This is a genomic window from Sphingopyxis sp. (genome assembly GCF_051861155.1).
GTDB lineage: Bacteria > Pseudomonadota > Alphaproteobacteria > Sphingomonadales > Sphingomonadaceae > Sphingopyxis.
Genome location: NZ_JBHYDE010000008.1, coordinates 1 through 56767, shown reverse-complemented (window position 1 = coordinate 56767; position 56767 = coordinate 1). Strand labels below are relative to the sequence as shown.

51 protein-coding genes, 1 pseudogene and 1 riboswitch are annotated in these 56767 nt (G+C 66.8%); of the genes and pseudogenes, 35 read left to right on the top strand and 17 right to left on the bottom strand.

The features are described from left to right. Positions 1-40 precede the first annotated feature (40 nt). The 8 genes from ACTIFP_RS14615 to ACTIFP_RS14580 all read left to right on the top strand — a co-directional run bounded on the left by ACTIFP_RS14615 (position 41) and on the right by ACTIFP_RS14580 (position 5945). On the top strand, positions 41-778 hold the full coding sequence (locus ACTIFP_RS14615) for a class I SAM-dependent methyltransferase (protein ID WP_439569439.1): 738 nt from the start codon (positions 41-43) through the stop codon (positions 776-778). A gap of 157 nt (positions 779-935) precedes the next feature. Further along, entirely contained in the window at positions 936-2480 is a 1545-nt protein-coding gene (gene ubiB / locus ACTIFP_RS14610) for a 2-polyprenylphenol 6-hydroxylase (RefSeq protein ID WP_439569438.1), read from the top strand. Between the two features lie 44 nt (positions 2481-2524). Next, a complete protein-coding gene (locus ACTIFP_RS14605; RefSeq protein ID WP_439569437.1) occupies positions 2525-2770 on the top strand; it encodes a type II toxin-antitoxin system CcdA family antitoxin in 246 nt (81 codons plus the stop codon). Continuing rightward, complete coding sequence (locus ACTIFP_RS14600) at positions 2771-3067, top strand: CcdB family protein (protein ID WP_439569436.1); 297 nt, start codon at positions 2771-2773, stop codon at positions 3065-3067. A gap of 1 nt (position 3068) precedes the next feature. After that, positions 3069-4331: a bifunctional phosphopantothenoylcysteine decarboxylase/phosphopantothenate--cysteine ligase CoaBC gene (gene coaBC, locus ACTIFP_RS14595; protein ID WP_439569435.1), complete on the top strand. Its 1263-nt coding sequence runs from the start codon at positions 3069-3071 to the stop codon at positions 4329-4331. After that, positions 4303-4842 carry a dUTP diphosphatase gene (gene dut / locus ACTIFP_RS14590; protein ID WP_439569561.1) on the top strand — a complete coding sequence of 180 codons (540 nt, stop codon included), beginning with the start codon at positions 4303-4305 and terminating at the stop codon, positions 4840-4842. The genes coaBC and dut overlap by 29 nt, the downstream gene beginning before the upstream one ends. Then, the gene (locus tag ACTIFP_RS14585) at positions 4843-5592 is read left to right on the top strand and encodes a HesA/MoeB/ThiF family protein (RefSeq protein ID WP_439569434.1); all 750 of its coding nucleotides are present in this window, start codon (positions 4843-4845) and stop codon (positions 5590-5592) included. Next, complete coding sequence (locus ACTIFP_RS14580; RefSeq protein ID WP_439569560.1) at positions 5580-5945, top strand: DsrE family protein; 366 nt, start codon at positions 5580-5582, stop codon at positions 5943-5945. The genes ACTIFP_RS14585 and ACTIFP_RS14580 overlap by 13 nt, the downstream gene beginning before the upstream one ends. Before the next feature lie 40 nt (positions 5946-5985). On the opposite strand, the gene ACTIFP_RS14575 is transcribed toward ACTIFP_RS14580, so the two are convergent. From ACTIFP_RS14575 to ACTIFP_RS14545, 7 genes are all read right to left on the bottom strand, one after another. Further along, positions 5986-6705, bottom strand: coding sequence for a class I SAM-dependent methyltransferase (locus tag ACTIFP_RS14575; protein WP_439569433.1), 720 nt, complete (start codon positions 6703-6705; stop codon positions 5986-5988). Continuing rightward, positions 6705-7832 carry a peptide chain release factor 2 gene (prfB, locus tag ACTIFP_RS14570; RefSeq protein ID WP_439569432.1) on the bottom strand — a complete coding sequence of 376 codons (1128 nt, stop codon included), beginning with the start codon at positions 7830-7832 and terminating at the stop codon, positions 6705-6707. The genes ACTIFP_RS14575 and prfB overlap by 1 nt, the downstream gene beginning before the upstream one ends. A gap of 195 nt (positions 7833-8027) precedes the next feature. Continuing rightward, on the bottom strand, positions 8028-10547 hold the full coding sequence (locus tag ACTIFP_RS14565) for a penicillin-binding protein 1A (RefSeq protein WP_439569431.1): 2520 nt from the start codon (positions 10545-10547) through the stop codon (positions 8028-8030). Between the two features lie 57 nt (positions 10548-10604). Next, complete coding sequence (locus ACTIFP_RS14560; RefSeq protein WP_439569430.1) at positions 10605-11267, bottom strand: TetR/AcrR family transcriptional regulator; 663 nt, start codon at positions 11265-11267, stop codon at positions 10605-10607. Further along, complete coding sequence (locus tag ACTIFP_RS14555) at positions 11264-12412, bottom strand: DSD1 family PLP-dependent enzyme (protein WP_439569429.1); 1149 nt, start codon at positions 12410-12412, stop codon at positions 11264-11266. The genes ACTIFP_RS14560 and ACTIFP_RS14555 overlap by 4 nt, the downstream gene beginning before the upstream one ends. After that, positions 12409-13662, bottom strand: coding sequence for a D-arabinono-1,4-lactone oxidase (locus tag ACTIFP_RS14550; RefSeq protein ID WP_439569428.1), 1254 nt, complete (start codon positions 13660-13662; stop codon positions 12409-12411). Before ACTIFP_RS14550 ends, ACTIFP_RS14555 begins: the two co-directional genes overlap by 4 nt. 205 nt (positions 13663-13867) lie before the next feature. Next, a complete protein-coding gene (locus ACTIFP_RS14545) occupies positions 13868-15076 on the bottom strand; it encodes an N-acetylmuramoyl-L-alanine amidase (protein WP_439569427.1) in 1209 nt (402 codons plus the stop codon). Between the two features lie 660 nt (positions 15077-15736). Here ACTIFP_RS14545 and ACTIFP_RS14540 point away from each other — a divergent pair. The 6 genes from ACTIFP_RS14540 (at position 15737) to ACTIFP_RS14515 (ending at position 27291) form a co-directional block, all read left to right on the top strand. Then, on the top strand, positions 15737-18388 hold the full coding sequence (locus tag ACTIFP_RS14540; protein ID WP_439569426.1) for an Rne/Rng family ribonuclease: 2652 nt from the start codon (positions 15737-15739) through the stop codon (positions 18386-18388). A 116-nt stretch (positions 18389-18504) separates the two neighbouring features. After that, complete coding sequence (locus tag ACTIFP_RS14535; protein WP_439569425.1) at positions 18505-19905, top strand: M48 family metalloprotease; 1401 nt, start codon at positions 18505-18507, stop codon at positions 19903-19905. 56 nt (positions 19906-19961) lie between these two features. Further along, positions 19962-21572: a thioredoxin domain-containing protein gene (locus tag ACTIFP_RS14530; protein WP_439569424.1), complete on the top strand. Its 1611-nt coding sequence runs from the start codon at positions 19962-19964 to the stop codon at positions 21570-21572. An 11-nt stretch (positions 21573-21583) separates the two neighbouring features. Further along, the gene (locus tag ACTIFP_RS14525) at positions 21584-23398 is read left to right on the top strand and encodes a sulfotransferase (protein ID WP_439569423.1); all 1815 of its coding nucleotides are present in this window, start codon (positions 21584-21586) and stop codon (positions 23396-23398) included. A 157-nt stretch (positions 23399-23555) separates the two neighbouring features. Beyond that, positions 23556-25940: a TonB-dependent receptor gene (locus ACTIFP_RS14520; protein WP_439569422.1), complete on the top strand. Its 2385-nt coding sequence runs from the start codon at positions 23556-23558 to the stop codon at positions 25938-25940. Positions 25941-25944: 4 nt separating this feature from the next. Continuing rightward, entirely contained in the window at positions 25945-27291 is a 1347-nt protein-coding gene (locus ACTIFP_RS14515; protein WP_439569421.1) for an APC family permease, read from the top strand. Here the strand turns inward: ACTIFP_RS14515 and ACTIFP_RS14510 are convergent. Then, on the bottom strand, positions 27253-28857 hold the full coding sequence (locus ACTIFP_RS14510) for a phytoene desaturase family protein (protein ID WP_439569420.1): 1605 nt from the start codon (positions 28855-28857) through the stop codon (positions 27253-27255). The two genes, ACTIFP_RS14515 and ACTIFP_RS14510, sit on opposite strands and share 39 nt — an antisense overlap. Continuing rightward, positions 28854-30020 carry an aromatic ring-hydroxylating oxygenase subunit alpha gene (locus ACTIFP_RS14505; RefSeq protein WP_439569419.1) on the bottom strand — a complete coding sequence of 389 codons (1167 nt, stop codon included), beginning with the start codon at positions 30018-30020 and terminating at the stop codon, positions 28854-28856. The genes ACTIFP_RS14510 and ACTIFP_RS14505 overlap by 4 nt, the downstream gene beginning before the upstream one ends. A 33-nt stretch (positions 30021-30053) precedes the next feature. Here ACTIFP_RS14505 and ACTIFP_RS14500 point away from each other — a divergent pair, with 33 nt between their 5' ends. Next, the gene (locus ACTIFP_RS14500; protein WP_439569418.1) at positions 30054-30662 is read left to right on the top strand and encodes a TetR/AcrR family transcriptional regulator; all 609 of its coding nucleotides are present in this window, start codon (positions 30054-30056) and stop codon (positions 30660-30662) included. On the opposite strand, the gene ACTIFP_RS14495 is transcribed toward ACTIFP_RS14500, so the two are convergent. After that, positions 30644-31216, bottom strand: coding sequence for a TetR/AcrR family transcriptional regulator (locus ACTIFP_RS14495; RefSeq protein WP_439569417.1), 573 nt, complete (start codon positions 31214-31216; stop codon positions 30644-30646). The two genes, ACTIFP_RS14500 and ACTIFP_RS14495, sit on opposite strands and share 19 nt — an antisense overlap. 83 nt (positions 31217-31299) lie before the next feature. On the opposite strand from ACTIFP_RS14495, the gene ACTIFP_RS14490 reads away from it, so the two are divergent. Continuing rightward, positions 31300-32496: an FAD-dependent oxidoreductase gene (locus ACTIFP_RS14490; RefSeq protein WP_439569416.1), complete on the top strand. Its 1197-nt coding sequence runs from the start codon at positions 31300-31302 to the stop codon at positions 32494-32496. A gap of 45 nt (positions 32497-32541) precedes the next feature. Here the strand turns inward: ACTIFP_RS14490 and ACTIFP_RS14485 are convergent, their stop codons facing one another. The 3 genes from ACTIFP_RS14485 to dapB form a co-directional block, all read right to left on the bottom strand. Further along, entirely contained in the window at positions 32542-33915 is a 1374-nt protein-coding gene (locus ACTIFP_RS14485; RefSeq protein ID WP_439569415.1) for a M20/M25/M40 family metallo-hydrolase, read from the bottom strand. 229 nt (positions 33916-34144) lie between these two features. Beyond that, complete coding sequence (nth, locus tag ACTIFP_RS14480) at positions 34145-34804, bottom strand: endonuclease III (RefSeq protein ID WP_439569414.1); 660 nt, start codon at positions 34802-34804, stop codon at positions 34145-34147. Next, complete coding sequence (dapB, locus tag ACTIFP_RS14475) at positions 34801-35535, bottom strand: 4-hydroxy-tetrahydrodipicolinate reductase (protein ID WP_439569413.1); 735 nt, start codon at positions 35533-35535, stop codon at positions 34801-34803. Before dapB ends, nth begins: the two co-directional genes overlap by 4 nt. 171 nt (positions 35536-35706) lie before the next feature. On the opposite strand from dapB, the gene ACTIFP_RS14470 reads away from it, so the two are divergent. Continuing rightward, a complete protein-coding gene (locus ACTIFP_RS14470; protein WP_439569412.1) occupies positions 35707-36411 on the top strand; it encodes an NAD-dependent deacylase in 705 nt (234 codons plus the stop codon). Positions 36412-36456: 45 nt separating this feature from the next. Here ACTIFP_RS14470 and tadA read toward each other — a convergent pair whose 3' ends face one another. Beyond that, the gene (gene tadA, locus ACTIFP_RS14465; protein WP_439569411.1) at positions 36457-36912 is read right to left on the bottom strand and encodes a tRNA adenosine(34) deaminase TadA; all 456 of its coding nucleotides are present in this window, start codon (positions 36910-36912) and stop codon (positions 36457-36459) included. A 143-nt stretch (positions 36913-37055) separates the two neighbouring features. Between tadA and rpmB the strand changes: the two genes are divergently transcribed. Next, the gene (gene rpmB / locus ACTIFP_RS14460) at positions 37056-37349 is read left to right on the top strand and encodes a 50S ribosomal protein L28 (RefSeq protein WP_039579060.1); all 294 of its coding nucleotides are present in this window, start codon (positions 37056-37058) and stop codon (positions 37347-37349) included. Between the two features lie 37 nt (positions 37350-37386). On the opposite strand, the gene ACTIFP_RS14455 is transcribed toward rpmB, so the two are convergent. Further along, positions 37387-38388: an esterase-like activity of phytase family protein gene (locus tag ACTIFP_RS14455; protein ID WP_439569410.1), complete on the bottom strand. Its 1002-nt coding sequence runs from the start codon at positions 38386-38388 to the stop codon at positions 37387-37389. Positions 38389-38564: 176 nt separating this feature from the next. On the opposite strand from ACTIFP_RS14455, the gene ACTIFP_RS14450 reads away from it, so the two are divergent. The 15 genes from ACTIFP_RS14450 (at position 38565) to ACTIFP_RS14380 (ending at position 52698) form a co-directional block, all read left to right on the top strand. Beyond that, positions 38565-38969 carry a glycine zipper 2TM domain-containing protein gene (locus ACTIFP_RS14450; RefSeq protein WP_439569409.1) on the top strand — a complete coding sequence of 135 codons (405 nt, stop codon included), beginning with the start codon at positions 38565-38567 and terminating at the stop codon, positions 38967-38969. 189 nt (positions 38970-39158) lie between these two features. Further along, the gene (locus ACTIFP_RS14445) at positions 39159-40262 is read left to right on the top strand and encodes a Ppx/GppA phosphatase family protein (protein ID WP_439569408.1); all 1104 of its coding nucleotides are present in this window, start codon (positions 39159-39161) and stop codon (positions 40260-40262) included. Further along, complete coding sequence (locus ACTIFP_RS14440; protein ID WP_439569407.1) at positions 40259-40999, top strand: RlmE family RNA methyltransferase; 741 nt, start codon at positions 40259-40261, stop codon at positions 40997-40999. Before ACTIFP_RS14445 ends, ACTIFP_RS14440 begins: the two co-directional genes overlap by 4 nt. 382 nt (positions 41000-41381) lie before the next feature. Next, positions 41382-42851 (top strand): S41 family peptidase, encoded by a 1470-nt coding sequence (locus ACTIFP_RS14435; protein ID WP_439569406.1) that lies wholly within the window; start codon positions 41382-41384, stop codon positions 42849-42851. A 58-nt stretch (positions 42852-42909) separates the two neighbouring features. Further along, positions 42910-43095, top strand: a riboswitch (cobalamin riboswitch). Positions 43096-43238: 143 nt separating this feature from the next. Next, on the top strand, positions 43239-45188 hold the full coding sequence (locus tag ACTIFP_RS14430; RefSeq protein WP_439569405.1) for a TonB-dependent receptor plug domain-containing protein: 1950 nt from the start codon (positions 43239-43241) through the stop codon (positions 45186-45188). A 1-nt stretch (position 45189) separates the two neighbouring features. Further along, on the top strand, positions 45190-45738 hold the full coding sequence (locus ACTIFP_RS14425; RefSeq protein WP_439569404.1) for a hypothetical protein: 549 nt from the start codon (positions 45190-45192) through the stop codon (positions 45736-45738). Beyond that, a complete protein-coding gene (locus ACTIFP_RS14420) occupies positions 45738-46145 on the top strand; it encodes a DUF1636 domain-containing protein (protein WP_439569403.1) in 408 nt (135 codons plus the stop codon). Before ACTIFP_RS14425 ends, ACTIFP_RS14420 begins: the two co-directional genes overlap by 1 nt. After that, complete coding sequence (gene cobT / locus ACTIFP_RS14415) at positions 46142-47158, top strand: nicotinate-nucleotide--dimethylbenzimidazole phosphoribosyltransferase (protein WP_439569402.1); 1017 nt, start codon at positions 46142-46144, stop codon at positions 47156-47158. The genes ACTIFP_RS14420 and cobT overlap by 4 nt, the downstream gene beginning before the upstream one ends. Then, the gene (locus tag ACTIFP_RS14410; RefSeq protein ID WP_439569401.1) at positions 47155-47724 is read left to right on the top strand and encodes a histidine phosphatase family protein; all 570 of its coding nucleotides are present in this window, start codon (positions 47155-47157) and stop codon (positions 47722-47724) included. Before cobT ends, ACTIFP_RS14410 begins: the two co-directional genes overlap by 4 nt. Further along, positions 47721-48440, top strand: a complete 720-nt coding sequence (locus tag ACTIFP_RS14405; RefSeq protein WP_439569400.1) for an adenosylcobinamide-GDP ribazoletransferase — start codon at positions 47721-47723, stop codon at positions 48438-48440. The genes ACTIFP_RS14410 and ACTIFP_RS14405 overlap by 4 nt, the downstream gene beginning before the upstream one ends. Further along, complete coding sequence (locus tag ACTIFP_RS14400; protein ID WP_439569399.1) at positions 48437-49405, top strand: aminotransferase class I/II-fold pyridoxal phosphate-dependent enzyme; 969 nt, start codon at positions 48437-48439, stop codon at positions 49403-49405. The genes ACTIFP_RS14405 and ACTIFP_RS14400 overlap by 4 nt, the downstream gene beginning before the upstream one ends. Next, on the top strand, positions 49398-50336 hold the full coding sequence (gene cbiB / locus ACTIFP_RS14395; RefSeq protein ID WP_439569398.1) for an adenosylcobinamide-phosphate synthase CbiB: 939 nt from the start codon (positions 49398-49400) through the stop codon (positions 50334-50336). The genes ACTIFP_RS14400 and cbiB overlap by 8 nt, the downstream gene beginning before the upstream one ends. Next, positions 50324-51781, top strand: coding sequence for a cobyric acid synthase (locus ACTIFP_RS14390; protein ID WP_439569397.1), 1458 nt, complete (start codon positions 50324-50326; stop codon positions 51779-51781). Before cbiB ends, ACTIFP_RS14390 begins: the two co-directional genes overlap by 13 nt. Further along, entirely contained in the window at positions 51778-52308 is a 531-nt protein-coding gene (cobU, locus tag ACTIFP_RS14385; RefSeq protein ID WP_439569396.1) for a bifunctional adenosylcobinamide kinase/adenosylcobinamide-phosphate guanylyltransferase, read from the top strand. Before ACTIFP_RS14390 ends, cobU begins: the two co-directional genes overlap by 4 nt. 114 nt (positions 52309-52422) lie before the next feature. Next, the gene (locus ACTIFP_RS14380; RefSeq protein ID WP_137752732.1) at positions 52423-52698 is read left to right on the top strand and encodes an HU family DNA-binding protein; all 276 of its coding nucleotides are present in this window, start codon (positions 52423-52425) and stop codon (positions 52696-52698) included. A gap of 58 nt (positions 52699-52756) precedes the next feature. Here ACTIFP_RS14380 and ACTIFP_RS14375 read toward each other — a convergent pair. Next, positions 52757-55072, bottom strand: a pseudogene (locus ACTIFP_RS14375) (putative bifunctional diguanylate cyclase/phosphodiesterase). Further along, positions 55069-55305 carry a hypothetical protein gene (locus ACTIFP_RS14370; RefSeq protein ID WP_439569395.1) on the bottom strand — a complete coding sequence of 79 codons (237 nt, stop codon included), beginning with the start codon at positions 55303-55305 and terminating at the stop codon, positions 55069-55071. Before ACTIFP_RS14370 ends, ACTIFP_RS14375 begins: the two are co-directional and overlap by 4 nt. 44 nt (positions 55306-55349) lie before the next feature. Between ACTIFP_RS14370 and ACTIFP_RS14365 the strand changes: the two genes are divergently transcribed. Together ACTIFP_RS14365 and ACTIFP_RS14360 are read left to right on the top strand one after the other, a co-directional pair. Further along, the gene (locus ACTIFP_RS14365; RefSeq protein ID WP_439569559.1) at positions 55350-56036 is read left to right on the top strand and encodes a DUF3034 family protein; all 687 of its coding nucleotides are present in this window, start codon (positions 55350-55352) and stop codon (positions 56034-56036) included. Between the two features lie 11 nt (positions 56037-56047). After that, positions 56048-56569 (top strand): group I truncated hemoglobin, encoded by a 522-nt coding sequence (locus ACTIFP_RS14360; RefSeq protein ID WP_439569394.1) that lies wholly within the window; start codon positions 56048-56050, stop codon positions 56567-56569. Positions 56570-56767: the final 198 nt, after the last annotated feature.

Below are 56767 nucleotides of genomic sequence, written 5' to 3'. Positions count from 1 at the left end.
GCGCATCTGACTATCGCTCTCCCCGCAAAGGCGCACATCCATGGCCACCCCCGACACCGTCAGCTTTGGCTATGAACAGGTTCCGGCGACCGAAAAAACCGCGAAGGTCGGCGAGGTGTTCAGCCGCGTCGCGCGCAAATATGACATCATGAACGACGCAATGTCGGGCGGCATGCACCGATTGTGGAAAGACCGCTTTGTGCGCCGCGTCAAACCGCGCGCGGGTGAGGCGATCCTCGACATGGCGGGGGGCACCGGCGACATCGCCTTTCGCATGGAAAAGAGCGGCGCGAGCATCACCGTCGCCGACATCAACCCCGACATGCTGGGCGTCGGCGTCGAACGCGCGGCCGAGCGCGGCATCGACAGCCTGGTGTGGAGCGAACAAAACGCCGAGAAACTATCGTTCCCTGACCAGTTTTTCGACGCCTATACGATTGCCTTCGGCATCCGCAACGTGACCGACATTCCCGCGGCGCTGAAGGAAACGCACCGCGTGCTGCGCTATGGCGGGCGGTTCTTCTGCCTGGAATTTTCGACCAACGAATGGCCGGGGTTCGCGCAAGCCTATGACGCTTATTCGCACCATCTTGTCCCCAAGCTCGGCAAGCTGATCGCGCAGGACGAGGACAGCTATCGCTACCTGATCGAATCGATCCGCCGTTTCCCGCCGATGCCCGAATTCGCCAGGATGATCGGCGAAGCGGGCTTTACCGCGGTGAAGGTCGAGCCGATCCTGGGCGGGCTGGTCGCGATCCATAGCGGGTGGAAGGCGTGAGGGTCGGCATCGGCATAAGGCCCCTCCCCTTCAGGGGAGGGGTTGGGGTGGGGTCCTTGGAACCGGCCGGCGTCGATGGCATCGCCCACCCCGCTGCGACTAGCCAGCAAGCTGGCAAGTCTCGCTGCCCCTCCCCTGAAGGGGAGGGGTTCACCCCATGACCCGTCCCGTCACCCATATCCTGCGCCTGCTGAAATGGGGCCGTATCCTGGCGCGCCACGGGGCGCTGCGCGGGATCGAGAGCGCGCCGCAAACCCCGCCGGGGGTCAAGCGGCTGTGCCGCATCGCGCGCTTTGGCACGGTCCAGCCGAAAATTCCCGACTATGCCGCCGCGTTCCAGGCGATCGGCCCCGCGGCGGTCAAGCTGGGCCAGACGCTCGCGACGCGCCCCGACCTGGTCGGCGAAGACGCCGCGCGTAACCTGCTGAGTTTGCAGGACGCGCTGCCCCCCGTCGCGTTCGAGCGTATCCGGCAGGAAATCGAGGCGACGTTCGAGGTGCCGCTGGAAAGCCTGTACAGCGAGTTCGACCCCGACCCTGTCGGATCGGCGTCGATCGCACAGGTCCACCGCGCCGTGACCACCGACGGCCGCAAGGTCGCGGTCAAGGTCCGCCGTCCCGGCATCGACAAGCAGTTCGCGCGCGACATCGACACCTATGAATGGGCGGCGGCGCATCTCGAAGCGCTCGGCGGCGAAGCGACGCGGCTGCGCCCGCGCCAGGTCATCGCCAATTTCCGCCGCTGGACGCTGCGCGAGCTGGATCTGCGCCGCGAAGCGGCGTCGGCGTCCGAACTGGCCGACGCGATGGTCGGGGTGCCGACCTATGAAGTCCCGGCGATCGACTGGGACCGCACGACGAGCAAGGTGATGACGCTCGACTGGATTGACGGCATTAAGATTTCGCACCGCGACGCACTGATCGCCGCGGGGCACGACATGGAGAAACTGGCGGGCAACCTTGTCCACGCCTTTCTGCGTCAGGCGATCGCCGAGGGGTTTTTCCACGCCGACATGCACCAGGGCAATTTGTTCGTGAAAGCCGACGGCACGATCGCCGCGGTCGATTTCGGCATCATGGGCCGGATCAACCGGCAGGCGCGCTACTGGCTCGCCGAAATCCTCTATGGGCTGACCACGGGCAATTATCGCCGCGTCGCCGAGATTCATTTCGAGGCGCAGTACGTCCCCGATTATCATAATGTCGAGGAATTCGCGACGGCGCTGCGCGCGGTCGGCGAGCCGATGCGCGGCAAGCCGGTCAGCGAGCTGAGCGTTGGACAGATGCTCGACGGCCTGTTCGCAATCACCCGCGATTTCGACATGCAGACGCAGCCGCATTTGCTGTTGCTGCAAAAAACTATGGTGATGGTCGAGGGGGTCGCGACGATGCTCAACCCCCGGATCAACATGTGGGACGTATCGGGACCGTTTGTGAAGGAATGGATCCGCGACGAACTCGGCCCCGAAGCCGCGCTGGCCGATGGCCTGCGCGAACAGGCGGGGACGCTGGCGCTGATCCCTGACATCATCCGCCGCCTCGACGCGCAATTGCCCAAAAAGGGCGCCGCGCCGCCCGCACCGCCGCTGCCCGAGATCGCGCTGATGTGGGACAAGGGCGAAAAGCGGCGCTGGTGGCGCTATGCGCTGACGGCGCTGGTTGGTGCGATGGCAGGCGCGGCGGCGCTCAACTGGCTGGGTTGAACTGACCGCCCGATGTGCATATCTTATGCACAAGGAGAATGGCGATGAACCGTCCGGCACGATTCGAAGGGCCAAAAAAGCCGACCAACGTGTCGCTGAGCGCCGGGCTGGTCGATGAAGCCCGAAAGCTTGGCATCAACGTCAGCGAGGCCTGCCAAACGGGCCTTGCCGCCGAGGTGAAGAAGGCGCGCGAAGCGGCGTGGAAGGAAGAGAATCGCGCCGCGATCGAAAGCTGGAACGACTATACGCGCAAGAACGGCCTGCCTCTCGCCAAATACCGGCGCTTCTGAATGCCGCAATTCGATGTTCACCGCAGTCGCGACGACGACAATCTGCTGCTCGATTGCCAAAGCGACCTGCTCGACCATTTTGACACGCGCTTCGTCATCCCGCTCGTACCGACGCAGACGGCGCAGACCTTGTCGCGCCTTCACCCGGTGTTCGAAATCGACGGACGGCGCCATATCATGGCAACGCAGCTCGCCTCCGCCGTCGATGCCAACGAACTCGGCCTGCGGGTGACGTCATTGGCCGACCAACGATATGAGATATTGAACGCGCTCGACGTGCTGCTGACGGGGGTTTGAGGTGGCCGGCAAGCGCATCCTGCTGATCATCGGCGGTGGTATCGCCGCCTACAAGAGCATCGAACTCGTCCGCCTGCTTCGCAAGGCGGGCTATGTCGTGCGCTGTGTCATCACCCGCGCGGGCGAGCAGTTTGTGACGCCGCTGACGCTCGCGGCGCTCAGCGAGAACAAGGTGTACACCAATCTCTTCGACCTGAAGGACGAGGTCGAGATGGGGCATATCCAGCTGAGCCGCGAGGCCGATCTGGTCGTTGTTGCACCCGCGACCGCCGACCTGCTCGCCAAGATGGCGGCGGGGATCGCCGACGATCTGGCGACGACGTTGTTGCTCGCGACCGACAAGCCGGTGCTCGCCGCGCCCGCGATGAATGTGCGGATGTGGCTGCATGCCGCGACGCAGCGCAATATTGCGACCTTGCGCGGCGACGGCGTGACCGTGCTGGCTCCCGACGAGGGCGAGATGGCATGCGGTGAGTTTGGGCCGGGACGCTTGCCTGAACCGGGGGCGATCAAGGATGCGATCGATACCGCGCTAGCCGCTGCACCCGCGGTTACCGCCATGACGGGCCAACCCGACTTCGCGCCCGGGAACCACCGCCCGCTTTATGGCCGCCGTATCCTGATCACCGCAGGGCCGACGCATGAACCGATCGACCCGGTGCGCTACATCGCCAACCGGTCGAGCGGCAAACAGGGCTTTGCGATCGCCGCCGCCGCCGCCGAGGCCGGGGCCGAGGTGCTGCTGATCGCCGGTCCGGTCGAGCTGCCGACCCCGCCCGGCGTGATTCGCGTCGATGTCGAAACCGCGGCGCAGATGGCGGCCGAGGTCGACCAAGGCCTGCCCGTCGATGCCGCAATCATGGTCGCCGCGGTCGCCGACTGGCGCGCCGCCGACCCGGCGGGGCAGAAGATCAAGAAGGACGGCAGCGGCGCCGTCCCGCCGCTCGCGCTGGCGGAGAATCCCGACATCCTGGCGGGAGTCGCAAAATCGCCCGAGCGCCCCACCTTGCTGATCGGCTTTGCAGCCGAGACCAATGACGTCATCGCGCATGCCGAGGCGAAGCTGGCGAAGAAGGGCTGCGACTGGATCGTCGCCAACGACGTCGCCGCCGACCCGATGGGCGGCGAGAGCAACCGCGTGCATATCGTTAGCAAAGACGGGATAGACAGCTGGGACCGGTTGCCGAAAGCCGCCGTCGCCCGCAAATTGATGGAAAAGATTGCCGATGAGCTCGATGCGCGTAGCCCCCGCCAGCCCGATTGAAATCCGCATCCAGCGGCTGCCGAACGGCGGCGGCCTGCCGCTGCCCGCCTATGCCAGCGACGGCGCGGCGGGGATGGATGTCGTCGCGGCGGAATCGCTGACGATCCGTCCCGGCACGCGCCATGCGGTCGCAACCGGGTTCGCGATGGCGATCCCCGCCGGTTACGAGGTGCAAGTGCGCCCGCGATCGGGCCTGGCGCTGAAACATGGCATCACCTGCCTCAACACCCCGGGGACGATCGACAGCGATTACCGCGGCGAAGTGAAGGTGATCCTGGCCAATCTGGGCGAGGATAATTTCGAGGTGAAGCGCGGCGACCGCATCGCGCAGCTGGTTCCGGCGCCGGTCCAGCGCGCGAGCTTTGCCGAGGTGGCAACGCTCGATACGACGACGCGCGGCGCGGGCGGTTTCGGGTCGACCGGGGTCGAGAGCGAACCCGTCGATGAAACCGCCGACGCCGCAGGACTGGCCTCGCTGTCGGGGATCAAGACCCGGCGATCGGGCGATTAATTGCTCACCGACGCCGAACTCGACCGTTACGCGCGCCAGATCATCCTGCCCGCGTTCGGCGGCGCGGGGCAAGCGAAGCTGAAAGCCGCGCATGTCGCCGTCATCGGCGCGGGCGGCATCGGCTGTCCGGCGATCACCTATCTGGCGGCGGCGGGGGTCGGCAGGCTGACGATCATCGACGATGATGTCGTCGAACTGTCGAATTTGCAGCGCCAGCCGCTGTTTACCGATGCCGACATCGGCGCGCGCAAGGCCGTGGTGGCCGCGGAGGCGGCGCGGCGGATCAACCCGTATGTCGAGACGGTCGCGATCGCCCAGCGGCTCGATGACGCAAATGCCGCGGCATTGCTGGATGGCGCGACCCTGATCCTCGATGGCTGCGACAATTTCGTCACCCGGCTGGCGGTCAACCGTGCGGCCGTTGCCTTGCATATCCCGCTGCTCAGCGCTGCGATCGGGGCGTTCGAGGGACAGGTCGCGCTGTACGAGGGCTGGCGCGCGGGCACTCCCTGCTACGCCTGCCTGGTCGGCGACGATCCGAACCAGGAGGGTGTCAACTGCGCCGAGACCGGGGTGATGGGCGCGCTCGCCGGGATGATCGGGACGATGGCGGCGTTGGAAGCCGTCCGCGCGCTGGCCGGCGGGGGGGCGTCCTTGACCGGGCGGCTGGCGATCGTCGACATGCTCGACCGGCGCTGGCGCGAAGTTGCTGTGGCCAAGGATCCGGAGTGTCCGATATGCCGGGGCTGAACATCATCGTCGCGTCGGCCGAAGGCGAGCGCTTCTATGCCGCGCTCGAGACGGCGGCGGCGGCCGCAGCGCTCGGGCGGTCGGCGCGCATATTCCTCCAGGGACCAGCCGCTGAATTGCTGCGCACGCCCGTCGCATTTGCGGGGGACGCCGCGCGACGCGCCGCGGGGCAGTCCGATCTCGTGTCGCTGATCGCCGAGGCCATGGCGATGGACGTGCGGCTGGTCGTCTGTCAGTCGGGCATGGCGCTGACCGGCATGACGGCGAATGAACTGGTGCCGCAGGTGCGCACCGGTGGACTGGTGAGCTTCATGGCCGAGATCGGCGATGCCGATCGATTGGTGGTCTATTGAAAGCACCGTCGCCCCCGCGAAGGCGGGGGCGACGACTATTTCACGGATTGTCGCACACCGTAATCGCGTCGGGATCGGGGCGCTTCCCACTCGGCACGAAGCGCGCCAAATACCCCCCGGCATGCTGTTTGTCGTCGTACGACACCAGCTTGTACCCCACCGCCTCGAACTCGCAGACGAGCAGGCGGAAGGGCGTGCCATGGTCGGCGATCGGGCGGTCGCCGTCGACGACGATCACCTGCCCGCCCGCGCGCAACGCCGGGCGTAGCCGCCAGAGAAAGGCGTAGGGCTCGCCAATCTCGTGATACATATGGACCATGAACACCCGGTCGAAACTGGCCGCGGGCAGCCGCGGGTCGTCGACCGCGCCGAGTTTGAGCGAGACATTGTCGAGCCGTTCGCGCGCGACGCGGTCGGCGAGCCGTTCGATCACCTCGGGCATGATGTCCTGCGCCAGCACCCGCCCGCCCGCGCCGACGCGCTGCGCGAGGCGCACGGTGTAATAGCCGTCGCCCGCGCCGATGTCGGCGACGGTCATCGCCGGGCGAACATCGGCCGAATCCATGACGTCTTCGGCCTCGTTGACGCGGTCGCGCGCTTCTTCGGTCGACCATTTGGTCGAGACCGTCGGCGCCACCGGGCGGTCGGCGGGCGGAAATTCGCGCGCCGTCATCGTGCGGTCGCCGCTATCGTCCCATGGCGCATCGCAGCCGCCGAGCAGCGACAGGCACGCGAGCAGGGCGGCGGCGGATCGCTTCATCAATCGATGTCCTCGACCTCGACCTTTTCGCCCGTGACCTTCTGCGACAGCGCCGCGGCCATGAACGGGTCGAGCGCGCCGTCAAGCACGTCGCCGGGCGCGGTCGACGTCACCCCGGTGCGCAGATCCTTGACCAGCTGGTACGGCTGGAGGACGTAGGAACGGATCTGGTGGCCCCAGCCGATTTCGGTCTTTGCCTGATATTCGCCCGACGCCGCGGCTTCGCGCTTTTGCAGCTCGGCCTCGTACATCCGCGCCTTCAGCATCCCCATCGCGGTCGCGCGGTTCTTGTGCTGCGACCGGTCGTTCTGGCTGGCGACGACGATGCCGGTCGGAATATGCGTGATGCGCACCGCCGAATCGGTCGTGTTGACGTGCTGGCCGCCCGCGCCCGAAGCGCGATAGGTATCGATCTTGAGGTCGCCCTCGTTGATCTCGATATCGATATTGTCGTCAATCACCGGATAGACCCAGACGCTCGAGAAGCTGGTGTGGCGCCGCGCCGAGCTGTCGTAGGGCGAGATACGGACCAGCCGATGCACGCCGCTTTCGGTCTTGGAATAGCCATAGGCATTCTCGCCCTTGACCAGCATCGTCGCCGATTTGATCCCCGCCTGTTCGCCAGCCTGATATTCGACCAGTTCCACCTTGAATCCGCGCTTTTCCGCCCAGCGGCTGTACATGCGCTGAAGCATTTCGGCCCAATCCTGGCTTTCGGTGCCGCCGGCGCCGGCATGGACTTCGATATAGCAATCATTGGCGTCGGCTTCGCCCGCGAGCAGCGCCTTGATCTTGTCCTCTTCGGCGCGCGCGGCGAGCGTCGCCAGCGAGGCCACCGCCTCGTCGATCATCGCTTCGTCGCCTTCCATCTCGGCGAGTTCGATCAGTTCGGCGGTGTCGGTGCATTCGGTTTCAATCGCGCGCGTCGCATTGATTGCCTCGTCGAGGCGGCGGCGTTCGCGCATGACCTCCTGCGCGGCGCGCGGATCGTTCCACAGCGTCGGATCCTCGACCTTGGCATTCAGCTCGTCGAGCCGCCGCACCGCGCGGTCCCAGTCGAGGAAACGGCGCAGCAGCGCCAGCGCGGCGCCAATCTTGTCGATATGATCCTGCGCTTCGGCGCGCATGTCCTTGCTCCTGAATAATGGCGTCCGGCCATAGAGGCCGCCGTGAGTTCTAACAATACCGCATCCCCGAGCGAAGACGAGGGGCTGTGCCGAGCGAAGTCGAGGTAGCGGCGGTGCAGGTTCTCGCTTCGCTCGAACGAACCCCTCGTCTTCGCTCGGGGATGCGGAAGACCGGTCAGCCTTGAATTTATCGCGTCAGATAATGCCGCCGCGGTCGTCGAGGAAGTCGCTGTCGGTGCGCCCCGTCGATCCCTTTTGCGCCGCGCCGCCAGTCGTCCGCTTCGGCGCCTTGATCGGCTTGATTTCCTCTTCGCGGATCGTCCGGCGCGGTTCGCTTTCGGGCTTGAAGGCTTCCCAGATAATCGACGCCTTGGGGTCGGTGCCCGGCCAGCTGCCATAGACGCGGCGGCCCGACTGGCGATCAATGCGCACCATGCGCACCCCTTTCGGCGCCGAGAAGGGAATCGGCTGGCGGTCGGCGAGCGCCGCGAGCGCGAAATCCTTGAAGATCGGCGCCGCATAGCTGCCGCCTTGGGCATAGCCGCCCATGCTGCGCGGCTGGTCGAAACCGATATACATGCCCGCGATCACATCGGGAGTCCCGCCGACGAACCACACATCGTTCGGGCCGGAGGTCGTCCCGGTCTTGCCGAACAGCGGGACATTCAGGTCGCGCAGCCGCACCGCGGTGCCGCGCTGAACGACGCCTTCGAGCATATGGACGACCTGATAGGCGGTCATCGGGTCCATCAGCTGCTTGCCCGATTTGGCGAAGCGCGGCATCGGGCGACCGTCCCAATCTTTTTTGTTGCAGCCGTCGCACGGCTTCCAATTGGCCGGGAAAATCACCTTGCCGCGGCGATCCTGCGCATAGTCGATCACCCGCGGTTTCAGTTCGCGCCCATGATTGGCGAGCATCGCATAGGCGTTGGTGATCTTTTCGACCGTCGTCGATCCAGCGCCGAGCGCGGTCGAGAGATAAGGTTCGTGCTTGCCGATGCCCATCGTCTGGATCGTCTCGACAATCGGCTCCATGCCGACCTGGCTCGCCGCCTTGACGGTCATCAGGTTGCGCGACTGTTCGAGCCCCCAGCGCATCGTATGTTCGCCCGATCCGCCCGCGCCGCCGAAGTTGCGGAAACATTTGTTGCCGAAACGCGCGCCCTGATAGACGCAGAACGGCCCGTCGACGATCATCGTTGCCGGGGTCATGCCATTGTCGAGTGCCGCGGCATAAACAAAGGGCTTGATCGTCGAACCCGGCTGGCGCTGCGCCTGCGTCGCACGGTTGAAGGGCGATAGGCGGACGTCGAAGCCGCCCTGCATCGCATAGATGCGGCCCGAATGCGGGCTTTCGACGACCATGCCGCCCGACACTTCGGGAATGTTGCGCAAAGCATACCCGCTGCCCCCGGTCGATTTGACGACAATCAGGTCGCCCGGGCGCATCGCCGAAAAAGCGTTGCCGCCGGTCTTGCGATAGCCGAGCGTCGCGGCGCTGGCGGGCAGCGTGCCGGTATCGCCATTGGCAAAGCCGATCTGCGCCGCGCCGGCCGATTTCGACAGGACCGCAGCGACGCGCCAATTGTCATAGTCGATGCCGATGAAGCTCGACGCCAGACGGCTCTGCCACTGGTCGTCGGCCTCGATCGTTGCGATCGGTCCCGACCAGCCCTTGCCCGCGTCGTAGCGCTGGAGCCCCTTGCGCAGCGCCATCGTTGCGCCCGTCTGCATCTTGCCGTCATAAGGCGTGCGGACCCACAGCCCGCCGGCATAGACGCTGAGCGGGCCATCCGCAGCGGTTTCGCCGAACTGGGTGATCAGCTGGCGCCGCACCTCTTCCATATAATAGCCGCCGACCTGCGCGATCGCGCGGTTGCCGCTGTTGGTAAGGCCAAGCGGCATGGCGCGCGCGGCGTCGCGCTGCGCCGCGGTGATCCAGCCATTGTCCTCCATCGATCCGAGCACGAAGTTGCGCCGCGCCAGCGCCTCCGCCTCGTTGCGCGTCCGGCCATATTTCTCGGGCGCCTTGGGCAGAATCGCAAGAAACGCCATTTCATGGAGCTGGAGCTGGTCGACGTCCTTGTCGAAATAGGCGCGGCTCGCCGCCTGCACGCCGAAAGCGCGGCGGCCGAGCGGGATTTCGTTGAGGTACAGCTCGAGGATCTGTTCCTTGGTCAGCGCATCCTCGATGCGCATCGCCAGGATCGCTTCGCGCACCTTGCGGCGATAGCTGAGTTCGTTGGTGAGCAGCAGGTTCTTGGCGACCTGCTGGGTAATCGTCGAGGCGCCGACGGGGCGGCCGCTGCTCGAAAGGTTGGTCACGATCGCCGAGGCGATGCCCGGATAGTCGATGCCGCCGTGGCTGAAAAAGGTCTTGTCTTCGGCGGCCAGGAACGAGCGCACGAGGAGTTGCGGATATTCGCTATATTCCAGCTGGACGCGGCGTTCGCGCGCATAGCTGTGCACCGGCTTGCCCTCGCCGTCGCGGACCATCGTCGGCAGCGGCGGTTCATAGTCGCGCAGCTGGTCGACCGACGGCAGGTCGCGCGCGAAGATCGCCCAGATCAGGATGAGCGCGAGGACGCCCGACAGGGCGAGATAACCAAGCCAGCGAAACCAGCGCCTGGTCCACATGTCGCGAAACCAGGTAATCACGGCGTTGCTATCGCGGCGAAGGCGCAGGCGGAAATGGGACGTGCTGTCGGCGACCATAGGGCCAAGCCTCTAAAGCCTGCTTGGCAGAAAGGGAAGCATGGTTGCGGCGCGTTGCTATTCTGCTCCCCGCCCGCTTGCAGAAAAAGGACTGGTCAGGTCGAGCAGCATCAAGCGCAGCATCGCGGCGACATCCGTCAGCACCGCATCGGCCGGAACACGGTCTTCCTCGTACAGCATTTCGTCGGCGGCAAAGCCGATTTCGACCGCAAGCCGCAGCCGCGACCATAGCGCCGACCGGCGCATCTCCGCCAGAAGGGGCGCGCAGGCGTCGGTCAGCCGGTCGGTCACATGGCGGTGCGATTCGAGCCGGACATGGACGAGCCGCGGCGAGGCGTGGAGCGCGCGCAATATCCACACCGCGCCGGGTTCGGCGCGCGTTACGGCGGCGTTTTCAGCGAGCAGATCGCCGATATGGTCGGCCATCGCCGCGATCCCGGCGGGCGCATGACGCGTCAGCCAAGCGTCGAGCACATCGTTCTGCCGCTCCATCAGCCGCCGCCCCAGCGCCTCCAGCACCGCATATTTGTCGCCGAAATAGCGGTAAAGCGCGGGCGGCGTCAGCCCGGCGCGCGCCGCGATCATATTGGTCGAAATCCGCTCGATCCCGACCTCGGCCAGCAATTCGCCCGCGACGTCGAGCAGCCGGCCGCGGGTCAGATGCGCGCGGTCCTGTTGCGGCGGACGCTTGACAGCAGGGGCGCGGCCCGCCGCGATCACCGCGCCCGGCCGCGCGCGCTGACCGGCCAGATGTCGACCAGCGTCTCTCCGGCCACGACATGATAGCTGTCGTAGAGGTTCACCGTCGGGTCGCAGTGTGGCACGGTCAAGCTGACCGGGTCGCCGGGGGCGAGCTGCGTCCCGATGCCGGGCGCGATCAGCGCCGCATGTTCGTCGCCCATGAAAGCGAAGAACGCGGTTTCGGGCGCGCCGCGCTGCACCACCGCGACGCCGCCGTCGGTCGACAGCGACTTGTAGCCGGCGTCGATGGTGACGAGCCCGTCATGATTGGCGCTGACGACCCGCGCATCGACCGCCAGCGACACCTCGAACGGCGCTTCGCCGCCCTCGCCGGTCAGGTCGCAGTCGCCATATTGTTTGTCCATGAAGACATAGCTGCCCGCCTGCAGTTCGGTAAAAACGCCGAGGTCAAGGTCGATGCGGTGGGTGCCGGTGCCCGATCCGGTGATGATTTCGGGTGCGAAGCCCGCGTCGGCCAGCGCCGCGATGACGCTTTGCAGATAGGCGGTGCGCTCGACGATCGCGGCGCGGCGGTCGGCATAGCTTTCGATATGCTGCTGCGACCCGCAGTAAAATTGCACCCCGCGATAGGCGAGATTCGGGGACGCGGCGATGACCTTGGCCAACGCGACCGCGGCTTCCGCCGACGCCACGCCAGTACGCGCGATGCCGGGGTCGATGTCGATGATGACATCGAGTCGTGCCTCGGCTGCGATCAGCGCACTCTGAAGCCGCTCGGCGACGCCCGGATGATCGACGACCGCCATCAGCCCTTCGGCGCTGGCGGCGAGCGCAGCGAGCCGGTCGATTGCGGCGGGCGCGGCGACGGGCGAGGTGATCAGGATGCCGGTGACCCCGCCCGCCGCCAGCACCTCGGCCTCGCCGATCTTCGCGCAGCATACCCCGACCGCGCCCGCCTGCATCTGTCGCAAAGCAATGTCGACGCTCTTGTGCGTCTTGGCATGCGGGCGCAGGCCGACGCCATGGTGACCGGCGAGCGCCGCCATCCGCTGAATATTGCGGTCGAGCGCGTCGACATCGAGCACGAGCACCGGGGTGTTAAGGTCGGCGCGCGCGCCTTGCTGGCCGATCAAATGCGCGTGAAGGTCGCGGTCGGTGGTCATGCAAACAGGCTTTCGAGATGCGGGTTGAGAAATTTGCCGCCCGGATCGGCGGCGCGGCGGACGGCATTATAACGCCCCGCCATCGGATACAGCGCCGCGACATCGGCGCGGCCCAGCGTGTGGCGTTTGGCCCAATGCGGCCGCCCGCCATGGCTGCGGAAAATCGTCTCGGCCTCGGCGAACAGGTTTCGCCACGGCATCTTGGCATATTGGTGCATCGAAATCGCCGCGACGGGTCCGGCGTTCATCGGGCTCATCCAGATGTCGTCGGCAGCGACGGTGCGAAATTCGAACGGAAAGGTGACGGGCAGGCGTTTCTTGCGAATCCACCCGACAACCTCGGCGAGGGTGTCGAGCCCAGCGGCGCGCGGCATTTCATATTCCATCTCTTCGAACCGGATCGTGCGGTCGGACGGAAAGACGCTGTGTGCGGGACCGCGGCGGCGCCCCGAAATGCCGCTTTTCATCATCAGCCGCTGGAGCGACGGGGTCAGGAAGGGCAGCCGGGCGGAAATGTTGAGGATGCGGCGAAAACTGGCCTCCTCCATATCGGTGGTGGTCGGCGGCGGATCGCACGGATCGCACAGGTCGAGCGTTTTCAGGATCACATCATCGCTGTGCGGAAAGAACCAGAATTCGACATGGCGATGTTGCCGCGTCAAATCATCATAGCTCTCACGGATCTCCGCCCAGCGCCGTTTTTCGATCCGTTCGGCGAGGTGAAAGGCAGGGACGACCGCGACGTCGATCTCGGTCGCGACCCCGAACAGCCCGAGCGACAGGCGCTGCGCCTGATAGAGGTCGGGGTTGGTGGTCGCGTCGCACCAATGCGCCTCGCCATCGGCGCCGATCAGCCGGAAACCGCGCGCGAAGGTGGCGAGCGAACCGAGGTCGGCGCCGGTGCCGTGTGTCCCGGTCGCCATTGCGCCGGCAAGCGACTGCGGATTGACGTCGCCCTGGTTGGCCAGCGCCAGCCCCGCGTCCCACAGCGCCGCGGTCAGGCGGCGGATGCTCCAGCCCGCGGGGATGCGCGCGGTCTGGCGGTCCGGGGAGATGTGTATATCGCCCGCCAGATCGTCGAGGCCGACGATCAGCTCGTCCGATTCGCAAAGCGGCATGAAGCTGTGCCCGGCCCCGGTGACGCGCAATTTGTGCGCGCTGCGGATAAGCGCGGCGAGTTCGTCCTCGCTGTGCGGACGGGCGATCTGGGCCGCCGCGGTGACGCTACCCGACCAGTTGCTCCAGCTCATACCTCTCTCCCGCCGTCAGCGCAGTGAAGCTGGCTGCGGGAAGAAAGTTAGTCAAGACTATATTACTAAAGCCCCTCCCCTTCAGGGGAGGGGTTGGGGTGGGGTCTGTCGGGGTGGCGCAAGGCTGCGAAACCCCACCCGCTGCGACTAAGCCAGCAAGCTGGCAAGTCTCGCTGCCCTCCCCTGAAGGGAAGGGCGATTGTGGCTAGCGCGCCGCAATTTGCCGCGCGAAATGGATCTGCACCGCGTCGCGCACTCCGCGCGCGACCTTTTTCTGGCCCGCCGCCGAGGCGAGGAATTCGGCGTCATCCTTGTTCGAGATAAAGCCGGTTTCGAACAGGATCGACGGGGTGTCGGGCGCTTTCAGCACCACGAACGAGGCGAAGCGATGCGCGTGGGTGCGAAATTTGACCGCTTCGCCCGCTTCGCGCTGGAGCAGGCGGGCAAAGTCGGAGGCGACGTTCATCGTCTCGCGCTGGGTCAGGTCGAGCAGGATCGACGAAACATCGCCGCTGTGCGCGCCCAGATCGACGCCGTTGATGACATTCGCCTTGTTCTCGCGCGCCGCCAGACGTGCGGCTTCGCGGTCGGAAGCGACTTCGGACAGCGTATAGATTGACGCGCCATTGGCACTCTGGTTTTCGGCGGCATCGGCGTGGACCGAGATGAACAGATCGGCCTTGAGCCGCCGGGCGATGCCGAAGCGTTCCTCGAGCACCAGATAGCGGTCGTCGCCGCGGGTCAGCGCGACGCGAACGCGGCCTGAGGCGAGCAGATCGTCGCGGATCGCGCGGGCGAGCGCGAGAGTGATGTCTTTTTCGCGCTTGCCGCTGTGCGGGCTGATCGCGCCCGGATCATGCCCGCCATGCCCCGCGTCGATCACTACCAGCGGCAGGCGGCCGTCGTTCGGTCCCTCGATCCGCGGCAGCGCGACACTGAGTTTGGGTTTGCCGATCGGCACGCTGACGCTGTAGCGTTTTTCGGGCGGTTTGGCGCGAAAGCCCGCGGGCGGCGCCAATTCGGTGCGTGGGCCGCGCGACACCCGCGCGAATTCGTCGGCGGAGACCGGGCGCAGGCGGAAGGTCAGGCTGCGGCCGTCGGCGGCGAAGCGCGCGCCGGTCACCACCGCCGGCTGTGCAAGGTCAAGCACGATGCGCGCGGTATCCGAATCCTTTTGCCCCTGGCGCACCGCGCGCACCAGTCCGGCGCCTTGCATGGAGCGCCCGGGCTGAGCGCCCGCGATATCGAGCGCGATCCGGTCGGGACCGGCGAGCATAAAGGTCGAAGCGCCCGCAACCAGATCGTCGAAGCGCAGCGTGATGTCCGAATCGCCGATTTCGACCGCGCCGATCTGTCCCGCCAGCGCCGCTGCCGGGTTCATCATCATCGCGATCAGGACGAGCAGCAGGCCCATGGCGCCTCTATGCCGCCGCAGGCGAGCGATGGTCCAGCGCTTATTCGAAAACATGAGGCCCCCAGCGGCAGAATGTCGTGAACCGGACATTAGCCATCGGGGGTCAAACCCCCGTCAACCGGCAGGGTTAACAGCCAATTCAGCATGATCAGCGGCGACGCGGGACTTGCGAACGCGCGGCAGCGTCCCATCTTTCTGCCGTGGCGCTGTTGCCGTCGGCCCGTGCCGATGCTAGCACGCCACCACTGACGGTGTCGTTCCCAGTGCCGTCCGGCCTTTTGAGGGGAAGGCCTGCTCCGCAAATCCGCGGAACATGGCCGCCTTGGCGCCGGATATGCGGGGATCGGCAACCTGCCGCCAGTCCACCCGGTTGACCGGACAGTCGGGGCGATCGCCAGACGCCCGCCCTGCCCGCCCGCTCAACACCGTAAACAGGTTGATGCCGCATGAGGCTTGCCATGCCCTCTTTTCATCCCGACGCGGGCCTTTTCGCCCCGGTCGTCGCCGGATGCACTGACCGCATGCGCGTCCAGGACCGGACGCAGGCCACCCACGGCAATAACGTCTTTTTTCCTTTCACCCTTTTCCGCCGCGACTGTCCGTCCAGGAGGGTCGCGGGATTTTTTGATGGCGCGCTGAAGCGCGCTTGGAGTGTTTATAATGACCACGCGCATGTTGATCGACGCGCGGCACCGGGAAGAAACCCGGGTCGCCGTCACCAAGGGAAACCGCATCGAGGAGTTTGATTTCGAGTCCGCTGAGCACAAGCAGCTCAAGGGCAATATCTATCTGGCCAAGGTAACCCGTGTCGAACCGTCGCTGCAGGCGGCGTTCGTCGAATATGGCGGCAATCGCCATGGGTTTCTGGCATTCAGCGAAATCCATCCCGATTATTACCAGATTCCGAAGGAAGACCGCGACGCGCTGCTGCGCGAAGAGGCCGAGCATGCCGCCGAAGCGGCGATGCGCGCCGAAGCCGATCTCGACGAGCTGGAGGGCGATGTCGCCGACGTCGAATATCATGACGAAGACGATAACGGTGACCGCCGCGACGACGCCGACGATGATCGTGACGACCGCGACGACCGGGAAGACGGCGACGACAATGGCGACGGCGAAGACGGCGGCGAAGGAACCGAAGAAGGCCGCGACGGCCGCAGCGACCGGGGTGACCGCAAGGGCCGCGGGCGCGGACGCGGCAACGGACGCAAGGGTGGTGGCCGCGGACGCAGCCGCCGCGACGACGACGACGGCGAAAACCGCATGTCGCTGCGCCGCCGCTACAAGATTCAGGACGTCATCCGTCGCCGCCAGGTGATGCTGGTCCAGGTCGTCAAGGAAGAACGCGGCAACAAGGGCGCGGCGCTGACCACCTATTTGTCGCTGGCCGGCCGTTATTGCGTGCTGATGCCGAACACGATGCACGGCGGCGGGATCAGCCGCAAGATTTCGAACGGTGCCGATCGCCGCAAGCTCAAAGCCATGATCGACGAACTCGCGCTGCCGCCGACGATGGGCTGCATCGTGCGCACCGCCGGGATGAGCCGCACCAAGGTCGAGATCAAGCGCGACTTCGATTATCTGGCGCGCCTGTGGGACGAGATTCGCGAAAAGACGCTGCAATCGAGCGCCCCGGCGCTGGTCCATTCGGACAGCGACCTGGTCAAGCGCGCGATCCGCGATATTTATCATAAAGACATCGAGGAAGTGCTGGTCGAAGGCGACGAGGGCTATAAGGCGGCCAAGCAGTTCATGAAATTGCTGATGCCGAGCCACGCCCGGCGCGTGAAGCAATATGCCGACCCGGTGTCGCTGTACCAGCGTTACGGCGTCGAGGATCAGCTGGCGGGGATGCTCAACCCCGTCGTCCAGCTGAAATCGGGCGGCTATCTGGTAATCAACCCGACCGAGGCGTTGGTGTCGATCGACATCAACTCGGGCCGCTCGACGCGCGAGCATAATATCGAGCAGACCGCGGTCAGCACCAATCTGGAAGCGGCGCACGAAATAGCGCGCCAGCTGCGCCTGCGCGACATGGCGGGGCTGGTCGTGATCGATTTCATCGACATGGATCATGGTTCGAACGTCCGCAAGGTCGAGCGGGCGATGAAGGATGCGCTGAAGAACGACCGCGCGCGCATCCAGGTCGGCCGCATTTCGGGTTTCGGCCTGATGGAGATGAGCCGCCAGCGCCTGCGCACCGGCGTGCTCGAAGCCTCGACGCGCCCCTGCCCGCATTGCGAAGGCACCGGGCTGGTCCGCACCGCATCGTCGGCCGGCCTCAGCGCGCTGCGCCTGATCGAAGAGGAAGCCGCCCGCGGCAAGGGCAGCAAGATTACGCTGCGCGCCAGCCAGGAAGCGACCTTCTACCTGCTCAACGAAAAGCGCCGTGAACTGCGCGACATCGAGGAACTTTACGGCGTTTCGGTCGAAATCCTGCCCGACGGCGAAACCGAGGGCGCGCGCATGGCGGTCGAGGTTACCGGCCCGCCGCCGACCCAGCGCCGCAGCTTTGCCCCGATCGCACCGATCGAGGACGATGAGGACGACGACATCCCCGAGGACGAGGATGACGAAGCCGCCGACGAGGAAGCGGCCGAGGACCGTCCGGCGCGTTCGCGCGAGCGCGAGCGTGATGACGCCGACAGCGATGGCGAGGGCCGCAAGCGCCGCCGCCGCCGCCGCCGTGGCCGCCGCGGCCGCCGCGACGAGGAAGGCAATGAAATCGCCGAAACCGGCGACGAAGGTGACGGCGAAGGCGCCGAGGCAGATGCCGGGACCGCCGACGACGATGCCCCCGCCGCGGCCGAAACCGATGGCGATGCCGAGGCGGTCGAGGCCGACGCCAAGCCGCGCCGCCGCCGCGGCGGTCGTGGCCGCAAGCCCAAGGTCGATGCTGCGGAAACCGCCGACGAAAATGCGGCTGAAGCCGAGCCGGCCCCGGTAGCGGCCGAAGCCGCCGAGCCGGTCGCCGAGGACGCCCCCGCCGCCGAGGAAAAGCCGAAGCGCAAGCGCGCGCCGCGCAAGACCAAGGCCGCGGCCGAAGCCGCCGACGCCGCGGTCGATGCTGCGCCCGAAGCGGTTGAAGCGGCGTCCGCTACCGAAGCCGAACCGGAAGCCGAAGCCGAAGTCGCCAAGCCGGCGCCCAAGAAGCGTGCCAGCCGCGCGAAAAAGGCCGTCGCTGCCGAAGCCGCGCCCGAGGCAGCAACGACGCGCGATGCCGAACCCGTCACCGCCGACGGCGACGAGGGCGGGGTTGGCCCCGACGGCGAACCGCGGCGCGGCTGGTGGCAGCGCACCTTTGGCAACTGATCGGGCAAGCCGATCGGGCGCCCGTTGACCCGGTTCCCTTTCCCCGCGCGCCGCGCGCCCCGCGAAGCCCCACCGGCTTCAGTCGAGGTTCAGGCGCGCGGGGCAAGGATCGGGCGATGACTTCATCTCTGCCGATCGCCGGTCGGGCGGACGCCTGGCGCCCGCTGCTTCGTATCGCACTGACTTTGCTCGCGATGCTCGCCGTCGCGATGCGCCCGGCGATGGCGCAATCGATCCTGCGCGACGCCGAGACCGAGGCGCTGTTTCAGGACATGATGGACCCGCTGCTCGTCGCCGCAGGGCTGCAACCCGGGCAGGTGCGCGTCCATCTGCTCGGCGATCGCAGCATCAACGCGTTCGTCGCGGGCAGCCAGGACGTCTATGTCTTTGCCGGGTTGATCGAGGCCGCCGACACCGCCGAAGAGGTGCAGGGGGTGCTCGCGCATGAGCTGGGCCATGTCATCGGCGGCCATGCGATTCGGGTCAACGAAGGCGCCAAGGCAGCGACCGGTATCTCGCTGCTCAGCCTGTTGCTCGGCGCCGCGGCCATTGCCGCAGGCGGCGGCGAAGCGGGCATGGGGATCATGATGGCGGGGCAGCAGGCCGCGCTCGGCAAATTCCTGGCGTTCAGCCGGGTACAGGAATCGACCGCCGACGCCGCGGGTGCGCAATATCTGTCGAAGGCGGGGATCAGCGGCCGCGGCAGCCTGGCCTTTTTCAAGAAATTGCAGAATCTGGAATTCCGCTACGCGGTCAAGCAGGATGACGATCAGGCCTATGGCCGTACCCACCCGATGTCGGGCGACCGCATCCAGACGCTGCGCGAGGTGTATGTCATCGATCCGGCGTGGGCCAAGCCCGCCGACCCGGCGATCGAAAAACGGTTTCAGCGCATCAAGGCCAAGCTGTCGGGCTATATGACCGACCCCGACCGGACGCTGCGCAAATTTCCCGAAACCAACAGCAGCATTCCGGCGCGCTATGCGCGCGCTTATGCCTGGCACCGCAGCGCCTATCCGCAAAAAGCGCTGGCCGAGGTCGAGGCGCTGCTCGCCACCGACCCGGCCGATCCTTATTTCCTTGAACTCGAGGGTCAGGTGCTGCTCGAATCGGGGCGCCCGAAAGAAGCGATCCCGGCGCTGCGCAAGGCGGTCACAATATCGCGGTCGCAGCCGCTGATCAGCGCGACGCTGGGCCACGCGCTGATCGCGACCGAGGATCCGGCCAATTTCGCCGAGGCTGAAGCGGTGCTGAAAACCGCGGTCGCGCTCGACAACCAGAACCCCTTTGCCTGGTACCAGCTTGGCATCGTCTATGCGAACAAGGGCGATCAGGCGCGCGCCGCGCTCGCCTCGGCGGAACGCTACAGCCTCGAGGGTGGACAGGCAGCGCTGGCGCTGCGTAATGCCGAAATGGCGATGCAGGGGCTGACCCAGGGCACGCCCGACTGGATCCGTGCACAGGATATTTCGCTGGTCGCGCGCGCCGAGGTGGAACGCGAGCGCAAACGGCGCTAGATTCGGCCGGAAAATGCGGGGACCGCATCGCCAATATCGATGCGCAAGGGCAACAAGTGACTGATAGAAAAGACGAATATTACCAGCCATGGCTGCGCGACCCCGCGCCGACGCCCGATGCCGCGCCGTTGCCGCCCGCATCGCCCGTCGAAGGCCTGGCGAAACCGCGCGAGGCGCCGCCCGTCGGTATCGACCTGTCGCGCTATGCCGCCGCGGACAAGCCGCCGCGCAAGCCGGTCGTCACGTCGGGCCAGATGAAGGCGGGCGCCGCGGGCGCGTGGCAGGCGCTGCGCAATGGTGCCGATGGCTTTGCCGACTGGACCATCCGCGTCGGCGACCGAGCCGATATTCCGGCGCGGGTCGAGGCGATGGAAATCCCCCGCCGCGCCCGCGAACTCACGGCCAAAACCGGCGCGCTGACCGCGCAAGCGGCGCGCGCGATCGGACGCGGGTCGGCGCAAGCGGGCCGCGCTACTGCCAGGGCCAGCGGCGCCGCGTGGGAAAAATTGGCGCTCGGCGACAAGGCCCGGAAGCTGTCGAGCGACGCCGGACGCGGGCTGGGAGAGGTTGCCGACCGGACCAAAACGGGCGTTGGCCAGATCGCCAAGGCGGGCAGCGACAGCATAAGGGGCAGCATCGGCGAAGCCGCGACGAAACTGCGCCCAAGCCCACGCGAGGAGTTGGCGCCGCCGCCCTCGGGCCTCGAACAATTGCTCGCCCGCGAGGAAGCCGCGGCGCGCGCCAAAGACCCGTCGGCTCCCGATCTGCCGCTGTTTGCGAGTGATGCCAGCCGGCCGACAGCCCCTGCCGCGACCGCCGCGGCGACGGTCGAGGGCGACGACCGCTCGCCCTTGATCGCGCCAGTGGCCAAAAAGCCTGCCGCCGCCAAGCCGATGGCGACGCCGCGCTTGCCGCAAATCAAGGGGAATGGGATGGACGGTGGATCGACGCGCATCGGGTTGATGGCGCTGGGCGCGCTGCTCTTGCTCGCGGCGGTGTTCTGGCTCGGCGGCCGCATGAGCGGCGGGATGAGCAAGAGCGAGGTCGAGACGATCGTTGCCGATTATATCAAGGCGAATCCGCAGATCATCCCCGCGGCGCTCGAAGCGCAGCGCAATGGCGAGATCGCCAAGGCGATCGACGCGATCCGCCCGGCGCTCGAAAAACCCTATGCCGGGGCGTGGGCGGGCAATGCCGACGGCGATGTCACCTTGGTGGTGTTCACCGACTATGCCTGCGGTTTCTGCCGCGCGAGCGTGCCCGACGTCGATCGGCTGATCCGCGAGGACCGGCGCCTCAAGGTCGTCTTCCGCGAACTGCCGATCATCGCCCCGCAAAGCCGCGATGCCGCGCTGATGGCGCTCGCCGCGGCGCGACAGGGCAAATATGACGCGTTCCACCACGCGATGTTCGCCGCGAGTTCGCTCGACAAGGCGGCGATTGCCGCCGCCGCGGCCAAGGTCGGCGTCGTCACCGACGGCAGCGCCGATGCGACCGCGAACGAGGCGCTGTTCCAGCGCGAACTCGACAGCAATCTGGCGATTGCCACCCAGTTGCAGCTGAACGCTACCCCGACCTGGATCGTCGGCGACCAGCTGTTCCAGGGCCAGATCGGTTACGACGCATTGAAACAGGCGGTCGCCAAGGCCCGCGCGGCCCAGAGCTGACGACGACGCGCATGGCGACCGTCACCCATGATGCGGCGCTCGCCAACGCCCGCCGTCTCCTCACCGCCGAACCCGCCGCCGCGCTGGCACAGGCGCGCGCGATTATCGAAGCGGTGCCGACATCGGCGGCGGCCCACCGACTCGCTGCACATGCGCTGCGCGCGTTGAACCGCGAAGAAGAAGCACAGGGTGCTTCGCTGGCAGCCGTCGGCGCCACGATCCACGACCCGGCGATGGTCGATGCCGCCCTCGCGCTCGCCGAAAACCGCCTGCCCGACGCCGAAGCCGCGCTCCGCCAGCGGCTGCGCGAGGACGCGACCGACGTCGCGGCGATCCGGATGCTGGCGGAAGTCGCGGGCCGCATCGGGCGCTACGCCGACGCCGAAAAGCTGCTCACCCGCGCGCTCGAACTCGCACCAGGCTTCGGGGCAGCGCGCGCCAATCTGGCGACCGTATTCTACAAGCAGAACCGCTATGCCGAGGCGGCCGAGACGCTCGACGCAGTACTCGGCGAGGATCCCGACAATCCCGCCCACGCCAATCTGAAAGCCGCTGCGCTCGGCCGCATCGGCGGCTATGACGAAGCGATCGCGCTCTATGAACAGCTGACCCAGCGCTTCCCCGACCATGCCAAGCTGTGGATGAGCTACGGCCATATGCTCAAGACCGTCGGGCGGCAGGACGACAGCATCGCCGCCTATCGCCACGCGCTCGCCGTCGATCCGGGACTCGGCGAACTGTGGTGGAGCCTCGCCAACCTCAAGACGATCCGTTTCGACGCCGCCGACCGCGCCGCGATGGAGACGGCGCTGGCCGCCATCGATCCGGGCGACGCGGCGCGCGACGACGACCGGCTGCACCTGCATTTCGCGCTCGGCAAGGCCTATGACGACGCCGGCGACGCTGAACCGGCGTTCCGCCACTATGCCGCGGGCAACGCCATCCGCTCCGCCCAGCTCGGCTATGACGCCGCCGATACCAGCGCGATCGTCGATGCCGCGATCACGACCTGCACCGCCGATTTCTTCGCCGCGCGCGCGGATATGGGCGACCCGGCACCCGACCCGATCTTCATCCTCGGCATGCCGCGCGCCGGATCGACGCTGGTCGAACAGATCCTCGCCAGCCATTCGGCGATCGAAGGGACGATGGAACTGCCCGACATCCCGGCGCTCGCACTGGGGCTGGGCCGCGAGACGCAAGGCGAAGGTCGTCACTGGATCGCGGCGCTCGCCGAAGCATCGCCCGAACGGCTGGCCGAAATGGGCGCGGCGTTCCTGCGCCGCACCGCGGTACAGCGCAAGACCGACAAGCCTTTCTATATCGACAAGCTGCCGAACAACTGGCGCTATGTGCCGCTGATCCGCCTGATCCTGCCGGGCGCCAGGATCATCGATGCCCGGCGGCACCCGCTCGACTGCTGCTGGTCCAACTTTCGCCAGCATTATGCCAAAGGACAGGCGTTTAGCTACGATCTGGCCGACATGGGCACCTATTACCGCGATTATGTGCGGTTGATGGCGCATATCGACGCGGTTCAGCCGGGCCGGGTCCACCGGGTGATCCATGAAGCGCTGCTCGACGATCCCGAGGCCGAAGTGCGCGCGATGCTGGGCTATCTCGGACTGCCGTTCGAGGAGACCTGCATGGCGTTCTACACCAATGCGCGCGCGGTTCGGACGGCCTCAAGCGAACAGGTCCGCCGCCCGATCAACCGCGACGGGGTCAATCAGTGGCGGCCCTATGCCGCATGGCTTGGCGCACTGACCGATGCGCTCGATCCGGTGCTCGATACCTATCCGGCGGTTCCGGCGCACTTCGACTAGGGTCCGCGTCCAAAGCGCATGCCAACAAAACGTTGCCATTGAGCAACAGCTGACGACATTTTCGACCAACGAAGCCACCGGTACGCGAACAGCACTTGCGCTTATGCTGCGGCGCGCCATCCTCGCGTCATATAGCTGTCATTTTGAGGGGGGTCTCATGCGTAAAATTTCAACCCGGCTGGTTCGGAGCGGCGCCTTGCTGCTCGGCAGCAGCGTCCTTTGTACGTCGGGCGCCGCCCTGGCGCAGGAGGCCGCGATCGAGGACGACCGCGACATCGTCGTCACCGCGTCGAAACGCGAACAGAATTTGCAGGATGTGCCGCTGGCGATCACCGCAATCGGCACCGAGCGGCTCGACGAGCTGCAGGTCAAGGAATTTCAGGACGTCATTAAATTCCTGCCGTCGGTGACCATCCAGACCGCCGGTCCCGGTTTCGCGCAGGTTTATTTCCGCGGCGTCGCGTCAGGCGAAAACGCCAACCACTCGGCGTCGCTGCCGACCGTCGGCACCTATCTCGACGAAATGCCGATCACGACCATCCAGGGCGCGCTCGACATCCACGCCTATGACCTGGCGCGCGTCGAAGCGCTCGCCGGGCCGCAGGGGACGCTCTATGGTGCCAGCTCGATGGCCGGAACGATCCGCCTGATTACCAACCAGCCCGATACCAGCGGCACCTATGGCTCGGCCGGGCTGGAGCTCAACAGCGTCGCCAAGGGCGGCGTCGGCGGCGTCGCCGAGGGCTTCGTCAACGCGGCGCTCAGTGAAAAGGCGGCGCTGCGCCTCGTCGGCTGGTACCGCCGCGACGCCGGCTATATCGACAATATCGCGGGCAGCCGGACCTATGCGACGAGCGGCATCACCCAGTCGAACGCCGACCTGGTCGAAAAGGACTATAACGACGTCGACACCTATGGCGCGCGTCTGGCGCTCGGTATTGAGCTCGACGATGACTGGACGATCCGCCCGAACCTGATGGGCCAGATCCAGAAGGCCAATGGCAGCTTTGCCCAGGAACGATCGACAGCGGTCAGCGGCAAGTTGCAGACGGTGCAGTATAATCCCGAGCGCGGCGACGACAAATGGATCCAGGCCGCGATGACCATCGAGGGCAAGATCGGCAGCTGGGATTTAACGGTCACCGGCGGGCACATGCGGCGCAAGACCGAAACCGAGAGCGACTATTCGGATTATGCCTATTTCTATGACGCGCTCTATGGCTATGGCGCCTACTTCACCGACAACAACGGCAATCCGGTCAACCCCAACCAATATATCCAGGGCATCGACCGCTATAAGCGCAGCTTTGGCGAAATCCGCGTCGCCTCGCCCGCCGATGCGCGCATCCGATTTATCGGCGGCCTGTTCTGGCAGCGCCAGTCGCACAATATCGAGCAAAATTACATCATCGACGGCATCGGCGACGCAATCACCGTCACCGGCACCGACAGCAATATCTGGTTGACCAAACAGCTGCGCATCGACCGCGACTATGCCGCGTTCGGCGAAATCAGCTTTGACATCACCGACAAGCTGACGCTGACCGGCGGTGGCCGCGTGTACAAGTTCGACAACAGCCTGGTCGGTTTCTTCGGCTATTCGGCAGGCTATTCGAGCCGCACCGGCGAAGCGGCCTGCTTTGCCCCGACGATCGTTGCGGGATCGCCGTGCACCAACCTCGACAAGAGCACCAGCGACACCGATTTCATCCACAAGCTGAGCCTGAACTACAAGGTCAACGACGATGTCATGATCTATGGTACCTGGTCGCGCGGCTTCCGCCCCGGCGGCATCAACCGCCGCGGGACGCTCGAGCCTTATGGTCCCGACACACTCGACAATTATGAGTTCGGGTGGAAAACCTCGTTCGGGCCGGTGCGTTTCAACGGCGCGGTGTATCAGGAGGATTGGAACAATATCCAGCTGTCGTTCCTGGGCGCCAACGGCCTGACCGAGATCCGCAACGCCGGCATCGCGCGAATCCGCGGGATCGAAGCCGATCTCAACTATCGCGCCGGCGGCTTTACGCTGAACCTCGGCGCCAGCTACAATGACGCGACGATCCGCCGCGATTTCTGCCGGATCGCCAACGACAGCTTCGATTGCACGATCAATCCGCCGGGCCAGACCAACGCGCTGCTGGCCCCCGCCGGATCGCGCCTGCCCGTCACCGCCAAGTTCAAGGGCAATGCGATCGCACGCTACGAATTCCCGATCGGCGGGATGGACGGGCATATCCAGTTCGCGGTCAATCATATCGGCAAACGCCGGTCGGACTTGCGTCCGTTCGAGAATGACGTCGTCGGCAATTTCAAGGCCTATACCACCGCCGACATCAGCGTCGGGGTCAAGGGCGAGGGCTGGGATGCCGAACTGTTCGCCACCAACCTGTTCAACAGCAACGGGGTGATCAACAGCGCGGTGCAGTGCGCCGAATCGATCTGCGGCGATCCCAATGGGGTCAGCAGCACCGGCGGCGTTTTTTACGACAATATCATCCGGCCGCGGCTGATCGGGATCAAGGTCAGCAAGGATTTCTGATCGGGTGACCGACAGCGTGACCAACGACGAAAGGCCGAGCCAAAAGCTCGGCCTTTTGATGTGCGTCGCGCTCGGTATGGGCAATATGATCGGGTCGGGGGTGTTCCTGCTCCCGCGCGACCTGGCGCCGCTCGGCTGGAATGCGATCATCGGCTGGGGGGTGTCGATTGCCGGAACTTTGTGTCTGGCGATCGCCTTTGCCCGGCTGGCCAAGCGGCTGCCAACGGGCTGTGCGACCTATACCTACGCCGCCGCCGCATTCGGCCCCGGCACCGGCTTTATCGTTGCATGGAGTTACTGGATCAGCTGCTGGACCGTTGTTGCGACGCTGGCGGTCGCGGCGATCAGCAATCTGTCGATCCTGATGCCGTCGCTGGCCAATGCGGGGGCGGGGACGGCGCTGATCGCGATCGGCTTCATCTGGATTTTTACGCTGGTCAACCTGATGGGGGTGCGGCGCGCGGGCGGGGCGCAATTGCTGACCCTCGGGCTCAAGCTGATCCCCGTCGTCGGCGCGGTGCTCGTCGCGCTGTGGCTCTTTGGCACCGGCAATGCCCCGACCCCGACGATGGTCGGCACCAAACCGGTCAGCCTCGACAATATCGGCGCCGCGGCGACGCTGACGCTATTCGCGCTGCTCGGATTCGAGAGCGCCTGCGTCGTCGGCGACCGGGTGCGCGACCCCGAACGCACCCTCCCGCGCGCCACGCTGATCGCCGCCGCAGCGACCGGGCTGCTCTATCTGCTGTCGTGCACGACGGTGACCTTGCTGTTGCCGCTCGCAACGCTCGAGGCGTCGAACGCCGCTTATGCGACCTTCTTCGGCACGCTGGTCAGCCCGTCGGCGGGGCAGGCGGTCGCACTGTTCGCCGCAATTGCCGCGCTGGGCGCGCTCAACGGCTTCGTGCTGCTGCAGGGCGAAATCCCGCGCGACCTGGCGCATCGCGGCCTGTTGCCGGCCGCCTTTGCGCGCGACAACCGCTTCGCCGTGCCCTGGATCACCCAGATTGTGTCGAGCACGCTCGCCAGCCTGGTCGTCTATGCCAATTATTCGCGCGGCCTGGCCGAATTGTTCAAATTCATGGTGCTGGTGACGACGTCGACCGCGATCATCTTTTACATCGTCGGGGCGCTCGCGGCGCTCAAGCTCGAACATGAAGGCGCGATCAAGGCGTCGCCCGCCTTTCTCGCGCTCACGATCCTCGGCTTCCTCTACAGCTGCTGGGCCTTTTACGGCGCCGGCTGGGAACCCGGCCTGTGGAGCGTCGGGCTGACCGCCGTCGGGCTGCCGATCTATCTCGCGATGCGGCGCTCAGGCCCAGCGGGGCGCGAACCAGCCGCGATCGCGTAGGATGACCTGCGCCGCATTATGCCCCGGCGCGCCGGTGACGCCGCCGCCGGGGTGGGTGCCCGCGCCGCACATATAGAGCCCCTTCAGCGGCCCGCGATAGGCGCCATTGCCCAGCACCGGGCGCGCCGACCACAGTTGGTCGAGGCTCATATTGCCGTGCATGATGTCGCCGCCGACCAGCCCAAATTTGCGCTCGAGCCCCTTGGGGCTGAGGATCTGGCGGCCGACGATCGAAGCGCGGAAACCAGGGGCGTGGGCTTCGACGGTGTCGATGATCGTGTCGGCAGCCGCGCCCTCCTCCGCATCCCAGTCCCTGCCATCGGGCAGTTCGGGGGCGAATTGCTGGCAGAACAGGCTGGCGACATGCTGTCCCGGCGGCGCGAGGCTGTCGTCAATTGTCGAAGGGATGAGCATTTCGACGATCGGCTTTTTCGACCAGCCATATTGCTTCGCATCGAGGAACGCGCGGTCCATGTAATCGAGCGTCGGGGCGATGATAATCCCCGACTGGTGATGCTCGCCGGGTTCGGGGAGGCAGGTGAATTTGGGCAGTTCGCTCAGCGCGACGTTCATGCGGAACGTGCCGCTGCCTGCCTTGAACGCCTTGATCCGGCGGCGGAACTCGGGTGCGATATCGCCTTCGTCGAACATCCGTTCGTAGAGCAATTTCGGCCCGACGTTGGCGATGACGCGCGCCGCGACGATTTCTTCGCCGCCGACGAGCTTGACCCCGACCGCCTTGCCGCCATCGACGAGGACGCGCGACACGGGGGCTTCGAGGCTGATCTCGACGCCGAGCTGGGTGCAGACCTTGGCCATCATCTGGGTGATCGCGCCCATGCCGCCGATGCTGTGGCCCCACGCCCCCTTTTTGCCGTTCACCTCGCCAAAGACGTGGTGGAGCAGGACATAGGCGCTGCCCGGGGTGTCGGGGCTGGCATAATTGCCGACGACGGCGTCGAAGCCGAACGCGGCCTTGACCGCTTCGCTTTCGAACCAGCTGTCGAGAAAGGTGCGCGCCGATTTGGTGAACAGTTCGAGCACGTCACGCTGCTGCGACAGGCTGAGCCTGGTCAGCCCGCGCCCCTGCCGCGCGGCATCGATCAGCGTCTTGAACCCGTCACCGACGTTCGGCGGCGATTTCAATGCAAGGTCGCGCAGCACGTCGGCGACGCCTTCGAGCATGTCGTAATATTCGGGGAGGCGCGCGGCGTCATGCGCCGAGAAGCGCGCAAATTCTTTTTGCGTGCGCTCAAGCCCGCCGCCGAGCTTCAGATAGCCGCCATCTTCCTGCGGCAGGAAATTGCTGATCGGCCGCTCGATGACGCGATAGCCATGATCGGCGAGCTTCATGTCGGCGATGACCTTGGGCTGGAGCAGGCTGACGGTGTAGCTCGCGACCGAATTGCGGAAGCCCGGCGCGAATTCCTCGGTCACCGCCGCGCCGCCGACGACGTCGCGCGCCTCGACAATCCGCACCTTAAGCCCTGCCCGCGCGAGGTAGAAGGCGCAGACAAGGCCGTTGTGGCCGGCGCCGATGATCAGGGCGTCATATTGCTTGGTCATGCTTTGCTCCACCCCGCGCGCGGGGCTTGTTCGAGGCGGGATTCGGGGATCAGGTCGCGCATCCGCGCGCAGAAATGCTTGAGGCACACTTCCTTGTCGCTGAGCGGCCCCATGGTGAAACTCTGCGACGCCATGCCCTGCTGGACGCGGGTGATGAGCAAGGTGTCCTCGGCATTGACCTGGCGGTTGATCCGCCAGTTGAGGTAGCGCGCGGCGCGCATCTCGCGGCGCGCATCAGGAAGCACGTATGAAATTTCGCGGATCAGGCAGCTGGTCGGGCCGGTCGGCAGCCACTGCATGAAGTCGACCTGGTCGGGATAGATGTCGAACGCGACGTTGGGCCAGAGCTTGAAATAGAGCCAGTGGCGCTGGCTCGCTTGCGGCAGGTGCGGCACCGGCGGCAGCAGCCGCTGATACATGCGTTCGGACCAGTTGACCGACGGCCGGTCGATCAGGTCGCCCCACATGCGATCGACGTGGGTCGTTGCCTCGACGCCATAGCTTTTGCCGAACAGCCGGGTGAGGCCCGGGTGGGCGACGGGGATGTGAAGGCCGTCGGAGTAATTGTCGCCGACATTTTTCCAGTTCACCTCGCGCGGACGCAGCGTGACCCGGCCGAGCGCGCCGAGATCTTCGAAGCGGTAGGGCGCGACTTGTTCCTCATACGGCGCCATCATCGACGCGACCGAGGGGCGGTCGTCGTCGGTGAGGCGGACGAACCAGAAGCCGCGCCACTGTTCGAGATTGACCGGCACCAATCCCGCCTTGCCGCGATCGAGCGTCGGATAGCTCGCGCTGTCGGGAACGCCCATCAGGCGGCCGTCGAGGTCATAGGTCCACGCGTGATAGGGGCAGACGAGCTTTTTGGCGCAGCCCGCCGCACCGTCGACCAGCCGCGAGCCGCGGTGGCGGCAAACATTGGTGAAGGCGCGCACGATGCGGTCGGTGCCGCGCACGACAATCACGCTTTCGCCGCAATAATCGATGCTGTGCCAGTCGCCCGCGTTCGGAATGTCGCTGTCGTGGCAGACGACCTGCCAGCTCGGGCGGAAAATCCGTTCCATTTCCGCCGCATAGAAATCGGGGTCGCTGTACGTCCACGCCGGCAGTGACCAGCCGTCGAGCGGGTCGATATGCGGTGTGCGGAGGGATGCAGTTGCCATGAGTCGATCCTTGTTATACAAACGTATAACAACATGCAGCCCGCTCGCCAAGCCTTTACGCGCGAAAGCGCCGATGCCCGCCGGGCGGACCTGATTGAGGCAACCGCGGCGTGCCTGGCGGAAGTTGGCCTGGCGGGCACCAACGTCCGCGCGATCTGCGCGCGAGCGGGAGTATCGCCGGGGCTGCTGCGCCATTATTTCGGCGGCATCGACGATCTGGTCGCAGCCACCTATCAGGCGACCAGTGACCGGATGGACGCGATTTTGGCCGCGGCCGTCGAAGGAGCCGGTGCCGATCCGTGCGCGCGGCTGACCGCGTACCTCACCGCCAGCTTCCGTCCGCCGGTGACCGACCCCGAGCTACTGGGAGCGTGGACCGCCTTTTGGGCGCTGGCGCGGAGCGACGCGCGGATGGCCGAAATTCACGCGGAAAGCTACGCAGGCTACCGCGCGCGGCTGGGCGAGCTGCTCACCGCATGCGGCGCGCGCGATGCCGAGCGGCTGGCGATCATGCTGACCGCGATGGTCGATGGGCTGTGGCTCGAACTGTCGCTCGACGCGGGCAGCTTCGGCGCGGAAGCGGCGGCGGCGATGATCGAGCGGGCGGTAGCTGCGCTGTTGCCTCAGGCTCCCGCAGCGTAGCGCTGGACGGTCGCGCCGATCTCGCGCAGCAAGGTTTCGCGGTCGAGCGCCACCACCGGCGCCAGCCGCAACACATAGCGCGTCAACGCAAGGCCCAGCATCTGTGTCGCAACGAGTCCGGCGCGCGCCGCAGCGGTTTCCGGGGTGCCAAGCCCCAGCATGACCGGTACAATCTGCGCCGCGAACAATTGCTGCATCCGCGCTGCGGCAAAGTCGTTCGACGCCGCCGATCGTAACAGGATCGGCAGGCCGCTGTCGGCCCCTTCATCCTCCCACAGCCGCAAAAAATGCGCGACCAGCGTTTCGCCGACATGTGCACGATCGATCGCGGCGATGTCGGGCAGCCCAAGATCGAAGACCGCAACATCGGCGAACAGCCGATCCTTGCTGCCGAAATAGCGCATCACCATCGTCGGATCGATGGACGCCGCCGCCGCAATGTCGCGAATCGTCGTCCGTTCATAGCCATGTTCGGCGAACAACCTCCGCGCGGCCATCTCAATCGCCGCGCGGGTGCGATCGGACTTCTTCATTTTCAGCGTCTTGCTTCCCATATTCCGAGTTTTGCCAACAGTTGTTGACAAAATCAAGCGGTTCTGCAAAAGCCAACATGTGTTGGCAAAACGGAGTTCGCACGATGAAGACGCAAACCGAGATCCTGGTGGTCGGCGCCGGGCCGACGGGGCTGGCGCTGGCGACCGCGTTGCAACAGGCGGGGATCGACCACCTGCTGATCGACCGACAGGTCATCGGACAGTCTCTTTCGCGGGCTGGGGTAATTCATGCCCACACGCTCGAGATGCTCGAGCCGCTGGGGGTGGTTCCCGACATGCTGGCGGCGGGAATGGCAATCACGCGGTTCGGGGTGCGTGACCGGCGGCACCGATTGCTGTCGATCGATTTCACGGGCCTCCCGTCGCGCCATCCCTATGTTTTGATGTTGCCGCAGGACGTCACCGAACGCATCCTCACCGACCGCCTCGTCGCGCTGGGCGGCGTGGTGCATCGCGGCGTCGAAGCAATCGCCGTCGCGCAAGACGCCGCAGACGTAACGGTGCGCGTCTCGACGCCAGAAGGCGAACGCGAAATTCACGCGCGCTATGTCGTCGGCGGCGACGGGATGCACAGCCTGGTGCGGGCAGCGTCCGATATCGCCTTCGAGGGCAGCAGCTATGAAGAAAGCTTTGTGCTGGCCGATGTGAGCTTCGCGCAGCCGACGACCGAGAAAGAGGTGTCGCTCTATTTCTCGCCCGCCGGGATGGTCGTCGTCGCACCGCTGCCCGGCGCGCGCTATCGGATTGTCGCGACGCACCGCCACGGTGGCGACACCCCCGACCGCGCCGCGGTTCAAACGCTGCTCGACACGCGCGGTCCCGAGACGGACGGTCCAACGGTGCGCGAGGTGCACTGGAGTTCGACGTTCCGGGTCCATCACCGCGTCGCCGACCGCTATCGCGACCGCCGCCTGTTCGTCATGGGCGATGCCGCACATGTCCACAGCCCCGCGGGCGGACAGGGAATGAACGCCGGAATCGTCGATGCGGTGCTGCTGGGCGACCTGCTGGCGCGCGTGATCGTGGGTGGCGAACCTGAAAAGCTGCTCAACCTGTATGGCGAACTGCGCCGCCCGGCCGCCCAAGCTGTGCTCGACCTGTCAGGACGGCTGACCCATCTCGCGCTAATGCGCGGACGGCTGCGGCGGCGGATTCGCAACCTGTTGCTGCGCATGATCGACCGGCTTCCGCGGATCAAAGCCAAGATCGCGTTGCAGCTGTCGGGAATCGCGCGGCGGCGATTTGCGGCGGCGATGACCGACGGATCAAGGCGATGGTGAGATTTCAGGGCGGGCCACGGGCCGATTCGATCGCCCGCCCACGCGTTACTTCGACAAATCCCTGAGAAGGCTGTCCCAATGCGCCAGCGCGGGCGCGATCGCGTCGACGGGCACGCGTTCGTTGAGGCCGTGCGCGAAGCTGTCGCTCGCTTTCGAGAACAGCCCGGCGACGCCGTAGCTCGGCACGCCCTGCATGCGGAAATGATAGCTGTCGGTGGCGCCGGCGCTCATCGACGGGATGATCGGCAGGCCGGGCGCGCGGGCGTGAACCGCCTTCTTCACGGCCGCCATGACGTCGGGGCGGAGCGGCGAGGCGTCGCTGGCGCTGGCGTCGGGATCGGTGTTCACCTTGACCGCGGGATCGGCGATCAGGCGTTCGAGTTCGGCGCGCACCGCCTCGACCGGGACGCCGGGAAAGATGCGGCAGTTGATGTTGGCGGTCGCCCGCTGGGGCAGCGCATTTTCGGCATGGCCGCCCTTGACCAGGGTCGGCACGCAGGTGGTGCCGATCTGGCCGACATATTCGGGGTCGGCGCGAATCTTGGTGATCGCGTCCGCATCCTCCGGGTTGGCGGCAAAGGCTTTCAGCGCGGCGCCCATATTGCCGCCGACCTGGTCGGCGACGATCGGCATGCCGATCTTGGTCAGCTCGTTCTGCTGCGCCGCGAATTTATAGGCGCCGATTTTTTCGAGCGCGGCAGCGAGCTGGACGATCGCGTTGACCGGAGACGGGCGCGAGCTGTGGCCGCCGGGGTTGGTGACCTCCAGCGTGAAGTCGGCATAGGTTTTTTCGCCCGCCTGCAGCCCATAATATTGCGGCTTGCCATCCTCGCCGATCGTCCCGCCGCCGCCGTCGCCGTTGAGCGCAAATTCGGCGCCCTTATATTTCGCCGCGAGCGCGCGCGTCGTCAGCATCTGGGTTTCCTCGTCGCCCGAAAACAGCAGGATGATCGAGCGTTTGGGCTTGAAGCCCTCTTTCTTGAGCTGCGCCATCGCGGCGACCATCATCGACACGTCGAACTTGTTGTCCTCCGACCCGCGGCCGAAGATATAGCCATTTTCCTCGACCGGCACGAAGGGGTCGCGCGTCCAGTCCTTCGCATCGGCCTCGACCACATCCATATGGCCGAGCAGCACGATCGGCTTTTGCTTCGTCGTGCCGTGCAGCGTCGCGGCGAAGGTCGCGGTTTCGCCCATCGGGGTGATTTCGATATCGCTGTCGGCATAGCCCGCGGCCTTCAGCACCCCGGCGTAATAGGCCGCGAGTTCGGGCACCTTGCCGCGCCCCTCGACCGTCGGGATCGCGATGCTGTCTTTCAATATCTGCTTTGCGGCACCGGCGTCGGCGGGCTTGGCGTGGACAGGCGCGGCGGCGAGCATGGCGGCGGCGAGGGCGAGTGGGGCGGTGAAGTTGCGCATGACAACGGGTTATGGCGCGTGGGTTGCATTGTGCAAGAGCGACCAACGGCCTTCCCCCTTGATGGGGGAAGGATATGAAGCCTTATCGCGCAGCGATTAGGCGAAGTTGGATGGGGGTGATGGTGCGCCCTTGCACTGTCGCTTCAAGCCGAGAGCGCACCCCCTCCGCTGCGACTAAGCCAGCAAGCTGGCAAGTCTCGCTACCTCCCCCATCCAGGGGGAGGGATTCTCAAATGCCCTCCTGCCATCCTTTCGGCGGTGGCGTCTTCGGCTTGAACCGGCACAGGTCGGCGACCGGGCAGCGCCAGCATTCAGGGGTGCGCGCCTTGCAGATGTAGCGGCCGTGGAGGATCAGCCAGTGGTGGGCGCCGACGCGGAACGGGGCGGGGGTGCCCTTTTCCAGCGCCTTTTCGACCGCGAGTACCGTCTTGCCCGGCGCCAGCCCGGTGCGGTTACCGACGCGGAAGATATGGGTGTCGACGGCGAAGGTTTCGGCACCAAAGGCGCAGTTCATCACGACATTGGCGGTCTTGCGCCCCACCCCCGGCAGTTCGACGAGCGTGTCGCGGTCGGCGGGGACGTCGCCGCCAAAATCGCGCACGAGGATTTCGGAGAGCGCGATGACATTCTTCGCCTTGCCGTTGAAGAGCCCGATCGTTTTGATATGGTCTTTCAGCCCCTCCACGCCGAGGTCGAGCATCGCCTGCGGCGTCGTCACCGCCTGAAACAAGCGCCGTGTCGCCTTGTTCACCCCGACATCGGTCGCTTGCGCCGACAGCACGACCGCGACGAGCAGCTGGTAGGTGTTGCCGAAAGCGAGTTCGGTCTCGGGGCTGGGGTTGAGCTCGGCGAGGCGGCGGTAGAATTCGAAAATATCGGCCTTTTTCACCGTTCGGGCAGCCCCAGCACCTGCGGCATCGTGTAGCGCCCGGGCTGTTGCCCGGTCAGCCACAGCGCCGCGCGCACGGCGCCGCGCGCAAAAATCATGCGGTTTTCGGCGCGGTGCGACAAAGTGATCATCTCCTCGGGCCCGGCGAAGATCACGTCATGGTCGCCCGCGACGGTGCCGCCGCGCAAGGATGCAAAGCCGATCTTGCCATGCCCGCGCGCCCCGGTGACGCCGTCGCGGCCGCGTTCGGAGCAGGTGGCGAGGTTGATGCCGCGGCCGTCGGCGGCCGCCTGGCCCAGCAGCAGCGCGGTGCCGCTGGGCGCGTCGACCTTCATCCGGTGGTGCATTTCGACGATTTCGATATCATATTCGGGATCGAGCCGCGCCGCCGCCTCGCGCACCAGATGCGCGAGCAGGGTGACGCCGAGCGAGGTGTTGCCGGTCTGGAGCACCGCGATGTCGGCGGCGGCATCGTCGATCAGATAATGATGGCGTTCCTCAAGCCCGGTGGTGCCGATGACGATCGGCTTCTTTGCCGCCACGCAAGCGTCGAGTGTCGTTTCGAGCGCGGCGGGCGACGAGAAATCGACGAGCACGTCCGCCTCGACCGCGAGCCGGGCGACGTCGCCGCCCTTGTCGATGCCGCAGCGCCGCTGCCCCGCTTCGGAAATCGCCGCGGCGAGCGCGAGGCCCATCCGCCCCGCGCTGCCGATAATGCCGATGCTGGTCATATGCCGTCCCCTGACTATCGCCTCCCCTTAGCCTTTTGCAGCGCGCGAAGTCGAGATGCGCTTATTCCCGTCATCCCGGCGGAGGCCGGGATCTCACCGGCGAGACCCCGGCATGCGCCGGGGTGACGAAAAAGGGGTGATGGCGTCGATACAGCCGGATAGAGAGGCCGAATGAGTGGATTGAACAACATCGTCATCCTGACCGGCGCCGGGGTGTCGGCCGAAAGCGGCATCGACACGTTTCGCGACGGCGGCGGGTTGTGGGAACAGCACCGCGTCGAGGATGTCGCAACCCCCGAAGCCTTTGCGCGCGACCCCGATCTGGTGCTGCGATTCTATGACATGCGGCGCGAGGCGATCCAGACCAAAGAGCCGAACGCCGCGCACGCCGCGCTGGCGCGGCTCGACACGGCATGGCCGGGCGAGCTGCTGATCGTCACCCAGAATGTCGACGATCTGCACGAGCGCGCGGGAACCCGGCGGCTGATCCACATGCACGGCGAACATCTGAACGCCCGGTGCACCGCGTGCGACGCGCGCACGCCATGGACCGCGCCCTTGCTCGATCGTCCCGCCTGTCCGGCATGCGGCGCGGCGGGAACCCTGCGCCCCGACATCGTGTGGTTCGGCGAAATGCCGTACCGGATGGACGAGATTTATGCCGCGCTGAACCGCGCCGACCTGTTCGTGTCGATCGGGACGTCGGGCGCGGTCTATCCGGCGGCGGGGTTTGTCCGCGAGGCGCGGCAGTCGGGGGCGCGGACATTGGAGCTCAATATGGAGCCGAGCCAGGGCAGCCACTGGTTCGGCGAGGCGCGGCATGGTCCGGCGGGGACGCTGGTGCCGGCGTGGGTGGACGAGGTGTTGCGTTCCTGAGCCCCCGCGCCCCTGCCTGCGCAGGGGCGCGGCAGTTCTTTCGGTCTAGCGCCGCGCTGCGAAAAAGTCCCTGAGCAGCGCCGCCGCCTCGCCTGCCCCGATCCCGTCATACACCTCGGGCCGATGATGCACCGTCGGTTGCGTAAAGACGCGCGGGCCGTGGACGACGGCGCCGCCTTTGGGATCGTCGGCGCCATAATAGAGCCGCGCGATGCGGGCGTGGGCGATTGCGCCCGCACACATCGCGCAGGGTTCGAGGGTGACGTACAAATCGCATCCGTCGAGGCGTTCGTTGCCGAGTGTTGCCGCGGCGGCGCGAATCGCGACGATTTCGGCGTGCGCGGTCGGATCATGCGATTCGCGCGGCGCATTGTGGCCCTCGCCGATGATCACGCCGTCCTTGACGACGACCGCGCCGACGGGCACCTCGCCCGCGTCGGCGGCGGATTTCGCGAGGTTCAGCGCGGTGCGCATCGGTGCGGGGAGCGGAAATTGCGGCATCGCTTTTCCCGCTAGTCCCTTGACGAATCTGCGGCAAGCCGATAAGCGCGCGCCTTTCCCGGCTCACTCCGGTCCTGCATCCCCCGATTGTTCGGGACGCACCCGGACGCCGACCCGAAATTTTTTGAACGAGGAAGACCATCATGTCGCGCATCTGCGAACTGACCGGCAAGGGCCGCCAGGTTGGCCACAATGTGAGCCACGCCAACAACAAGACCAAGCGCACCTTCCTGCCCAACCTGCAGAATGTGACGTTGCTGTCGGACGCGCTGGGCAAGGGCGTCAAGATGCGCGTGTCGACCCACGGCCTGCGCACCGTCGAGCATAATGGCGGCCTCGACAACTGGCTGCTGAAGGCCGGCGACGACCAGCTGTCGGCTTCGGCGCGCAAGGTGAAGAAGGAAGTCGCCAAGAAGCTGGCCGAAAAGGCCGCTTAAGCGCTTTCAAATCGCTAACCGCAATCAGGCGGCCGGCTTACCGGGCCGCCTTTTTGCTGTCCGGGGTGTTTTTGGGCGGCGGCGGGCCGGTCAGCTCGAACTGCAGCAGCAGGCTGCGCTGCCATGTGTTGAAATTATCGTCGGCGATGAGCCATAGATAGGTCCGTCCCTGTTCGACGCTCACCGCCGCACCTTCGTAATTTTCGGCGAGCGGGCGGTGAACGCGGCCGATTGTCCGCGACCGCACCACAGCATCTTTGGCAATGTCGGCCGGATCGAGGATAGCAATGATTGTCGTGAACACCGGGTCGAAGCCGAGCCGCCGGTGGACGAGCAGGAGGCGACCGTCGGGGAGCGCCGCAGCGTCGCTGACCAGCCCCTTGCCCCGCGAATCGTAAAAGAAGCGAGTCGGCCCCGGTCCAGGCGACGCCGGATCACCCGAATAAAGCAGCGCCGCGCGCCCGCGCGGATCGTCGTCGGCATCTTCGGAAAAAACCACCGTCCGCCCGTCGGCAAGCCGCGCCATCGCCTCGGCCCCGCGATTCGCGGGCCAGCGCGGAGCGGGCAGCTTGCGGCGCGATTCGATCGTGCCAAGATCGGCATCGAGCCGCCAGATCTGGTTTATCCCTTCGAGCGCGATCCAGCCCTTGCCGCTGACCGGATCGATAAACAAGGCTTCGGCGTCAGCCATTGCCTTGGTCACGGGGCGGCCGTCGGGGGTCGGCAACGCGCCGATGTCGACATCCGAAACGCTGCCGGTCCCGTCGATCGCCAGCCGCGTCCGATAACCATTGTCGCCGATCAGCACGAAGCGATCGGGCGCCAGCCGCGCGAGGCCCGAGAAGCCGCCGAAGCGGCTGTGCGGGCTGGTGAGGTGCCAGCCGCGGACATAGCGCATCGTGCCGCTGGTTTCCGCCGCGACGACAAGCGGGCGCGCGGCGGCGCGCTGGGTCAGATTGTCGACGGGAAAACGCTGCACCGTCCCCGGCACCGGCCCGATGGCGAGGAAGATCAGAGCGGCGGGGAGCAGGCGGCGCATCAGCGCGGGGTTAGGACCGCAGCGCGCGAAAGGAAAGCAGTTCGCCGCAGAAAGCTGAACGCCAGCCAACAAGCGCGTTCAGGGTCGGCTCAATACGAATCACGCATAACCCCTTCATCGATCCCGCCCACAAGGGCAGCCCCCCGGGGCCCAACGACGAAAGAAGGAGAACGACGATGAAAAAGATGGTGACCCTCTCGATCGCCGCCCTGATGTCCACTGCGACGCTGGGCATGGCGGCTCCCGCTGCGGCGCAGAACGGCTATTACGACCGCGACGGCTATTCGAGCTATTACAGCGGCTATGACCGTGACGACCGTCGCTATGACCGCCGTTACGATCGCCGCGCCGACCGCCGCGATTACCGCCAGGATCGCCGCTATAACCAGCGTTACGACCGTCGCAATTATCGCCAGTGCGACAATGGCACCGGCGGCACGATCATCGGCGCGATCGCCGGCGGCCTCGCCGGTCATGAAATCGCCGGTCGCGGCGACCGCACGGTCGGCACGATCATCGGCGGCGCAGTCGGCGCGATCGCCGGCCGCGCGATCGACAAGGGGAATGACGGCTGCCGTTAAGGGCAGTCCCGACCTCCAATAATTTGCAGTCCCGCCTTTACCCCGTCCGGCCCAGCCGGGCGGGGTTTCTTTGCGCCGCCGGTGCGTCCGGGGCGACGGGGTTGCCTTAAAGCCCGCCAAAGCCTAGGTTCCTGATCAAGTGCACGTCCGTGTTTTGCGGATGGGTGAGAGAGACAGGTAATACTAGCCATGCGGCAAATGGCAGCGCCATCAGGGCGACCGCCGCGGCCGGGTTCAAGAACGGGGCCGGCGGCGAAAGGGCGAAACCAGGCGGAATCCGCCCCCCGCGCGGCGCATTTCGTTCGGCCGCGCAGCTATGCCGCCATCGACCTGGGTACCAACAATTGCCGCCTGCTGATCGCGCGCCCGCAGGACGGCGAGCTGGTCGTCATCGACGCTTTTTCACGCATCGTCCGGCTGGGCGAGGGCCTGCACGGTAGCGGCCGGATCAGCGATGCGGCGATGGACCGCACCGTCGCGGCGCTGGCGATCTGCGCCGACAAGCTGCGCCGCCGCCATGTGTCACTGTCGCGCGCGGTCGCCACCGAAGCGTGTCGCCGCGCATCGAACGGCGCCGAACTGGCCGACCGGGTGCGGCGCGAGACCGGCATCGCGCTCGACATTATTTCGGCCGCCGAAGAGGCGCGGCTGGCGGTGCTCGGGTGCCACAATCTGATGGAGCCCGGCGACGGCCCCGCGCTGATTTTCGACATCGGCGGCGGATCGACCGAGCTGATGCACGTCGATGTGTCGGACGATGACGTCAAGATCCACGACTGGATCAGCGTGCCGTGGGGCGTCGTGTCGCTGACCGAACATGCGCCGCTGCCCGACGACAGCCTGGCGGGGCGCCAGGCCGCCTATGCCCATATGCGCGAAGTGACGCGCACCGCCTTTGCCGCCTTTGCCGGGCGCGCCGAGCAATATGCGGGGCAGGAGCTGCGCCTGCTCGGCACCAGCGGCACGGTGACGACGCTGGCCAGTGTGTTCCTGAACCTGCCGCGATACGACCGCCGCGCGGTCGACGGGCTGGTCGTGCCGGCCGACGCGATGCGCGGCATCAGCCGCCGCCTCGCCGATGCCAGCATCGCCGACCGCTCCGAGATTGCGTGCATCGGGCGCGAGCGCGCCGACCTGGTCGTCGCGGGTTGCGCGATATTGGAAAGCATCATCGACCTGTGGCCCGCGGCGCGGGTCGGGGTCGCCGACCGCGGCATCCGCGAGGGGATTTTGCGGACATTGGCGATGCAGGGGCGCGACGTCCCCGTGACCCGGCGCGAGTATCGCAAATGAGTGGTGGCAGCGGCAAGAGCGGCGGCGCCAAGGGATCCGGCGGCCGCGGCGGGCTGCACGTCCGGGTGAAGACCGCGCGCAAGCGCAGCACGTCATCGACGCGCTGGCTGCAACGGCAATTGAACGACCCTTATGTCCGCCGTGCGCAGGCCGAAGGCTATCGATCGCGCGCCGCGTACAAGCTGATCGAGCTCGACGACAAATTCGGCTTTATCAAAAAGGCGCGCGCGGTCGTCGATCTGGGCATCACTCCGGGCGGCTGGTCGCAAGTCGTGCGCAAAAATAATCCGCGCGCGCGCGTTGCGGGGATCGACCTCTTGGCATGCGAACCGATCGAGGGCGTCGCGATCCTCGAGATGGATTTTATGGACGATGCGGCGCCCGATGCGCTGATCGCGGCGCTGGGCAGCGCCCCCGACCTGGTGATTTCGGACATGGCGGCGAACACCGTCGGCCATCAGCAGACCGACCATCTGCGCACGATCGGGCTGGCCGAAACCGCCGCCGATTTCGCGGTGCAGACGCTGCTGCCCGGCGGCGCCTTCGTCGCCAAGGTATTTGCCGGCGGCGCCGACCACACCCTGCTGACCTTGCTGAAAAAACATTTCACGACGGTCAAGCACGCCAAGCCGCCGGCGAGCCGCAAGGGATCGCCCGAGCTGTATGTGATCGCGCAGGGTTTCAAGGGCCACAGCGATCGGAAACCGGCCGAAAACGGCGGCGAACAGGACGACTGAGCCTAGGGTGAGGCCCCATTAATTGCACGTTCGAGGCGTCGAAATGGCGAAGATATCGGGTTCGCGCGGGTGCAGCGGGTAGCATCGCTACCCGCAAGGCCGCGTGGACGCGAGATCGAAGCCATTTCGACGTCCCTGCGGGATTTGACCGATCTTGCCCATGGCGTCGTCGGAAAGTCTTGAGATATCGACATATCCCGGCGCCTTCCCTCCTCGCCCTGAGCAAAATCGCCTCAAACCTCGAACGTGCAATTAATGGGGCCTGACCCTAGCATTGACCCAAGTTCATTGCCGGGCAATTTAATCGCGCATACATAAGGCGATGATCGCCGTATCTGTATCGGCACGGCGGCGTGTCACGCTCGTTTCGCAAGGACAATCGATGAAGTTTCGGTCGCAAAAATCCATCGCCCTGCTGACCATTTCGGCCTTTGTGCTGGCGTCGTGTGGCGGCGGCGGCAGTTCGAGCACCGGTGGCGGCGGCGGGCCGGTCACGGTCACCCCGACCCCCTCGCCGACGCCCGCCCCGACTGCGGGCTGCGGCCTCGCCGCGCGCCAAAATTTTGCCAAGGCGGTGATCGACGAATGGTATCTGTTCCCCAATGACGTCGCGAACGGGGTCAATCCGGCGAGTTTCACCAGCGTCCAATCCTATATCGACGCGCTGGTCGCCCCGGCGCGCGCGCTCGGCAAGGATCGTTTTTTCACCTACATCACCTCGATTGCCGAGGAGAACGCCTTTTTCGCCAGCGGATCGAGCGCGGGGTTCGGCATCCGCCTGACCTATGACCCGACGGCAAATGTGGTCGTCATCGCCGAAGCTTATGAAGGTGCGCCCGCGATCGCCGCCGGCATCGACCGCAGCACGCGTATCCTGGCGATCGGTACCACCGCCAGCAACATGCGCACGATCGCCGCGATCGTCGCCGCCGAAGGCACGCAGGGCATCACCAATGCGCTGGGGCCCAGCGACCCCGGCGTCACCCGCATCTTGCGCATTCAGGACGCCGCGGGCACCCGCGACGTGACCGTCAGCAAGGCCGATTATTCGCTCGATCCGATCTCGGATCGTTACGGTGCCAAGATCATCAGCGAGGGCGGACGCAATTACGGCTATCTGAACCTGCGCACCTTCATTTCGTCGGCGAACCCGCAGCTGCGCACCGCCTTCCTGAATTTCCGCAACCAGGGGGTGACCGACGTCATCATCGATTTCCGCTACAATGGCGGCGGGCTCGTTTCGACCGCCGAACTGATGGGCGATCTGATGGGCGAAGGGCGCAGCGGATCGATCTTCTCACAGACCGTCTTTCGCGCGTCGAAAGCGGCCCAGAATGACGAGCATCGCTTTGCCCCGACCGCCGAATCGATCGCGCCGACGCGCGTCGCCTTTATCGGCACCGGATCGACCGCTTCGGCGAGCGAGCTGGTGATCAATTCGATGCTGCCGTACCTTGGCACCAACATGACGCTGGTCGGCAGCAATACGTTCGGCAAGCCGGTCGGCCAGATCGCGCTCGACAAGGCCGAATGCGACGACCGGATGCGCGTCGTCGCCTTTGCTACCGCCAATTCGGCGGGGGCGGGCAATTATTACAACGGCCTGGCGCCCCAGATTTCCAACAGCTGCGCCGCCGCGGACGATTTGAACCTGCCGCTGGGCGATGCGCGCGAGGCGTCGGTGCGCGCGGCGATCGATTTTCTGGCCAATGGCAGCTGTACGACGCGGATCGCCGAGGCGAGCGTCGGCCCGGCGGCGCTGGGCAGCGGTGCCCGCGTGCAGGCCGAACCCGAAATGCTGATCCCTGACCGCCCGAGCGCGGCGCAGCGCGAGTTGCCGGGGCTGTTCTGACGCCCGCCGGCTGACGATGGTGCAATGCAGCGATTGACCGCCGCAGCAAAAGCGATGTAACGCGCGCCAAGCGACAGGTTCCCCGGCGACGGGGACTAAGAGGGAACGGGAAAACCCCGGCTGCCCCTGCAACTGTACGCGGCGAGCCATCGGCCAATTGCCATTGGGACTTTCAGTTCCGAGAAGGCGGCCGACCCGGCGCTGACCCGCAAGCCAGGAGACCTGCCCGTCGCCGTCGTCTTTCGCGCGGGCAGGGTGCACCGGGCGGACGGGGGTGAACCCGCATGACGACAAAGTTGACCGCGTTCGCGCGGGGACGTTGTCGTGCGCCCGGTGGCCCAGACATCGATCCCGTGTGCGTGCGGTGTTGTCGATGAGGTTACCCAGATGAATCGCGTTTTCCGTCACTCCGTTTCGCTCGCCGTGCTGGCGGCGTCATCCCCCGCGCTCGCCGAGGAGGCGGCGCACGCCGCCGCCGCCGAGGGCGAGACCATTATCGTCACCGCGACGCGCGCGCCGCTGACGCTCGACGAGATCCCCGCCTCGATCGCGGTGCTCGACAAAGCGGCGATCGACCGCGCGCAGGACATTGGCGTCACCGAATTGCTGCTGCGCACCCCCGGCATCAGCATATCGCGCAACGGCGGTTACGGCACCGCCACGTCGCTGCGCATCCGCGGCGCCGAATCCGACCATAGCGTCGTCATCATCGACGGGGTGAAGCTGAACGATCCGTCGTCGACCGGCGGCGGGTTCAACTTCACCAATCTGCTGGTCGGCGACATCGCGCGGATCGAGGTGCTGCGCGGGCCGCAGTCGATCCTGTGGGGCAGCCAAGCGATCGGCGGGGTCGTCAATATCGTCACCGCGTCGCCCGAAAAGGCGCTCGAAGCCAGCTTCGACATCGAGGCGGGATCGCGCCAGACGGTCAGCGCGCGCGCCGCGATCGGCGGCAAGACCGGGCCGCTGAGCTGGCGGATCGGCGGCCAGCGTTTCACCACCGACGGGATTTCGTCGCACGCCAAGGCGTTCGGCGGGGTCGAGCGCGACGGGTATCGCAATCACAATCTGTCGGGCCGCGCCGAGCTGGCGCTGACCGACAATGTCAGCGTGGAAGTCCGCGGCACTTATGCCAGCGGACGGGTGCAGTTTGACGGCTTCAACGCCGACAGCGCCGATTATGGGCTGAACAGGGAATTCGTCGGCTATGCGGGGGTGAATTTCGATCTCGCTGGCGGCCGGTTTCAGAACCGCATCGCTTATGGTCATACCGACACCAACCGCGACAATTTCAACCCGACGCGCGCGCGGCCGCAGAGTTTCGAGGCCGATGGGCGCAACAGGCGCTGGGAATATCAGGGCAGTTTCGCGGTGAGCGAGCGCGTTTCGGCGATCTTCGGGGCCGAGAATGAACGATCCGATTTCCGCAGCCGATCGCCCGCCGCATCGCTGGCGACCCCGCTGCCCGCCTTCGCGCGCGGCGAGGCCGAACTCACCAGCGCTTACGGCCAGATCAGCGTCGAACCGGTCGATGGGCTGACGCTCAACGGCGGCGTGCGGTACGACGACCATGACCGCTATGGCGGCCAGACCTTGTTCGCGGCGGGCGGCGTCTGGCGGCTGCCCACCGGCACCGTGCTGCGCGCGAGCTATGGCGAAGGGTTCAAGGCACCGAGTCTGTTCCAGCTGTTCAGCGAATTCGGCAATGTCGGGCTCGATCCCGAAGCGGCGAAGGGCTGGGAAGCGGGGATCGAGCAACATCTGCTCGATCGCCAGCTGGTCGTCGGTGCGACCTGGTTCGACCGCACCACAACGAACCAGATCATCTTCAACAGCTGTTCGGCGACCGCCACCGATCCGCTCTGCTTCGCCCCCGGCAATCCGGCGGCGCGGCGTTTCGGCTATTATCTGAACGTCGCGCGCGCCGAAGCGCATGGCGTTGAAGCCGCCGCGGCACTGACGCTGGGCGGGCTGGTGCTCGATGGCAATTATAGCTGGATCGTCGCCGAGGATCGTTCGCCCGGCACCGCCAATTTCGGCAAATGGCTGCCGCGGCGCCCGCGCCACACCGCCAATGCGTCGATCAGCTATGAATTTCCGTTCGGTCTGACGACGGGCGCGGCGCTGCGCTGGTCGGGCAAGAGTTTCGACAATGCGAGCAATGCGACGCGGCTGGGCGGCTATACGCTGGTCGATTTGCGCGCCGAGTTCGCGCTGTCGGATGGCGTCAAGCTGTTCGCGCGCGCGGAGAATATCTTTGACGAGCAATATATGACCGCGTTCCGATACGGGTCGCTGGGGCGCAGCGTCTATGCCGGCATCCGGGGGAGGTTCTGACATGGGCGCGATGTCAAAGCGCGGCGCATCGGCGCTGTGGGTGGCGCTGCTGACCGCGGCGAGTACCGCGACGACGCTGGCGCTCGCCTGCGCGACGCCCTTTCCCGCGCTCGCGGCGCTCGCGGCGGTGCATATGCGCCGCCGCGAGGGCGTGGCGCTGATGCTGCTGGCGTGGCTCGCGAGCCAGTTCGTCGGCTTTTTCCTGCTCGGCTATCCGCGCGACGGTAGCACACTGGCGTGGGGCTTCGCGCTCGGCACCGCGGCGGTCGGGTCGGCGCTGGCTGGCTATGCCGCGGTGCGGGCGCTGAATTACCGATCGGTCGCGGCGCGGCTCGCGCTGGCGTATGCGGCGGGTTTTACCGCGTATAAGGGAATCATCGTCAGCTGGGCGCTGGTGCTCGGCGGGCTGCACACCGCGACAGCGCCCGACCTGCTCGCCGAGCAGTTTATCCGCAACGGCGCGATCCTGATCGGGCTCTATGCGCTCTATCGCGTCCTTGTCGCGGCGGGGGTTCCGGCGCCACCGCAACCCGCCCAAAGCGCGGCCTGATGCTGACGCGCGTCGACCCCGGCCCCGCGGTCGTGGTGTGCAACAGCTGCCGCCACAGCGCCGTGGCGCAGGTCGACGCCGACGGCGTGCGCGGCGGCGCGGCGCTGGTCGCGGCGCTGAGGGGCGCGAAGGCGGCCGACCCGCGCTATGCCGGGATTGCGGTGCAGGAGATGGCGTGCCTGTTCGCGTGCGAGGATTTCTGCACCGTCCATCTGCGCGCGCCGAGCAAGATCGCCTATGTGTTGGGCCGGTTCGTCGCAGGCGATGCCGCGGCGCGCGCTATCCTCGACTATGCGGTCCATTACGCCGCGAGCGAATTTGGCCGCGTCCCCTTTTCGCTGTGGCCCGAGGGCGTCAAAGGCCATTTCATCACCCGCACCCCGCCGCCAGGATATGTCGCCGAATGACCTGTTTTACGTCTCCCGAGGCCTTTGCCGCCGCGCTCGCCGAGCTTGGCGATCCCGATCCGCATGCCACGGCCGACGCCCAAACGCGGCAGGCCGAGCTGACCAAGCCCGCAGGATCGCTGGGGCGGCTGGAAGAACTGGCGGTGTTTTTTGCCGGCTGGCAGCGCCGCGCACGGCCGCGGATCGACCGCGCCCGCGCCGCGATCTTTGCGGGCAATCATGGCGTCACCGTGCATGGCGTCAGCGCCTTTCCGGCGAGCGTGACGGCGCAGATGGTCGCGAATTTCGCGGGCGGCGGCGCCGCGATCAACGCGCTGGCCGCGGCGGCGGGACTCGAACTGACGGTGGTCGCGCTCGACCTCGACCGGCCGACCGCCGATTTCACCGTCGCGGCAGCGATGAGCGAGGCCGAATGCCTCGACGCACTCAATCAGGGCGCTGCGGTGGTCGACACCGATCTCGACCTGATCCTGCTCGGCGAGATGGGGATCGGCAATTCGACCGCGGCGGCGGCGCTATGCGCGCGCAGTTTCGGCGGCGACGCGGCGGCGTGGGTCGGCCCCGGCACCGGGGTCGATGGCCATGGCGTCGCGCGCAAGGCCGATGTCGTCGCGCGCGCCGTCGCCTTTCACGCCGACGCGCCGGTGACGGCGTTCGAGACGCTGCGCCGCGTCGGCGGGCGCGAGATCGCGGCAATGGCGGGCGCGGTGCTCCGCGCGCGGCAGTTGGGGGTACCGGTGCTGCTCGACGGCTTTATCGGCAGCGCCGCGCTCGCCCCGCTCGCCGCCGACAATCCGGCGATCGCGGCACATTGCGTTGCGGGCCATTGCTCGGCCGAGCCGGGGCATCGGCACTTGCTCGACATGCTCGGACTCGACCCGCTGCTGGCACTGGGCATGCGGCTGGGCGAAGGGAGCGGCGCGGCGGTGGCGGCGAACATCATCCGCAGCGCGCTCGCCGCGCATAACGAGATGGCGACCTTTGCCGAGGCGCAGGTGTCGGCGTCGCTGTGAGCGGCTTTGCGCTCCATCTGCTGCGCCACGGCGCGCCCGAAACCACGGGGCTGCTGATGGGCCGCACCGATGGCGCGCCAACGCCGGCGGGGATCGCGGCGTGCGCGACGCAGGCGACGGGGCTGGACATCGAGCATATTGTCGCCTCTGACCTGTGCCGCAGCCGCGCGGCGGGCCAAGCGATCGCCAAGGCGCGGGGTTTGCCGCTCGTCATCGACCGGCGCTGGCGCGAGCTTGATTTCGGCGACTGGGACGGGCGGGCGAGCAGCGATGTCGATGCGGACGCGCTCGGTCGCTTCTGGGATGACCCCGATGCCAACCCGCCGCCCGGCGGCGAACGCTGGTCAGCGCTGGTCGCGCGCGTCGCTGCTGCGATCGGGGATCTGGCACCGGTACCGACATTGGTCGTGACGCATGGCGGCACGATGCGCGCGGCGCTGCATATCCTCTGCGGGTTCGACCAGCGCCAGCTTTGGGCGTTCGACCTGTCCTATGCGGCGCGGTTGTCGCTGACCGTCTGGCCGGGCGAGCCGACCAGCGCGCAGATCGTCGGGCTTTGCCCGTGAAGGGGCTGCTGATCGCGATCCAGTTCCTCACCCGGCTGCCGACGCCGCGGATCGCGGTGTCGAGCGAGGAATTTGCGGCGTCGATGCGCTGGTTCCCGGCGGTAGGGCTGATCGTCGGGGCGCTCGTCGCGGGCGCGGGCTGGGCTGGGTCCGCGATCGATCCGTGGACGGGCGCGCTCGCCGCGCTCGTCATCTGGGTCGCGGTGACCGGGGCATTGCACCTCGATGGGCTGGGCGACATCGCCGATGCGAGCGGGGCGGCGCACAAGGACCGCGACCGGTTGCTGGCGGTGCTTGCCGACCCCCACGCTGGCAGCTTTGCGGTGGTCGCCATCGCACTGCAGCTGATCGCCAAGCTGGTGCTGCTCCGCGCGCTGATCGACGGCGAGGCGCTCGTCGCCATCGCGCTGGTCCCCTTTGCGGCGCGGATCGGCCCGCTGGTCTGGTCGCGTGCGCTGCCCGATCTGCACGCAGGGCTGGGGTCGCGGTTTCGCGGCGCTGTGCGGCCGGTCGATTTCGCCATCTGGGGCGCGCTGCTGATCGCGGCGGCGTGGGTATCGCCGTCGCTGCTGACCGCGCCGCTGATCTTTCTGCTCTGGGGTTGGTGGCTGTTACGACGCATCGGCGGCATTTCGGGCGACGGGCATGGCGCGGGGATCGAGCTTGGCGAAAGCCTGCTCCTCGCCGCGGCGCTGTTGCTGGCGCATGCCGGATGAGCACGCCATGGACCTGGCATGGCGGCGGGCTGACGGCGGCGCAGCGCCATTTTGGCGGTGGCGACTGGATCGACCTGTCGACCGGGATCAACCCGCACCCTTGGCCGGGTGCAAACGATATGGCGTTCGACTGGCAACGGCTGCCCGAGCCCGAGGCGTTGGCCGCGCTGGAGGCGATTGCCGCGTCCCATTTCGAGGTCGATCCGCGCCACGTCTGCGCGGTGCCGGGTAGCGAAATCGGCTTGCGGCTGGTCGGCGCGCTGATCGGCGGTTCGGCGCAGCATGTTGCCCCCGGTTACCGCACGCACGGCGCGATGATCGCGGGCAGCACGGCGGCCGATCTGTTCACGGCGCTCAATTCGACCAACAATCTGATCTTGGCCAACCCGAACAATCCCGACGGCCATATCATCGACACCGCGGCGATGCGCGACCTGCTGACCGACCGCGACGGCTGGGTGCTGGTCGACGAGGCGTTCGCTGACGCCAACTCGGCCCACAGCGTCGCGGCGTTGGTGGGCGACGATCGGCGGCTGGCCGTCTTCCGCTCGTTCGGCAAATTCTTCGGCCTTGCCGGGGTGCGGCTGGGCTTTGTCATGGCGCCGCAAGCGCTGATCGCGGCACTGCGCGACCGGCTGGGCGCCTGGCCGCTGGCGGCGGCGGCGATCGCGATCGGCACCGCGGCCTATGCCGACCGCGACTGGATCGCCACCACGCGCGGCCGCCTGCCGCACGACGCCGCCGCGCTCGACGCGATGCTGATCCGCCGCGGGCATCGACCGACCGGCGCCTGCCCGCTGTTCCGCCTGATCGCGATCGATGACGCGCACGCGCTGTTCGAGCGGCTGGCGCGGCACGCGATCCTGACCCGCCCCTTTGCCGAGCAGCCGCGCTGGCTGCGCATCGGCCTGCCCGCCGATGCCGCGGCGCTGGCGCGGCTCGACGCGGCGCTGGCCGATGGCTGAGCCGATCGCGCTCACCGCGCTGGCGCTCGACGCGGCGCTCGGCTGGCCGCGGCCGCTCTATCGCCGTATCGGCCATCCGGTTGGCGTGTTCGCGCGGATCATCGACCGCTGCGAAGCAGGGTTGAACCAGCCAAGGCGCAGCTTTGCGATGCGCCGAGCACTGGGAATCCTGACTCTGATCCTCCTGTTGATCGTCGTCATCGGTCCCGCCTGGGCGATTCAATATTGGCTACTCGCGACGCTGGGCAGCTGGGGCTGGATCGGCGTCGCAATCCTCGCCTGGCCCGCGCTGGCGCAGCGCAGCCTGTTCGACCATGTCCGCGCGGTCGGCGACCAGTTGGACCGCGGCGACCTGCCCGCGGCGCGCGGCGCGGTCGGCGCAATCGTCGGCCGCGACACTGGGGCGCTCGATCAGCCCGGCGTCGCCCGCGCCGCGATCGAAAGCCTGGCGGAAAGCCTCTGCGACGGGGTCGCGGCGCCGTTGTTCTGGCTACTCCTCCTCGGCCTGCCCGGCGTGTGGGCGTATAAGGCGGTGAACACCGCCGATAGCCTGATCGGCCACCGCGAGACGCGCTGGCGCGCCTTCGGCTGGGCCGCGGCGCGCAGCGACGACCTGGCCAACTGGATTCCCGCGCGCCTGTCGAGCGCCCTGATCTGCCTCGCCGGTCGCGGTGGCTGGCGCATCCTGCGGCGCGATGCGCGAAACCACGCCTCGCCCAACGCCGGCTGGCCCGAGGCGGCGATGGCGGGCGCACTGGGGCTTCGCCTGGCGGGACCGGTCGCCTATGACGCGGTGATGCACGACAAACCCTGGATCGGCGACGGCCGCTGCGACGCGAACGGCGACGACATCGACCGCGCGCTCACCCTCTATCTGCGCGCCTGCCTGTTGCTGTGGTTGATCGCGGGAGGCGCAATATGGCTGCGCTGATGGTGCAGGGCACCGGGTCCGACGTCGGCAAGTCGGTGCTGGTCGCCGGGCTGTGCCGGGCCTTTGCCAACCGCGGGCTGGTCGTCCGCCCGTTCAAACCGCAGAATATGTCGAACAATGCCGCAGTGACGATCGACGGCGGCGAGATCGGGCGCGCGCAGGCGTTGCAGGCGATCGCGTGCCGCACGCCGCCGCACAGCGACATGAACCCCGTGCTGCTGAAGCCGCAGGCCGACCGCACGTCGCAATTGATCGTCCACGGCAAAGTGCGCGGGACACTGGGCAGCGGCAATTTTCGCGCGGCGCGCGGCGCGTTACTGACCGAAGTCATGCAAAGCTATGACCGGCTGCGGGCCCAATGCGACATCGTCGTCGTCGAGGGCGCGGGGTCGCCCGCCGAGATCAACCTGCGCACCGGCGACATCGCCAATATGGGCTTTGCCCGCGCCGCGAATGTCCCGGTCGTGCTGGTTGGGGACATCGACCGCGGCGGGGTGATCGCGGCGATCGTCGGCACCCGCGCGGTGATCGAACCCGAGGATGCGGCGATGATCCGCGGGTTCCTGATCAACAAGTTCCGCGGCGATCCGGCGCTGTTCGACGATGGCTATCGCGAAATCGAACGGCGCAGCGGCTGGCCGGGCTTCGGGGTCATTCCGTGGCTGAGCGCCGCGGCGCGGCTGCCGAGCGAGGATGCGGTGATCCTCGAGCGTCCCGCCGACCCGCGCGAGGGGCGCCGGATGATCGCCTGCCCGATCCTGCCGCGCATCTCCAATTTCGACGACCTCGACCCGCTCAAGCTCGAACCCGGGGTCGAGGTGGTGATGGTGCCGCCGGGGCGGCCGATCCCCGCCGAGGCGGCGATCATCGTCCTGCCGGGGTCGAAAGCGACGATCGCCGATCTGGGCGCGCTGCGCGCCGAGGGCTGGGACATCGACATCCGGGCGCATCACCGGCGCGGCGGGATGATCATCGGCCTGTGCGGCGGTTACCAGATGCTTGGGCGGCGGATCGCCGATCCGCTGGGGATCGAGGGGGCGGCGGCGGCGGTCGACGGGCTGGGGCTGCTCGACGTCGAAACGACGCTATCGCTCGCCAAGACGCTGCGCCGCGTCACCGGATCGGCGCTGGGCGCGGAGGTGGCAGGCTATGAGATGCACATGGGTGAAACGCGCGGCCCCGGCACGGCGCAAGCCTTCGCGATGCTGACCGATGGCGCCAGCGACGGCGCGATCAGCAGCGATGGCCGCGTGATCGGATCGTATCTCCACGGCCTGTTCGCTTCGACCGACCTGCGCCGCGCGCTGCTGGCGCGCATCGGGGTGGCGGGCGGCGCGCGCGACTATGCCGCCGACGTCGAGGCGGCGCTCGACGACATTGCTGTCGAACTGGCGCGCCACGCCGATCTGGATGGCTTGCTGGCGCTCGCGGGGGTGCGGACATGACCGGCACGCGCCTGTTCGTGCTGGGCGGCGCACGGTCGGGCAAGAGCCGTTACGCGCAGGCACGCGCCGAAACGCTCGCGGGTCGCCATCATTTTGTCGCAACCGCCGAAGCGTTCGACGATGAAATGCGCGATCGCATCGCACGGCATCGCGCCGACCGCGACGCGCGCTGGCGCACCGTCGAAGCGCCGCGCGACTTGCCCGCGGCGCTGGATGGCCTAAGCGCGCCGGACGCGGTGGTGCTGGTCGATTGCCTGACGCTATGGCTGTCGAACCTGCTGCTCACCGACGCCGATTTGCAACGGGCCGAAGGTGAATTATGCAGCGCAATCAATCGGTTCGCGGGTCACGTCATCTTGGTATCCAACGAGGTCGGGCTGGGGATCGTCCCCGCCAATGCGCTGGCGCGGCGCTTCGGGGACGCCGCCGGGCGGCTCAATCAGGCGGTCGCGGCGGCCGCGGCCGAGGTCGTGCTGCTCACCGCCGGGCTGCCGTTGACGCTCAAGCCGCCCGCGATCCTGCGATAAAGCGGTTTTTGGCGCGGCGACCGCCCCAAAAACCAGCACTTGGCGAACGCCGTATCATGCGGCTATGGCAGCGCATTGGCCGGGAATCGCCCGGCCGAAACCAGGAGAGAATTTATGAATCACGCCGAACTGTCGGACGCCGTCGCCGCGTCGCTGGACCTCAGCAAAGCCGACGGCCGCAAGGCCGTCGATGCCGTCTTCGCCGCGATCGGTGATGCCGCCGCCAAGGGCGACGAAGTTTCGGTCAACGGCTTTGGCAAGTTCAAGGTCAAGGCCACCCCCGCTCGCGAAGGCCGCAATCCTTCGACTGGCGCGACGATCCAGATCAAGGCCGCCAAGAAGCTGACCTTTGGTCCGGCCAAGGCCGTCAAGGACCGCCTGAACGGTTAATCGACTGGCGCAGGACTCCGCCGATCGATCGGCGGAGTCCTTGTGCTATCGGCTGATGCTAGGCGCTCAGCCGCTGCCGATCGGGTTCGGCGACCATATCCGCAATGAAGACATGCACCGCATCGGCATCGATCGGGCGGCTGAGCAGATAGCCCTGGATCTGATGGCAGCCTTCCTGCCGGAGGATTTCGGCCTGCGCCTCATCCTCGACCCCTTCCGCCAGCGTTTCCATGCCCAGCGCATCGGCCAGCGTCGTGATCGCGCGGATCACCGCATTGGCGTTGCCCCCCAGCGTCAGGTCACGGACAAAGCTCTGGTCGATCTTGAGCTTGTCGAAGGGGAAGGAGCGCAGATAGCTGAGCGAGGAATAGCCGGTGCCGAAATCGTCGAGCGCGATGCGGACGCCGAGCGCGCGCAGGCTGTGCAGGGTTTCGAGTGTCTTTTCGACATTGGCGATGAAGATGCTTTCGGTGATTTCGAGTTCAAGCCGGTGCGGTGGCAGCCCCGATGACGCCAGCGCCGACAGGACGATGTTGGCGAGCCCCGGGGCGAGGAATTGCTTGGGCGAAATATTGACCGCGACCGACAGATCGCCGTCCTATGTCGCCGCCTGGCGGCACGCTTCGCGGACGACCCATTCGCCGATCTGGACGATCAGCCCGGTTTCCTCGGCCAGCGGGATGAAGTCGATCGGGCTGATCATGCCCTGATCGGGATGCGGCCAGCGGATCAGCGCCTCGAACGCCATCAACCGTTCTTCGTGCATGCTGTAGAGCGGTTGGAAATACAGCTCGAACCCGCCGTCGCGGATCGCCAGCCTGAGGTCGAGTTCCATCTGGCGGCGATGGCGCGCCTGTTCGTCGAGCGATTGTTCGAAGAAATGATGCGTCGCCTTGCCATCGCGTTTGGCGCGGTAGAGCGCGAGGTCAGCGTTTTTCATCAAGGTGATGCCGTCGATGCCGTCGTCGGGTGCGACCGCGATCCCCATGCTGGCCGACGCGTCGGCCTGTTGCCCGTCGATCAGGATCGCGCGCTCGAAACAGCCCTGCAATTTGTCGGCGAGCGCGGCGAGATTTTCGGTCGCGGGGAGGTCGCTGAACAGGATCGCGAATTCGTCGCCGCCCAGCCGCGCGACGATCGCGTCGCCCAGCACGCCCTGCAGGTGCGCGGCGACATTGCGCAGCAGCGCGTCGCCGGCGGGGTGGCCGAGGGTGTCGTTGACGACCTTGAAATCGTCGAGGTCGACATAGACGACCATCAGCCGCGCATCGTCGCGCCGCCGCGCCAGCGCATGGTCGAGCTGTTCGACGAACAATTTGCGGTTGGGCAGGTTGGTGAGCCCGTCGTGGAGCGCGACATGGGTGATCTGGCGTTCGCGTTCGGCGATCGCGGCGACCATCGTGTTGAAACTGGCGCCAAGGCGGCCGATTTCGTCGTCCGATGTCACTTCGACCGCGGCGTCCTTGCCTTCGCCTAGCAGGCGCGTCGCCTTGTCGAGCGCGCTGAGCGGGCGGGTGATCGTGCGCGCGATGCGCCAGCTCAAAACGATGACCAGCGTCAGCCCCGCCGCAGCGAGCGCGACGAGCAGCCATTGCAGCCCCGAATATTCGCCGAGCGCCTTGCTGAGCGAATGGTCGAGTACCAGCCGCGGGCGGATACCCGCCTGGAGGGTCGGCAGCGCCGTCACATGATGGAGGATGCGTTCGCTGGTCCCGCTTTCGACGACGCGCCCCGAGGGTGCGGCGGCGAGCGCGGCGGGAAGCTGCGACGCACGCACCACGCGCGCGTCGATGTCGACCGCGGCCAGTTTGGCGAGCCGCCGCATTTCGGCGGCGTCGAGCGGCTGGGCGAGGACGAGCCAGCCGATCGTGTCGGGAACCTCGATCGGCGAAGCCGCGGCGAGCGCCAGCTTGTCGCCGATGCGGACGATGCCATGGCCCTGCCCGGCGTCGAGCGCGTCCCACAGGTCATCGGACGCGGGCAGCGCTGCGGTGGCCGAGCCGGTCATGGTACCGTCGAGTCCGACGACGAAGGCGGCATCGCTGCGCGAGCGTTCGCGCAGGCTGACCAGTGCGCTTTCGATCGTCGGCTGGTCGCCGGTCGCGACCGCTTCGCGGAACCCGAAATCGCGCGACAAGATGTCGGCCGACCCGCGCATCTGCTGCGCACGCAGATCGATGATCTCGTCGAATACGCGCGCATTGGCGGCGAGATCGCGCGAGGCGCTGTCTTCGCCGAAGCGCGCGATGCCATTGCCCGCGAGCAGCAGGATCGCGGCGAGGATCGCCGTCGATAGCGCGGCATAGGCGACCGCGATCCGCAGCTTGAGCGAGCGAAAGCGCAGGCGCTGCGGAAGGGCCGGAAGCCCGATCATCGCAGCGTCAGCGCGATCTTGTGGCTGGCCGAACCCGCGCCGACCGCGATCGAGCGCTTGAGCTCGCCCCCCGGGGCGCGGGCGCGCGGATGCCAGACGGTCAGCTGATGCCCCCCCGCCGCCATGCCCGACAGGCGGACGATGCCATTCTGGTCGGTCTTGGCGGCAAAGGGCGTGTCGACGACGCGGAGATAGCCGCGCATCTGGTCGTGGATGTTGCACCCGAGCGCCACCGTGCCGGCGACCGGGAAGCTGTGCGAGCGCGTCTGATCGCGGCATTGGGCTGTCGGGGCATGCGACGCTGATCGAACTGCCCGACTATGGCTGGCAGAGTCATGGGCTGGCGGTGGGCATCGCGAACCGCGTTGAACTGAGCTATGCCCGGCAGAATTTCGACACCCGCGATGTCGGCACCGCGCTCGGGCTCGGCCGCGGCTACACACTCAACCAGGATATTTTCGCCGCCAAGGTCCGCGTTGCCGGCGACGCCGTCTATGGCGAGGCGCTGCTGCCGCAGATCAGCGTCGGCGTGGAGCATAAGCGCAACCGCGACGCCCCGGTGGCGCGCGCCGTCGGCGCCGCGCATGGCGACGGCACCGACATCACGCTGAGCGCGACCAAGCTGCTGCTGAGCCATAGCGTCCTGATCAACGCGACCGCGCGGCTGACCAAAGCGAACCAGGCCGGGCTGCTCGGCTTTGGCACCGCCGCTGACGATAATCACCGGCTCCAGTTCGAGGGATCGGTCGCGTATCAATTGTCGCGCCGCGCGGTGATCGGCGCCGAATATCGCACCAAGCCCGATAATCTGGCGATCGCACGCGAGGATGACTGGTGGGATTTGTTCGCCGCCTATGCGCTGACCGACCATCTAACCGTCACCGCCGCCTATGTTGACCTCGGGTCGATCGCGACCTTTGACAACCAACGCGGCGGTTTCCTCTCCGCGCAAATCGCCTTTTAAGGGATCGCTCGATGTTGCTGCTCGCCGCCCTGCTGATGCAACCCGCCGCCGAACCGCCGGTCGATTGGGACAAGGAATTCGGCGTCGAGGAAAAGGTCCGCGATCCGGCGACCGGCGAACTGCCCGTCGATCCCTATGTCCAGACCAACCACAACGCCGGTGCCGCTCCCTTTGCAGGCGCCGCGATGGCGAGCGCGTTCGGCGGCCAGGACGGCATCCGGCGGATCGCCCACCGCACCGTCGAACTGTCCGAAGCCGATCCGCGCATCGCAGAGATTTTCAAGGCGCACGACATGGTGCGGCTGAAACGGACGCTGTTCGAGCAATTTTGCTACATATTGAACGCGGGCTGCGATTACAGCGGCCGCGACATGGCCGCCTCGCACAAGGATCTGGGGGTGCGGATGCGCGACATGAACGCGCTGGTCGAAAATCTGCAGGCCGCGATGCGCGAGGAAAAGATCGGCTTTGCGGCGCAGAACCGCTTCCTCGCCAAGCTGGCGCCGATGTCGCGCGACGTGATCACGCGGTAAAGTCGCGCGAAACCGGCCCTCGCCCCAATGATACTGGCGAATTGGGGCGCGGCGCCTTAAGGCGCGGTCATGAGGATCGCGATCATCGACACCAGCACGACGCGCGCTGCCATCATTTCGGATGGCCTGCGCGAGGCCGGACTCGACGATCTGGTGGTGATCGACACGGCGGGTCCGTTGGCCTCGCAGATCGAAGTC

Coding starts and splice junctions, on each gene's coding strand:
- ACTIFP_RS14400 (WP_439569399.1), top strand. CDS start 48,437: ATGAGCACGCCATGGACCTGGCATGGCGGCGGGCTGACGGCGGCGCAG.
- ACTIFP_RS14360 (WP_439569394.1), top strand. CDS start 56,048: ATGTTGCTGCTCGCCGCCCTGCTGATGCAACCCGCCGCCGAACCGCCG.
- ACTIFP_RS14535 (WP_439569425.1), top strand. CDS start 18,505: ATGACTTCATCTCTGCCGATCGCCGGTCGGGCGGACGCCTGGCGCCCG.
- dut (WP_439569561.1), top strand. CDS start 4,303: ATGCGCGTAGCCCCCGCCAGCCCGATTGAAATCCGCATCCAGCGGCTG.
- ACTIFP_RS14485 (WP_439569415.1), bottom strand. CDS start 33,915: ATGCGCAACTTCACCGCCCCACTCGCCCTCGCCGCCGCCATGCTCGCC.
- ACTIFP_RS14540 (WP_439569426.1), top strand. CDS start 15,737: ATGACCACGCGCATGTTGATCGACGCGCGGCACCGGGAAGAAACCCGG.
- ACTIFP_RS14575 (WP_439569433.1), bottom strand. CDS start 6,705: ATGAAGCGATCCGCCGCCGCCCTGCTCGCGTGCCTGTCGCTGCTCGGC.
- ACTIFP_RS14380 (WP_137752732.1), top strand. CDS start 52,423: ATGAATCACGCCGAACTGTCGGACGCCGTCGCCGCGTCGCTGGACCTC.
- ACTIFP_RS14425 (WP_439569404.1), top strand. CDS start 45,190: ATGGGCGCGATGTCAAAGCGCGGCGCATCGGCGCTGTGGGTGGCGCTG.
- tadA (WP_439569411.1), bottom strand. CDS start 36,912: ATGCCGCAATTTCCGCTCCCCGCACCGATGCGCACCGCGCTGAACCTC.
- ACTIFP_RS14445 (WP_439569408.1), top strand. CDS start 39,159: ATGCGGCAAATGGCAGCGCCATCAGGGCGACCGCCGCGGCCGGGTTCA.
- ubiB (WP_439569438.1), top strand. CDS start 936: ATGACCCGTCCCGTCACCCATATCCTGCGCCTGCTGAAATGGGGCCGT.
- cbiB (WP_439569398.1), top strand. CDS start 49,398: ATGGCTGAGCCGATCGCGCTCACCGCGCTGGCGCTCGACGCGGCGCTC.
- dapB (WP_439569413.1), bottom strand. CDS start 35,535: ATGACCAGCATCGGCATTATCGGCAGCGCGGGGCGGATGGGCCTCGCG.
- ACTIFP_RS14600 (WP_439569436.1), top strand. CDS start 2,771: ATGCCGCAATTCGATGTTCACCGCAGTCGCGACGACGACAATCTGCTG.
- ACTIFP_RS14505 (WP_439569419.1), bottom strand. CDS start 30,020: ATGGCAACTGCATCCCTCCGCACACCGCATATCGACCCGCTCGACGGC.
- ACTIFP_RS14545 (WP_439569427.1), bottom strand. CDS start 15,076: ATGGGCCTGCTGCTCGTCCTGATCGCGATGATGATGAACCCGGCAGCG.
- ACTIFP_RS14615 (WP_439569439.1), top strand. CDS start 41: ATGGCCACCCCCGACACCGTCAGCTTTGGCTATGAACAGGTTCCGGCG.
- ACTIFP_RS14565 (WP_439569431.1), bottom strand. CDS start 10,547: ATGGTCGCCGACAGCACGTCCCATTTCCGCCTGCGCCTTCGCCGCGAT.
- ACTIFP_RS14455 (WP_439569410.1), bottom strand. CDS start 38,388: ATGCGCCGCCTGCTCCCCGCCGCTCTGATCTTCCTCGCCATCGGGCCG.
- ACTIFP_RS14495 (WP_439569417.1), bottom strand. CDS start 31,216: ATGGGAAGCAAGACGCTGAAAATGAAGAAGTCCGATCGCACCCGCGCG.
- ACTIFP_RS14525 (WP_439569423.1), top strand. CDS start 21,584: ATGGCGACCGTCACCCATGATGCGGCGCTCGCCAACGCCCGCCGTCTC.
- ACTIFP_RS14580 (WP_439569560.1), top strand. CDS start 5,580: ATGCCGGGGCTGAACATCATCGTCGCGTCGGCCGAAGGCGAGCGCTTC.
- ACTIFP_RS14440 (WP_439569407.1), top strand. CDS start 40,259: ATGAGTGGTGGCAGCGGCAAGAGCGGCGGCGCCAAGGGATCCGGCGGC.
- ACTIFP_RS14420 (WP_439569403.1), top strand. CDS start 45,738: ATGCTGACGCGCGTCGACCCCGGCCCCGCGGTCGTGGTGTGCAACAGC.
- rpmB (WP_039579060.1), top strand. CDS start 37,056: ATGTCGCGCATCTGCGAACTGACCGGCAAGGGCCGCCAGGTTGGCCAC.
- ACTIFP_RS14500 (WP_439569418.1), top strand. CDS start 30,054: ATGCAGCCCGCTCGCCAAGCCTTTACGCGCGAAAGCGCCGATGCCCGC.
- ACTIFP_RS14520 (WP_439569422.1), top strand. CDS start 23,556: ATGCGTAAAATTTCAACCCGGCTGGTTCGGAGCGGCGCCTTGCTGCTC.
- ACTIFP_RS14430 (WP_439569405.1), top strand. CDS start 43,239: ATGAATCGCGTTTTCCGTCACTCCGTTTCGCTCGCCGTGCTGGCGGCG.
- ACTIFP_RS14470 (WP_439569412.1), top strand. CDS start 35,707: ATGAGTGGATTGAACAACATCGTCATCCTGACCGGCGCCGGGGTGTCG.
- ACTIFP_RS14390 (WP_439569397.1), top strand. CDS start 50,324: ATGGCTGCGCTGATGGTGCAGGGCACCGGGTCCGACGTCGGCAAGTCG.
- ACTIFP_RS14555 (WP_439569429.1), bottom strand. CDS start 12,412: ATGACCACCGACCGCGACCTTCACGCGCATTTGATCGGCCAGCAAGGC.
- ACTIFP_RS14605 (WP_439569437.1), top strand. CDS start 2,525: ATGAACCGTCCGGCACGATTCGAAGGGCCAAAAAAGCCGACCAACGTG.
- ACTIFP_RS14435 (WP_439569406.1), top strand. CDS start 41,382: ATGAAGTTTCGGTCGCAAAAATCCATCGCCCTGCTGACCATTTCGGCC.
- ACTIFP_RS14510 (WP_439569420.1), bottom strand. CDS start 28,857: ATGACCAAGCAATATGACGCCCTGATCATCGGCGCCGGCCACAACGGC.
- prfB (WP_439569432.1), bottom strand. CDS start 7,832: ATGCGCGCCGAAGCGCAGGATCATATCGACAAGATTGGCGCCGCGCTG.
- ACTIFP_RS14450 (WP_439569409.1), top strand. CDS start 38,565: ATGAAAAAGATGGTGACCCTCTCGATCGCCGCCCTGATGTCCACTGCG.
- ACTIFP_RS14490 (WP_439569416.1), top strand. CDS start 31,300: ATGAAGACGCAAACCGAGATCCTGGTGGTCGGCGCCGGGCCGACGGGG.
- ACTIFP_RS14550 (WP_439569428.1), bottom strand. CDS start 13,662: ATGAGCTGGAGCAACTGGTCGGGTAGCGTCACCGCGGCGGCCCAGATC.
- cobT (WP_439569402.1), top strand. CDS start 46,142: ATGACCTGTTTTACGTCTCCCGAGGCCTTTGCCGCCGCGCTCGCCGAG.
- cobU (WP_439569396.1), top strand. CDS start 51,778: ATGACCGGCACGCGCCTGTTCGTGCTGGGCGGCGCACGGTCGGGCAAG.